46 protein-coding genes and 2 pseudogenes are annotated in these 55,271 nt (G+C 44.8%); 20 read left to right on the top strand and 28 right to left on the bottom strand.

The genetic code is table 11. From position 1 onward, the window contains the following. Both QZ938_RS33130 and QZ938_RS24400 read left to right on the top strand, forming a co-directional pair. Entirely contained in the window at positions 1-96 is a 96-nt protein-coding gene (locus QZ938_RS33130) for a transposase (RefSeq protein WP_367181854.1), read from the top strand. A 34-nt stretch (positions 97-130) separates the two neighbouring features. Continuing rightward, a pseudogene (locus tag QZ938_RS24400) lies at positions 131-676 on the top strand (transposase); the annotation flags it as partial. A gap of 840 nt (positions 677-1,516) precedes the next feature. On the opposite strand, the gene QZ938_RS24395 reads toward QZ938_RS24400, so the two are convergent. The 4 genes from QZ938_RS24395 to QZ938_RS24380 all read right to left on the bottom strand — a co-directional run bounded on the left by QZ938_RS24395 (position 1,517) and on the right by QZ938_RS24380 (position 7,666). After that, the gene (locus QZ938_RS24395) at positions 1,517-3,406 is read right to left on the bottom strand and encodes a hypothetical protein (protein WP_293353789.1); all 1,890 of its coding nucleotides are present in this window, start codon (positions 3,404-3,406) and stop codon (positions 1,517-1,519) included. Between the two features lie 352 nt (positions 3,407-3,758). Continuing rightward, on the bottom strand, positions 3,759-4,433 hold the full coding sequence (locus QZ938_RS24390; protein ID WP_293353791.1) for a nitroreductase family protein: 675 nt from the start codon (positions 4,431-4,433) through the stop codon (positions 3,759-3,761). Positions 4,434-4,662: 229 nt separating this feature from the next. Next, positions 4,663-5,646 carry a GntR family transcriptional regulator gene (locus QZ938_RS24385; RefSeq protein ID WP_293154707.1) on the bottom strand — a complete coding sequence of 328 codons (984 nt, stop codon included), beginning with the start codon at positions 5,644-5,646 and terminating at the stop codon, positions 4,663-4,665. Positions 5,647-5,974: 328 nt separating this feature from the next. Further along, a complete protein-coding gene (locus QZ938_RS24380; RefSeq protein ID WP_293154710.1) occupies positions 5,975-7,666 on the bottom strand; it encodes an adenylate/guanylate cyclase domain-containing protein in 1,692 nt (563 codons plus the stop codon). A gap of 8 nt (positions 7,667-7,674) precedes the next feature. Here QZ938_RS24380 and QZ938_RS24375 point away from each other — a divergent pair, with 8 nt between their 5' ends. Next, complete coding sequence (locus tag QZ938_RS24375) at positions 7,675-7,797, top strand: hypothetical protein (protein WP_293154713.1); 123 nt, start codon at positions 7,675-7,677, stop codon at positions 7,795-7,797. 186 nt (positions 7,798-7,983) lie between these two features. Here the strand turns inward: QZ938_RS24375 and QZ938_RS24370 are convergent, their stop codons facing one another. Together QZ938_RS24370 and QZ938_RS24365 are read right to left on the bottom strand one after the other, a co-directional pair. Next, the gene (locus QZ938_RS24370) at positions 7,984-9,444 is read right to left on the bottom strand and encodes a hypothetical protein (protein WP_293353793.1); all 1,461 of its coding nucleotides are present in this window, start codon (positions 9,442-9,444) and stop codon (positions 7,984-7,986) included. Positions 9,445-9,455: 11 nt separating this feature from the next. Further along, complete coding sequence (locus QZ938_RS24365) at positions 9,456-10,937, bottom strand: aminopeptidase P family protein (protein ID WP_293353841.1); 1,482 nt, start codon at positions 10,935-10,937, stop codon at positions 9,456-9,458. A gap of 396 nt (positions 10,938-11,333) precedes the next feature. Here QZ938_RS24365 and QZ938_RS24360 point away from each other — a divergent pair, with 396 nt between their 5' ends. Further along, positions 11,334-11,777 (top strand): DUF4332 domain-containing protein, encoded by a 444-nt coding sequence (locus tag QZ938_RS24360; RefSeq protein ID WP_293154719.1) that lies wholly within the window; start codon positions 11,334-11,336, stop codon positions 11,775-11,777. Between the two features lie 107 nt (positions 11,778-11,884). Next, positions 11,885-12,235: a Spx/MgsR family RNA polymerase-binding regulatory protein gene (locus QZ938_RS24355; RefSeq protein WP_293353795.1), complete on the top strand. Its 351-nt coding sequence runs from the start codon at positions 11,885-11,887 to the stop codon at positions 12,233-12,235. 11 nt (positions 12,236-12,246) lie between these two features. On the opposite strand, the gene QZ938_RS24350 is transcribed toward QZ938_RS24355, so the two are convergent. From QZ938_RS24350 to QZ938_RS24330, 5 genes are all read right to left on the bottom strand, one after another. After that, positions 12,247-12,693 (bottom strand): GNAT family N-acetyltransferase, encoded by a 447-nt coding sequence (locus QZ938_RS24350; protein WP_293353797.1) that lies wholly within the window; start codon positions 12,691-12,693, stop codon positions 12,247-12,249. Continuing rightward, positions 12,674-14,293, bottom strand: coding sequence for a cyclic peptide export ABC transporter (locus QZ938_RS24345; RefSeq protein ID WP_293353799.1), 1,620 nt, complete (start codon positions 14,291-14,293; stop codon positions 12,674-12,676). Before QZ938_RS24345 ends, QZ938_RS24350 begins: the two co-directional genes overlap by 20 nt. A gap of 85 nt (positions 14,294-14,378) precedes the next feature. After that, positions 14,379-14,978, bottom strand: coding sequence for a Uma2 family endonuclease (locus tag QZ938_RS24340; protein WP_293154733.1), 600 nt, complete (start codon positions 14,976-14,978; stop codon positions 14,379-14,381). 27 nt (positions 14,979-15,005) lie between these two features. Further along, entirely contained in the window at positions 15,006-15,494 is a 489-nt protein-coding gene (locus tag QZ938_RS24335; RefSeq protein ID WP_293353801.1) for an OsmC family protein, read from the bottom strand. Positions 15,495-15,679: 185 nt separating this feature from the next. Continuing rightward, positions 15,680-17,251, bottom strand: a complete 1,572-nt coding sequence (locus tag QZ938_RS24330) for an NAD(P)H-quinone oxidoreductase subunit N (protein ID WP_293353803.1) — start codon at positions 17,249-17,251, stop codon at positions 15,680-15,682. Between the two features lie 280 nt (positions 17,252-17,531). Between QZ938_RS24330 and QZ938_RS24325 the strand changes: the two genes are divergently transcribed. Together QZ938_RS24325 and QZ938_RS24320 are read left to right on the top strand one after the other, a co-directional pair. Next, positions 17,532-17,768 carry a hypothetical protein gene (locus QZ938_RS24325; protein ID WP_293154742.1) on the top strand — a complete coding sequence of 79 codons (237 nt, stop codon included), beginning with the start codon at positions 17,532-17,534 and terminating at the stop codon, positions 17,766-17,768. 63 nt (positions 17,769-17,831) lie between these two features. Continuing rightward, the gene (locus QZ938_RS24320) at positions 17,832-18,572 is read left to right on the top strand and encodes a MerR family transcriptional regulator (protein WP_293353805.1); all 741 of its coding nucleotides are present in this window, start codon (positions 17,832-17,834) and stop codon (positions 18,570-18,572) included. Between the two features lie 208 nt (positions 18,573-18,780). On the opposite strand, the gene QZ938_RS24315 is transcribed toward QZ938_RS24320, so the two are convergent. After that, the gene (locus tag QZ938_RS24315; RefSeq protein ID WP_293353807.1) at positions 18,781-19,401 is read right to left on the bottom strand and encodes a Uma2 family endonuclease; all 621 of its coding nucleotides are present in this window, start codon (positions 19,399-19,401) and stop codon (positions 18,781-18,783) included. Positions 19,402-19,699: 298 nt separating this feature from the next. Further along, positions 19,700-20,479 carry an iron export ABC transporter permease subunit FetB gene (fetB, locus tag QZ938_RS24310; protein WP_293353809.1) on the bottom strand — a complete coding sequence of 260 codons (780 nt, stop codon included), beginning with the start codon at positions 20,477-20,479 and terminating at the stop codon, positions 19,700-19,702. A gap of 127 nt (positions 20,480-20,606) precedes the next feature. Between fetB and QZ938_RS24305 the strand changes: the two genes are divergently transcribed. The 4 genes from QZ938_RS24305 to QZ938_RS24290 all read left to right on the top strand — a co-directional run bounded on the left by QZ938_RS24305 (position 20,607) and on the right by QZ938_RS24290 (position 24,891). Next, complete coding sequence (locus QZ938_RS24305; RefSeq protein ID WP_293353811.1) at positions 20,607-21,776, top strand: DegT/DnrJ/EryC1/StrS aminotransferase family protein; 1,170 nt, start codon at positions 20,607-20,609, stop codon at positions 21,774-21,776. Between the two features lie 561 nt (positions 21,777-22,337). Then, complete coding sequence (locus tag QZ938_RS24300) at positions 22,338-22,604, top strand: hypothetical protein (protein WP_293353813.1); 267 nt, start codon at positions 22,338-22,340, stop codon at positions 22,602-22,604. Between the two features lie 20 nt (positions 22,605-22,624). Further along, positions 22,625-24,301, top strand: a complete 1,677-nt coding sequence (locus QZ938_RS24295) for an AarF/ABC1/UbiB kinase family protein (protein WP_293353815.1) — start codon at positions 22,625-22,627, stop codon at positions 24,299-24,301. Positions 24,302-24,510: 209 nt separating this feature from the next. After that, positions 24,511-24,891 carry a hypothetical protein gene (locus QZ938_RS24290; RefSeq protein WP_293154763.1) on the top strand — a complete coding sequence of 127 codons (381 nt, stop codon included), beginning with the start codon at positions 24,511-24,513 and terminating at the stop codon, positions 24,889-24,891. A gap of 196 nt (positions 24,892-25,087) precedes the next feature. On the opposite strand, the gene QZ938_RS24285 is transcribed toward QZ938_RS24290, so the two are convergent. The 11 genes from QZ938_RS24285 to galE form a co-directional block, all read right to left on the bottom strand. Further along, complete coding sequence (locus tag QZ938_RS24285) at positions 25,088-26,113, bottom strand: Npun_R2821/Npun_R2822 family protein (RefSeq protein WP_293353817.1); 1,026 nt, start codon at positions 26,111-26,113, stop codon at positions 25,088-25,090. A gap of 166 nt (positions 26,114-26,279) precedes the next feature. Then, positions 26,280-27,146, bottom strand: coding sequence for an Npun_R2821/Npun_R2822 family protein (locus QZ938_RS24280; protein ID WP_293353819.1), 867 nt, complete (start codon positions 27,144-27,146; stop codon positions 26,280-26,282). After that, positions 27,143-28,117 (bottom strand): Npun_R2821/Npun_R2822 family protein, encoded by a 975-nt coding sequence (locus QZ938_RS24275; protein ID WP_293353820.1) that lies wholly within the window; start codon positions 28,115-28,117, stop codon positions 27,143-27,145. Before QZ938_RS24275 ends, QZ938_RS24280 begins: the two co-directional genes overlap by 4 nt. Positions 28,118-28,221: 104 nt before the next feature. Continuing rightward, a complete protein-coding gene (locus QZ938_RS24270) occupies positions 28,222-29,172 on the bottom strand; it encodes a glycosyltransferase family 10 (protein ID WP_293353822.1) in 951 nt (316 codons plus the stop codon). A gap of 259 nt (positions 29,173-29,431) precedes the next feature. Beyond that, the gene (locus tag QZ938_RS24265) at positions 29,432-30,619 is read right to left on the bottom strand and encodes a glycosyltransferase family 4 protein (RefSeq protein ID WP_293353824.1); all 1,188 of its coding nucleotides are present in this window, start codon (positions 30,617-30,619) and stop codon (positions 29,432-29,434) included. Between the two features lie 187 nt (positions 30,620-30,806). After that, a complete protein-coding gene (locus QZ938_RS24260) occupies positions 30,807-32,810 on the bottom strand; it encodes an ABC transporter ATP-binding protein (RefSeq protein ID WP_293353826.1) in 2,004 nt (667 codons plus the stop codon). Positions 32,811-32,896: 86 nt separating this feature from the next. After that, on the bottom strand, positions 32,897-34,054 hold the full coding sequence (locus QZ938_RS24255; protein WP_293154781.1) for a glycosyltransferase family 4 protein: 1,158 nt from the start codon (positions 34,052-34,054) through the stop codon (positions 32,897-32,899). Positions 34,055-34,068: 14 nt separating this feature from the next. Beyond that, the gene (locus QZ938_RS24250) at positions 34,069-34,866 is read right to left on the bottom strand and encodes a class I SAM-dependent methyltransferase (protein WP_293154784.1); all 798 of its coding nucleotides are present in this window, start codon (positions 34,864-34,866) and stop codon (positions 34,069-34,071) included. Between the two features lie 130 nt (positions 34,867-34,996). Continuing rightward, positions 34,997-35,650: a hypothetical protein gene (locus QZ938_RS24245; protein WP_293363395.1), complete on the bottom strand. Its 654-nt coding sequence runs from the start codon at positions 35,648-35,650 to the stop codon at positions 34,997-34,999. A 498-nt stretch (positions 35,651-36,148) separates the two neighbouring features. Next, a complete protein-coding gene (locus QZ938_RS24240; protein WP_293154790.1) occupies positions 36,149-37,072 on the bottom strand; it encodes an alpha-1,2-fucosyltransferase in 924 nt (307 codons plus the stop codon). 47 nt (positions 37,073-37,119) lie between these two features. Then, positions 37,120-38,121 (bottom strand): UDP-glucose 4-epimerase GalE, encoded by a 1,002-nt coding sequence (gene galE / locus QZ938_RS24235; protein ID WP_293154793.1) that lies wholly within the window; start codon positions 38,119-38,121, stop codon positions 37,120-37,122. Positions 38,122-38,582: 461 nt separating this feature from the next. On the opposite strand from galE, the gene QZ938_RS24225 reads away from it, so the two are divergent. Continuing rightward, positions 38,583-38,870 carry a hypothetical protein gene (locus QZ938_RS24225; protein WP_293154818.1) on the top strand — a complete coding sequence of 96 codons (288 nt, stop codon included), beginning with the start codon at positions 38,583-38,585 and terminating at the stop codon, positions 38,868-38,870. A 26-nt stretch (positions 38,871-38,896) separates the two neighbouring features. After that, a complete protein-coding gene (gene gloB, locus QZ938_RS24220) occupies positions 38,897-39,670 on the top strand; it encodes a hydroxyacylglutathione hydrolase (protein ID WP_293353831.1) in 774 nt (257 codons plus the stop codon). Between the two features lie 79 nt (positions 39,671-39,749). Here the strand turns inward: gloB and QZ938_RS24215 are convergent, their stop codons facing one another. Continuing rightward, a complete protein-coding gene (locus tag QZ938_RS24215) occupies positions 39,750-39,959 on the bottom strand; it encodes a hypothetical protein (protein ID WP_293353833.1) in 210 nt (69 codons plus the stop codon). A 133-nt stretch (positions 39,960-40,092) separates the two neighbouring features. Between QZ938_RS24215 and QZ938_RS24210 the strand changes: the two genes are divergently transcribed. The 3 genes from QZ938_RS24210 (at position 40,093) to dnaB (ending at position 49,363) form a co-directional block, all read left to right on the top strand. Beyond that, on the top strand, positions 40,093-45,171 hold the full coding sequence (locus QZ938_RS24210; RefSeq protein WP_293353835.1) for a PAS domain-containing protein: 5,079 nt from the start codon (positions 40,093-40,095) through the stop codon (positions 45,169-45,171). 221 nt (positions 45,172-45,392) lie between these two features. Then, on the top strand, positions 45,393-45,851 hold the full coding sequence (gene rplI, locus QZ938_RS24205; protein ID WP_293127513.1) for a 50S ribosomal protein L9: 459 nt from the start codon (positions 45,393-45,395) through the stop codon (positions 45,849-45,851). Positions 45,852-46,024: 173 nt separating this feature from the next. Next, on the top strand, positions 46,025-49,363 hold the full coding sequence (dnaB, locus tag QZ938_RS24200) for a replicative DNA helicase (protein ID WP_293353837.1): 3,339 nt from the start codon (positions 46,025-46,027) through the stop codon (positions 49,361-49,363). A 188-nt stretch (positions 49,364-49,551) separates the two neighbouring features. Here dnaB and QZ938_RS24195 read toward each other — a convergent pair whose 3' ends face one another. Beyond that, positions 49,552-50,157, bottom strand: coding sequence for an FKBP-type peptidyl-prolyl cis-trans isomerase (locus QZ938_RS24195; RefSeq protein WP_293127508.1), 606 nt, complete (start codon positions 50,155-50,157; stop codon positions 49,552-49,554). Positions 50,158-50,414: 257 nt separating this feature from the next. Beyond that, entirely contained in the window at positions 50,415-50,741 is a 327-nt protein-coding gene (locus tag QZ938_RS24190; RefSeq protein WP_265235356.1) for a phasin family protein, read from the bottom strand. A gap of 216 nt (positions 50,742-50,957) precedes the next feature. Here QZ938_RS24190 and QZ938_RS24185 point away from each other — a divergent pair, with 216 nt between their 5' ends. From QZ938_RS24185 to QZ938_RS24170, 4 genes and pseudogenes are all read left to right on the top strand, one after another. Beyond that, complete coding sequence (locus tag QZ938_RS24185) at positions 50,958-51,314, top strand: zinc ribbon domain-containing protein (RefSeq protein WP_293154815.1); 357 nt, start codon at positions 50,958-50,960, stop codon at positions 51,312-51,314. A 76-nt stretch (positions 51,315-51,390) separates the two neighbouring features. After that, a complete protein-coding gene (locus tag QZ938_RS24180; RefSeq protein ID WP_293154807.1) occupies positions 51,391-52,356 on the top strand; it encodes an N-acetylglucosamine kinase in 966 nt (321 codons plus the stop codon). A 279-nt stretch (positions 52,357-52,635) separates the two neighbouring features. Continuing rightward, positions 52,636-53,292 carry a hypothetical protein gene (locus QZ938_RS24175; RefSeq protein WP_293353839.1) on the top strand — a complete coding sequence of 219 codons (657 nt, stop codon included), beginning with the start codon at positions 52,636-52,638 and terminating at the stop codon, positions 53,290-53,292. Between the two features lie 414 nt (positions 53,293-53,706). Continuing rightward, positions 53,707-54,615, top strand: a pseudogene (locus QZ938_RS24170) (RNA-guided endonuclease InsQ/TnpB family protein); the annotation flags it as partial. Positions 54,616-55,000: 385 nt separating this feature from the next. On the opposite strand, the gene QZ938_RS24165 reads toward QZ938_RS24170, so the two are convergent. Continuing rightward, the coding region (locus QZ938_RS24165; protein ID WP_367181853.1) for a transposase at positions 55,001-55,271 on the bottom strand (271 nt) is incomplete at its 5' end.

The raw sequence follows: 55,271 nt of genomic DNA, 5'->3' as shown, positions 1-55,271 counted from the left end.
ATTAACAATCGAATTAAGTTGATTAAGCGACAAGCCTATGGCTTTATGAACTTTGATAACTTTCGAGCAAGGCTATTAGCTTGCTTTTCTGATTAGGTTTGCTTATCACCTTGACTCCAGAAGAGCCTCCCAGTTACATATTGACCGGGCTTATTTATCTAGTCATTGGGTGACACAACGGGATGATAAATTACAGATATTTTGTAAGGCGTGGCCGGTCAAAAATTCTGGACGGTTTGATAAAAATTCTTTTTTTCTTGACTGGGATACGCATTTAATTAGCTGTCCCAATCAGGTAAGTATCCCATTTGAACCCGGAAAAACTGTTCATTTTCCTTTGAGTGAATGTGCCATTTGTCCTCTGAGAAAAGACTGTACAAACAGTAAAAGAGGACGTAGTGTATCAATTCATCCTGATGAAGCCTTAATGCAAGAGTTGAGAGCACGTCAATCGACTGCTATTGGTCGCCAAGAATTGAGAAAACGTACTACAGTTGAACACTCTCTGGCTCATATTGGCCATTGGCAGGGGAACCGTGCTCGCTATATAGGGCTGCGGAAAAATCTCTTCGATTTACGGCGAGTCGCTGTTGTCCATAATCTTCATGTCATTGCTCGAATGGATAAGGTTCTGCCAATTAAACCGGGCGTAGAGTCTAACTCATTGACCGGGTAATTGCATACATCTCTTTTCTTGTCAACTCTTAATACTGAACCGACGCCCTAGTTCAAGAACTCTCCGGTAAAAAAGTAGTAATTACCCTCCATGCACTGCACTGTCAAAAAAAACGCTTGTCTTAATTATTAAGAGTGGTAATGACTACATAGTTACGCTCAAAAAGAATCAATTAAATCTGTTTAAATCTGCCAAGAAATTAGTCAGTTCTACTAGAGCATCTGACGAAAATGAAGTTTCTGAATCTGCACATGGACGCACCACAACTCGCCAGACCAAAATTTATCCAATTCCACCTGAATTATTGCCAATGAAGGCGGGTGCAAAACATATAATTGTGGTCAGGAGATATGGGACTCGATGGGAGGGAAAAAAAGTCGTCGCCATCTGATTAATTTCGATGAAGTACACTATTATTTAAGTAGTCTGGATTGGTCAGCCAGTGAATTTGCTGATGCTATTCGTGGTCACTGGTTGATTTAAAACAGGCTGCATTGGGTTAAAGATGTGACGTTAAACGAGGATAACGATATTCGTTGTGGTGGTAATGCACCTGTTAATTGGGCAATAATTAGACAATTCTTGGTTTCATTGGCTCGCATAAAATGTACTCATACTTTTCCAGAAGCTTTAAGATTAATGGCTAATCAAGTTGAAGATTTGAGTGAGTTACTTTTTGATTTATCTAGTTCAGATAAACCTGTTAAATGCCTCGCATGATGTCAGTCAATAGCCTTCATAGCCTTGATTTAACCTCTCGACAATTAATCCACCCTGCGACCTAAGGGGGATTTAGGGGGATCTGGCCTCGCATCAAAGCGAGATTTCTCAGCGTATGTTCTACTTCGGTTCGTGACTCGCAATCCGCTTGCCTTCGGCATCGTAAACCTGCATGGGAATTTTTGCATTTTCCGCGATCGCCTCCAAGGCCTTTTGCAAAGTAGCAACGTGCTTTTCCACAGCTTGGCGACTCTTCACAGAATTATTGTTATTCGCCTGAATGAAAGTTTGTTGCAACTTCTGCACGTAATCAGAATTCATCTGCACCGCAATCAAACCATTGCTAACTGTATAATCGCAAATTTTCGGATTGCCTTTGCAAGTTCTATCTAAATCCGTGCGTGCTTTTTGCAAGTTTCTTTCTTCCCGCAACTTAACTTCCGCTTGCTGCAATGATGTTGTATAGGATTCAATCAGCGGCTTGGCTTTTTGGGAATAGGAAGTAGCCGCCGGAACTTGCTCGGCGTAACTCAAAGCTCTTCGCCAGTTTTCGGATGCTTTAAACCAGCCGTTTTTGCCTTCAAAAATTCGAGCTTCCGCTGCTAAAGTCACAGCTTGAGTGTAGGCATTTTCCGAAATTCCTTCGACATTTCGGCGCTCGCGAGCTTGTGAAAGCTTGGTTTCGTATTTGGGAACTAGCAATCTACCTAGTTGATAGGATTGCGTGTTCCCGGGAATTTCTGATATGATTCCTAGGGCTTTTTCCCAACCTGCCTGCACTTGTCCCCATGTTTGTGCTGTCTGAGCTACTGCTTCCCGAGCTTCTGCTATTTGGGCTGCACTTTTGGCGGCGAGCAACAATTTTTCGGCTTGTTTTTCTGTGCCTAATTGCCGATTTCCAGTGGCTAAATTCTTCCGGTATTCCTTCGCCTTTCTTTGAGCGTAGGAATAAACTGGGCTGCTTGTGGGGATTTCTCCGAGTTGGGCGATCGCACTTTGCCACAATGTTTCGGCTTGCTGCAAGTTCTGTTCGGAAACAGGCGGATTTTTGGTTTTCCCGGCTGCGGACTGTGCGAGGCGCGCTGCATCGATCGCAGATGTGATATTTTGACTTTGCTCCTGATATTTTTCGATCGCAGTTTGAGCCTCACCGCGATGAACTGACCAAGCCGGAATTGGTTCCAAAAGTGCGATCGCCTGTTTTAACTGTTCCTGCGCCTCTTCTGGGCTGCTAGCAACCTTGGAAGTTTTCAGAGTCTTCGCCGAATTGTCGCTCAACTGTTTGGCATTGGCTAATGCAGTACATTCTCCGATGACGCAGGGCCGACTCAGCAGGTAATAACCGCCCGCCAAAATCACCGCCACCAGACTTACCATTCCGGCCGCCACCAACATCGTAAACGGTGAAGTCTTCGGCGTTTCGGTGACTGTTACCGCTTCCATATCCAGCGCATCGAAGGGATTTTCTGCGATATCTGGATTGATTGCAGCTACCTTAAAGGCGATCGGATCGGAATCGCTGGAACTCTCCGAAAAATTAGGGAAATATTCATCACTACCCGCATTTTTAACATCCGTTTCTAACGGCATCTCCTCCGCTACATCCGCCGTCTCAGCAGCATTTTCTGCTAAAACTATCCCAGTTTCTGCTGCGGGTTTCTTCTCGGGTTTTTTCAGCACTTCCACTGTTCTGGGTCTTGACAAAACAGGGTTGTGCATGGTAAAAGAATGGAAAGCATAAGGCTGTTTTTGCCCGGTGATTTTGAGGCAAAGTCCAATCTGTTGAATCGATTCCGGCTCTATTTCGAGAATTGCTGCTTCTAGTACCGCAAAAGTCGGTTTAGCTTTGAGAACTAAACTGCGCGGGTGTTCTCCCACAACTGTTAAAGAGTCATCTCGAAACTCGCAACTAATATAAAGCGGTAAATTTTTAAATCCGGCTGCTTGCAAGTGCTTTTGCAACTCTACTTCTAGAATTTGTGCCTTGCTTTGTCGCGCTGCTACTGTCATATTTTGCTCCTCTGTCTACTATCACCACACTTGAAATTTTAGTTTGAAGAAATTATCGGAATTTCAGCTTTTTTTGAACTTATAAAAATCGTCAAGACGATTAGAAAGTTCTTAATTGCTCAAACCATTGCTTTTCTGCCTTCTTCCTTCTGCCTTCTTCCTTCTGGTATGCACCAACTCTGGCAAATCTTAAGGGTGCATCTGGTTTTGAAAGAGGGCGAAGCATGACCGCATATAAGTTATTAGTTATTATCTTATATTGACTGCGGTCATGCTTCGCCCCTACGGATATTTGCCAAAACCAGATGCACCCAATCTTAAGTCTCAAATCTCAACTTTCAAATCTTAACTCTCAAATCTCAACTTGCAAGGCCTCTCCATAACTTTCGCTGAAATAAACTTGAGTCACGTCAAAACGACCGCCGTATTGTTTGAAAGGTTCTGCTGCATAACCAAGCGGCAGCAAACAGCACACATCTACTTCTGCGGGAATTTGAAAGGCTTCTTTTACCTTAGCTGCGACAAAACCTTCCATAGGACAACTGTCTACTCCAAAGCTTTTAGCTGCAATCATTAAATGAGCTACTGCGAGCATTGTATGTCTGTTTGTCCAAGCTTCTACGGACTCAAAGCAGGGATGGTTCTCGAACAATTGGGGGATTGCTTGTCGCATATAACTAGCTAAATTCTCGTTCATTCCACCTACGGCTTTGCCCAATTCGATGACGGCTTCGGTGTTTTCCGGTTGGGCGGCGCGCCGATCGCCACAACAGATTAACACGATTGGGGCTTCTACCACTTGTCGCTGGTCGAAGGCACAAGCTTTTAATTTTTCTTTACTGGCTGGATCTTTAAGTACAATAAACCGCCAAGGCTGTAAATTATAACCCGAGGGCGATCGCACTCCCAAGCGCAAAATCTCTGCCAATATTGCTGGGGGAATTCGATCGGGTTTGAAGCTGCGGGCGGCCCGCCGGCTTTCGATCGCTGTTTTAACATTAATTGAAGGTTGGATTTCAATTGGCATGGATTATTGGTTATTAGTTATTGGTTATTGGTTATTGGTTATTGGTTATTGGTTACTGGTTACTGGTTATTGGTTATTGGAATAACAAATCACAACTACCAACTGTCAACTGTCAACTGTCAACTAAGAGGGCAGGCCCGCACCATCCACTCCCCCTACAACTGTCAACTGCCAACTGTCAACTGTCAACTGCCCACTGCCAACTGTCACAGGTCAACTGTCAACTGATTTACCCCAAACCCAACTCGCGCTTGAGCAAATTAATCGACTTAGAGCCGATGTAATTTTCGGAGCATACCAGTTGCGGAGGACGAATAATATCCTCTCTGGCGGCGTTAATGGCAGCTTTTACTGTAGCAAAACTCGGTTGGTCGCAGAAAATAGTTCTAGCCGATCGCACGATCGAGTTAATCTTGTAAGCATCCGACAGCAAAGCCGTCATCACCAGCAAATCCTCGCCCCGGAGACTGTGAATAATCACTTCAGTCGATCGCAACATTCCCGAACTCAGACTGACAATACCCAAATAACTGTCCTTCGGCAAACTCCCCACTAACTGAATTTCCTGAACATAATCATAGATGTCTACGGGAATCACTCGCACCGAACGCGGCGCCGAAATCAATTCCGCTTGTCCGATAAAATAACGACTGGTGATTACAGTGCCCGCAGTGATTTTATCCAGAAAACTACCTAACTCTTCCATCGCCACTAACTGGATGGGAATCCGCAAAGCTTGTTCCAGTTCTTTTGCCATCAACTCGCCCACGCCGATGTCTTCTGTGGGGGCTGTGACGACCACTCGGGCGCTGCACCGGAGCCGCCAGTCTATTTCGGCCAAAAATAATTCCCTCGCTTGGTTGAGCGTACAGCCTTCTCCCAGCAGTTGATCCATACTCTCTTGCACTATTTTATTGGCAAGGGGATATTCTTCGAGGATCGGGGATTTGAGTTTGCTGCCGCCTTCGTGGCCTTGGGCGCGGACGTATATACCCGATCCGGCTTGAGCTTCTACGAGTCCGGTATTTTCGAGTTGTCGGTATACTTTGCTGATGGTGTTGCGGTGCAAACCCGTCTGCATCGCTAGTTGTCTGGTGCTGGGCAAGCGGTGCCCGGGCGGAAACTGGCGCGAGGCGATCGCAAACCTGATTTGATTGAATAATTGCGTAGATGCGGGGATCTCGCTATCTGTTTGAATATGAAACTGAACCATATTAAAGGCTCCGACGACTTTAAGTTAATATTTTTATAGGATCTATATACGGCACATGGGATTGCCGGGATATCTCTGCATATAGCATAATCTGATTTGGTTCCTCTGCGACGGCGGTTTTGCTTGGTTTGCGATCGAGCCTGATTGTTCACGTACTTTCAAGTCTTAGCCGTAGGGTGCGCCAGCAAAAATAATTCTGAATCCTCACTCCCAATCTCATTCTGACGCACGAGCTAACAAATTGTGCCTCAGAATGAGATTGTGAATTTGTCGCAAAAATTTGCCAAGCTGACACACCTTCTAGGCACCATACTGCACTTAATTTAATTTACTCTCTGACTATTTCCATCTCGCTTGCTGTTTTTATGCCATTCAGAAAATAAGTCCGCATTTCCCCTTTACCCTTAATCTCAATCAAGCCCCGCTCTTCAAATTCATATTTATCCCGCAGCAACTCGTAAGTATAGATACTAACTTGAATGCTGCCGGGGATGCCGTGAGATTCCATGCGGCTGGCTGTATTCACCGCATTTCCCCACAAATCGTAAATGAATTTTTTAGTACCGATTACCCCCGCTACCACCGGGCCGCTATTAATTCCGATGCGGATTTCAAAACTCGAGTCTAGCTTCACATTTAATTCCTGAATTGCCGCTAGCATATCCAGTGCCATTTCGGCGATCGCCTCTGCGTGATCTGGGCGTTCAATGGGAATGCCACCTACTACCATATAAGCGTCCCCGATTGTCTTAATTTTTTCCAACCCGTGCTTGTCAGTCAGTTGGTCAAACGTTGAAAAAATTTCATTTAGTAAGTATACCAATTTTGTGGCGGACATCGTAGTAGAAATTTGAGTAAAATTCACCAAGTCAGCGAAAAGAATTGTAGCTTGTTCAAACTTGTCCGCAATTACTCCCGGTTCGTGCTTCAACCTATCTGCAATAGCTTCTGGCAAAATATTTAGCAGCAAACTCTCTGTTTTTTTCTGTTCTTTTCTGAGAGCAGATTCCATCTGCTTGCGCTTGGTGATATCGTGAAAGAATACAGAAAGGCCATCGTGAGAAGGAAAAGCCCTGACTTCCAACCAGACTTTTAATGGATGATAATATTTGTCAAAAGTTACTCCGACTTGTTTAGAGACAGCTTCATGAGACTCTTTATAAAATACCGAATTTACTAAATCTGGATACTCTTCCCAAAAATTCTTCCCAAAAAGTTCTTCCGGCTCGCGCTGCAAAAATTGCGATGCTTTATAATTGACGTAAGTAAATCGCCACTGGGGATCTAGAGCAAAAAAAGCATCACTCATTCCTTCTAAAAAATTGACAATTTGCTCGTCATTAGAACGGAGTTTTGCTTCTACTTGTTTGTGCCTGAGTTGCGCCCGCTTTAATTTAGCATAATTAATTCGCAACTCCATTTGGCTAATAACTTGCCTGCCTAAAGTCCGCAGGGCTTCTAGTTGTTCTGGGGTGAGATGGCGAGGAACTGTATCTATCGCGCACAAAGTGCCAATGGGGAAACCCTCAGGAGTTACTAACGGCGCCCCAGCATAAAACCTAATATTTGGATCGGAAGTTACTAGCGGATTGCTGGCAAAGCGATCGTCTTCCATAGCATTAGGTATAACTAGCAATTCGTTGGGATTTAAAATAGCGTGAGAGCAAAATGCTATCTCTCTGGGAGTTTCTGTTGCGGCAAGACCGACTTTTGATTTAAACCACTGTCTGTTAGTATCTACTAAGCTGACTAAAGCAATAGGAGTGCCGCAAATATAGGATGCTAAAGCTGTTAAGTCATCAAAAGCTGCTTCGGCATCTGTATCGAGAATATTGTAGCGGTTAAGTGCTTTTAGCCTGTCTGCTTCATTGCTAGGCAAAGGTGCAGATTGCATCGGTGGCGGTGCGACTACACTTTTTGTCCGAAAAATGCGCGCCAGTCTCCGTGCTGCAAATTTTTGGACTTGCATCGCTAGTTTTTCAACGAACACAAACAGACCGATTTGCCAAGCTTTATTCATATTTATTTATGGTGATCACACATGATGGAACTGCGGGCGATCGCACGCGCGAGCATCTCAGTTTTGCATTTGTCGTGCATTTCAAGAGTTCTCGTGCCATGTATAGCACGCGAGCCAGCACAGCACTGTAAAAAAAATACTTTTTGCAAAAATTGAGATGCTCCCGATCGCACTTTTGGCGATCGATACCTATGCACTTACCGCTTCCAAAAACCTGGACAAACCTACCCACAGGTAATTTGGATCCCAGTATAAGTCTGCGGTGTAACTTTGAGTCGATAACCACTAACGCGCTGGTGCTTGGCTGATGCCCGACATCACTGCTCGACATCAGCCTTAACCAGTGGCCCCCAGTTAGAGACTCGATAGTAATCATGTCTGCGATTGACTACCGAACACCGACCGATAAACATATTAAATTGGTACCAAGCGCCCCATACGTGCTTTCTGGGGTTCACCCCCAGATAGGCGGACACGGGGCGCGGCAATCTTTCACTTCCATTCATTCCTCTTCTAGCAATAGCTATTGCAGCACTAATATCCGAGGACAACCCATACATCCGAGCGTATTTAACCAATCCGATTAAACTGGTGTAAGCCGGATTGCGAGTAAATAACGAAATGCCTCTATTGGATAAAATCGACTCCAAAAGCTGATAAAAACGACTGTAAGCCCAGTTCGATAGCATCCGAGCATATTTTCTTCCTTTCTCCCTTAACTGTGATTTCTTACCAGTAAAATCTAATGATTCGCAAACAATTGGGCAAGCAAACGCAGTAGCTAATTGGGCTAGCTGCAAGATAGCACCTACAATTTGAGCATCTTGTTTGCCGCGAGGTAAACCCATTTGCAGAGCTATTTTACCTCTCGATCTTAAATTACCTTGACCGTCGATATATGCCCAACCAATCGAACTCGGATTGAGGTCAATGCCAATGCAACCGTGCTCGATGGCTCGGCTTACTTGTTTTACTGGTAATGGGGTAAATTGTACTGCTACTACCCAACGGTTGTCCTGGCGGTAAAAGTGCCAGGTTTTAGCACCCACCGAAGGCAATCGATTCAGATTTCTGTCAAAATTACCAATGGCTGAAGTGACATATTTGCCAAATTTAGCCTCCAGGCAATTAGGCACTCTAAATTTCAGATTTTTGCCATCCCACTGGCAAGCTTGATTGCCATAACTTTCATCCTTCGACCCCACAATGAATAGTTCACGCTTGTTGACCTTGACTCTCAGTGGTGCCACTTTCAGGTGGGCGAGGGTTTGAGTTAATTTGTAGATGTATCTTTTCTTGTTGTGGATGGCAAATTTCAGGTGATACCAGTTGGTCTTGCGAGTTGTCCTGTCGCTCGCTAGGGGGAAATTACACCCGCTTGAAGAGTGCTGCCAATGCCGTTTGGCGTAAAACTTTTGGGCCCCTTTTAGTTTACGTTCTGCTGCCTTTAACCAAGATGCAGCGGATTTAAGTCTAGATGCTAATTGGGACAGATATCTAGTTCTCGCTTTATATGCTGAATCTACTTTGCCGAATGATAAAGCAATTACTCCGTTGGCATGACGTTTGCTGATGCCGTAGGTCTGTTGTAGATGAGTATTCCAACTAGATTTATTGAATTTGATTTCTCGATTTAATAAATGGTTAACCGTCTCGATTGTTGCTCGATAAAACACTCCTGAAAATGCCGTTAAAAAACACTCAAATTCAGTATAACCTGCGGGGTTAAGTTCGGCTTCGGGAGTTGGTAATCCTTTACAGTAAGTGAGAGTCGTCATAACTTGATAAATTAGCTGCCTTGATTGTGAGTGAAACTAGACATTAGCTGCTCTAATTGCAGAAAATGTCTAGTTTCGTCACGAATTGTCACGTTATTGTTGGACTGTTCTGTAACCCCAACTAAGTCCTCAATCTCCAGAGCTTTTGTTGGCAGTTCCCCCGTCAATACTTCTCTACCCCCTGCGCTCACAAGTATATCATCTTCAATGCGTATCCCCCGGACATCCGCAAATTTACCCAACTCGTCCCAGTTTACGAACTTTTCATATTTGGCGCGAGTTTCTGGGTTATTTAAGATAGCCGGAACTTGGTAAAAACCCGGTTCAATCGATACCAGCATTCCCGATCGCAAAACACGATTCAGCCGCAAAAATCCCAGCCCAAACCGACTGCTTCTCACTCTCCCCGCTTCATAGCCTGCCAAATCTCCCAAATCTTCCATATCGTGAACATCCAAACCAATTAAATGTCCGATTCCGTGCACAAAAAACAGCGCGTGAGCATCCATTTCTACCAAATCGTCAACATTGCCTTGCAAAATACCCAGATCGACCAATCCTGCCGCCATGATTCGAGCAGCTAACAGGTGAATGTCTTGATATTCCACGCCCGGACTAATTTTATCAATACAAGCATCATGGGCTGCCAAAACTACATCATAAATCGCTCTTTGAGTCGGAGAAAACTTGCCAGAAACCGGCCAAGTGCGAGTCACATCAGCCGCCCATCCCATTGATGATTCTGCACCGACATCTGCTAACAGCAAATCTCCTACTTGTAGCGGATTGTGATAGTGCTCGCTGTGTAAAACTTCCCCGTGCACCGTGACAATACTTGGGTAGGCGTAAGTCATATTTTCCGAGATGATGACACTTTCCATCGCAGCCCGCACACCCGCTTCAATCTTAGCTGTGGGAGTTGCCCTCATGCCCGCTTTGTGAGCTGCTACGGTGACAGCGGCAGCTTGACGCAATTCAACCAAACTGGCTGCATCGTGGCTCAGGCGCAGCGAGACGATCGCCTGAGTTAACTCTAGATCGATGCCGGTTGGCGATTTGGACGGTGCTAAAGAGCGATCTAGAATATCCGACTGTTGCAACCGAATCGAGCTATCCTGAAGGGCGATCGTAGCTGCATTTGTCCCTCGCGCTTTCAACTCACTCATGGGGAAAGCAGCATCAGCGCCAATTCGTTCAGCAATTTCCGCTCTTTTCGGCATTTCCCCGTGCCAAAGCGTGCTACCAGGATCTGCATCATCTAAGAACAGTTCTAACTTGCCCGATTCTAAACGAATCGCCGCATTTTCTAACGGCAAACCAGCAAAATATAGAAAGTGACTGCTGGCGCGAAAAGGATAAACAAGTGCCGGATAATTGCGAGGAATGCTGCGGCCAGACCATAGAATTACAGGAAAATCAATTAAACTGGCCAGTTTTTGCCGCCGTTCGTGTAAAATATTTCTTAACAATTCATCACTTTTTGTAATTTGCATGGGTAAAAATTCATACTCTTGAGTTGGGTTCTTAATAAGGAATTCAGTCATTTGATTGTATGCATTACAGCACTTTTGTGCTAACTACAAATTTAGCAGCCATTTTGGGGGAAAGTCTAATCTTTATTTTCTTTTTTGCTGGACTCTTTAGTGCTATGTTTGCGATCGTCTTTGTCGTCATCCTGGGCCTAATTTTGTTCACCACGAACCTTCGCATACAGCCAGGATAGAAAGGCTGAAAATGCTACTGCACAAGCAATACAGCAAGAATTGAACACCCGGGATCTGCAAAATTAGTCGATCGGATTGTTGTTGATTTTGTGACATGAGTAATAGCCTCTATTGACGATCGTATATTTTAGACTTTAAAGTATAAGTAAATTCACTGAAAAAAATATGAAAACTTCTCACACAACTTCTAAAACTTCGGTGCAAGTACGCGATTGGCCGATCGAACACTTGCCGGGATTGAGCAACGCAAACCAGTCTCAACTAGAAGAGTGCGGCATCACCACCATCGCACAACTAATTCGGATGACGAAAACACCGGCGGCAAAAGTGTTGCTAGCACATCAATTACAGATTAACGTTCAACATCTTAATAAATGGGTAGCAATGGCAGAGTTGGCTCGAATTCCGAGTGTAGGCTGTCAGTATTGCGGGCTGTTGCTGCACGCAGGCGTTGCTTCAGCCGCTCAATTGGCTCAAATGCCTGTGGAGAGACTGCACCAACAAATCCTCAGACTCCACGTAGCGACAATGCAGCGCAATGACTTGACTCCTTCAGTCGATCGCGTGCAAAAATGGGTTCTACAAGCTAGATTAGTTAGCAGTCATTAGTTATTGGTTATTAGTTATTAGTTATTGGTTATTGGTTATTTGTTGCTTCCAATGCCCAATGCTTTTCGACCCAATTCCCAATTCCCAATTCCCAATTCCCAAATATTATGTCTGTTCAAATTTACGGAATTCCCAACTGCGGAACCTGCAAAAAAGCTTTCCAGTGGCTCAAAGATAACGATGTCACTTACGAGTTTATTAATACAAAAGAACAGCCACCCACTCGCGAAACCATTCACAACTGGGTAGCTACTTTAGGTTTTCAACCAATGCGAAATACTTCCGGTCAATCTTACCGCGCCTTGGGCGACGACAAGAAAGAGTGGACGAGTGAAAAATGGGTAGAAGCCTTTGCTAGAGATGCGATGCTGCTGAAACGTCCTCTTTTTGTTAAAGATGGAACGGCTGTTTTAGTAGGTTTCAAAGCCGAAGTAATTCGCGAAAAATTAGGGATTTGAACAAACTAAGTTCAGCGTATTTTTCGCATAAACTTCATTTCACCGATATCATCAGTGAAACCCCAGCGTTTGTAAAATGGTATCATTTTCGGCAAACAGTTAAGAGACAAATTCTCCACGGCTTGCAGTTGGGGATGATTTAAGACTGCATCAATCAACACCTTACCCAGTCCCATCTTTCTGTATGTTGGGTGGACAATTACATCCAAAATTGTGCCTCTGTAGACAAAATCAGTCATGATGCGGGTAAAGCCAATTAGCCGTAGCTTGCGGGGCGGGACGCCATCGCCCTCATCGACCAAACCAATGATAACATCAGTCGCGGCCAGCATTCTCACCACATCCTCCCGCGTCCGCTTGTCGCACCAAAACTCGTTTTTGTACAAATCCATCAAGTCGGAAACCTGACTTTCAGTCAAAGTTGCGACGATTCGGTACTTATCCATGTTGTCGGTCATACTCAATTTTACCGTAATCTAGTTTAATTGCGCGATCGGCTAGATCGAAATAGCGATCGTCGTGAGTAATCGCAAACACCGTTTTTCCGCGGCGCTTCAACTCCGGCAACAACTGCTTGTAAAAAATATCCCGAAAAAACGGGTCTTGATCCGAAGCCCACTCATCAAACAAATAAATCGGCCTATCTTCCAAATAAGCCGTCAGCAAAGCCAACCGTTTTCGCTGTCCCTGAGACAAAGCCGTAGTTGACAAAACCCCATCTCTCACCTTAACCTTACGATCTAAATGAAACTCTTGCAAATATTCAGCAGCCTGACTGTCCAAATCGTGATTAGTCATTCCCAAAAGGCGATCGAACAAATAGAAATCAGAAAAAATAACCGAAAAATGCTGCCTGTACCACTCACGATTCTCATCAGTAATTGGCTGTCCGTCTAGGAGAATTTCTCCCGATTCAGGAATGTACAAACCAGTAAGTAACTTAGCAAAAGTAGACTTACCGCTGCCATTTCCACCCATGATAAACACCAACTCACCAGGATGAAACTTTAAACTTATTTCGCCCAAAACAAAATTACTATCTTCCCTATCTCCCGGATAGCTGTGAGTAGTTTCCTTTAACTCCAGCGTTTTCCAATCAGCAGTTTGAACTGGTTGAACCGCAGCAGTTATCTCAGCTTGACTCGCCAAAGCCAATCCCATTCTCTCAATCTTCTCCACAGAAGTATTAGCCCGAAAAATAGCCGGCAACCTCTGCAAAATATTCTGAAACGGAGACATCAAATAGGTACTTGTCAGAATATAAGCTGACAAAACAGGCGTAGAAACTGCCACAAATTTCGGGACAGCAAACAATAGCAAACCAATTAGCATAAAAAATAGCAATTGTCCGACTCCCGTCGCCACTGCTGCGGTATTCAGCGCCTGCAAATTGTAATCGCGGGAATCAGCAGCGCTTACCTGTAACTCTTCATCAAAAAAGTCCTGACGGCGCAACGAATGCAGTTTAAGTTCCTTAATTCCTTCAGTAATGCTGCGAAAATGCTTGAACAATATATCTTGTTCTGCCCGCGCCAAATCAAAAAACTTCCGCATTTTGTTGAGTAGCAACTGTACCGTACCAATTGTCAGCGCTAAAAAAGCAAATACAACAGCAAAAACAACCCCCGAAAGCGTACTTAAATAAGTCAAACACCCAACAACAACGGCAATATCAACGCAGAGAAAAGGAATCAAAAATATAGTATTAGAAAGAGTTCCTACATCATCTGTGAGAGTAGCCAGCAACCGACTAGCGCCCAATTCTTCCAACTGTCGCAAAGGAGAAGACAAAATCCCTCGGCTTAAACTCAGCCGCAGATTGTAAACAGCTTCTTGAGAAAGGTAGATTAACAAAAATTGGGAGATAACTCCGGTGACGAGGGCTAAAACTGCCAATCCCGCAAAATACCAGACTAAATTCTGATTAGAATTATCGCTGATGGCGCGGTTGATGAAAGCAATTAACTGCGCGCTACAACCACCGCTAATTAAGCCTGTGAGTATGGCGATGGAAACATTCAACCAAGAAGCTTTTAATAGTAGCCAAATTACATTCATGCAATCTTATTCCTTGATAGCTGTTTGTAGTTAGGACTTTAGTCCTCAGATTTTATGAGGACTAAAGTCCTCACTACGAACCAAATTACTGAGGCAATTCTGTCTCGTCTGTTTCAAATACAACCAACTCATAAATATCGCTCATAGACATTTGCACTTCCAGCGCAGCGAAGGAAACTATTGCTGATTCTCCCTCATATTCCCGAAATAACCAATCATTCGATTCGTTTTTAATATATTGTGTGACTAAAAACTCAGATTGATTGACTAACACATATTCACGGAATTCAGGAATCGATCGATACAACCGAAACTTATCATCTTTATCGAAATCCTTAGTAGACTTAGAAAGCACTTCTACAATCAGCACAGGATTGAGTATTTCATCTTTCCGTCCCTCTGTGCAAACTAATTCTCCTTCAACTACCATCACATCTGGATAAGTTCCGCGTCGATACCGAGGAATCCACAACCGCAAATCGCTCATAAATGGTCTGGCATTCTTTCCCCGTAAAGCAGATTTCAAGAAGGCATAAATATTACCGATTATCTGGCTGTGATTAATTGTGCCACCTGTCATTTTTACAATTTCTCCATCGCGATATTCATTTCTAAACTCCGCAGCTTCTTCTAATTGTCGGTACTCATCGGCTGTATGAAACTTGGGCTTATTTTTTACTAACATTTTCACCTCAGGGATTGCGACTATTTTTTAATTCTTGACTTCGGAACCATTGACTTCAATAACTGTTGCTTCATTCAGTACGGGAAAATTTACCGAATTCGCAATATAACAAACATGATGTGCATTATCGTGCAAGTTTCGTGCTTTTTCTAGATCGTGACCAGCTTCGATGGTTACTTTCGGACGTAGCATTACCTCCGTAAATCTAATTTTGCCATCTTTTTGTGTCATTTTGCCCGTCGCTTCATCCGAGTAAGAAATTACCGGAATCCCAGCACTAGCACACAAAGCGAGATAGCTCAACATATGACAAGCTGACAGCGACATTACCAATAAGTCTTCAGGATTGTACAGCGCAGCATCGCCTCGAAAAGTTGGGTCTGCTGAACCCACGAAGGGCGGCTTACCCTCGATATTTATTGTATACTCGCGAGAATAGGCATCATAAGATGAAGTATAACCTTGACTGGCACCTGTCCAAACTGTGTGGATGCGATAGGTGTGTTCTTTGCTCATTATATATTAATTAGCTAGTTAACATTTTAATTAATATTATATCACAGGAACAGTTTGTAGTGAGGACTTCAGTCCTCAGGATTTGATGCGGACTGAAGTCCTCACTACGAGCCGATTTATTAGATATAAAAAGCGCCTAACTTGTTACAGTTAGGCGCTATATCATCTTTCAGAATTCGCGCAAATTAATCGTTGCGAGATAAAAGATTTGATTCAACTTTCGCAGTCGCCACTGGTACAATTCGAGTTAATGCCGATTGCAGCATGGGAGTTTTGGTGACAGAATCGTTTGCCAAGTTAAACAAAGGATTCGATAAAACTCCTGCCAAAGTTGTGGCAACTAAGGTGAGTACAACGCTGACTTGCAATGGCCGCATTCCCTGAAGGTTCCAGCGAACGGGTGGATAATTTTTCACTGCGTCGGACATTTCTTGAGGCTCTTTTACTACCATCATTTTGACGACGCGGATGTAGTAGTAAATTGAAACTACGCTGGTAATTAATCCCAGGATAACTAAGCCGTAAAGTCCTGCTTGCCAGCCTGCCCAGAATAGATAAATTTTGCCGAAGAATCCAGCTAGGGGCGGAATTCCACCGAGGGAAAGCAGGCAAATACTTAAGGCTAATGTTAGCAGCGGGTCTTTTTGGTACAAACCAGAGTATTCGCTGATTTGGTCGGTTCCAGTCCGCAGGGAGAAGAGGATGATGCAGGCGAAAGCGCCTAGGTTCATGAACAGGTAAACCAACATATAAAATATCATGCTGGAGTAACCGGCTTCGGTTCCTGCGACTAAACCAATCATTACAAATCCGGCTTGGGCGATCGACGAATAAGCTAAAAGCCGCTTCATGCTAGTCTGGGCGAGGGCGACTACATTGCCCAACACCATGCTGAGTATGGCTAAGGCTGTAAATACGAAGTGCCACTGTTCGGTAAGTGCGGGGAATGCACTGGTTAATAACCGAATGGCTAGGGCAAAACCGGCGGCTTTGGAACCGACGGAAAGGAAGGCGACAACGGGTGTTGGCGAACCTTCGTAAACGTCTGGAGTCCACTGGTGAAAGGGAACTGCGGAGATTTTGAAGGCGATTCCGGCGATCGCAAAAATCAATGCAATCACCAAACCAAGAGATTCACCATTATTAACTGTAGAAAGGTTGGCTGCGATCGCACTTAGAGTAGTTTGGCCGCCAGACAATCCGTACAGCAGTGAAATACCGTAGAGAAACACCGCCGAAGAAGATGCACCAATTAACAAATATTTCAAAGCAGCTTCATTGGAACGCGGATCGCGTTTTGTGTAACCCGTCAGCAAATAAGACGAGATACTCAGAGTTTCCAACGAAATAAAAATCATCACCAATTCATCAGCGCCGCTGAGGAACATTCCCCCCAAAGTAGCGCTGAGCAAAATGCCGATAAATTCCGCTAAAGCAGTACCCGTTTGCAGTACGTAGCGCACGGATATCAAAATAGTGACAGCCGCCGTCAAAGCGATAATTCCGCGAAACACCAAACTCAAGGCATCGCTGTTAAAACCGCCCAGAAACGAGATAGTGTTAGTGTTATCCCACTGCAAACACAAAGCAGCGACGGCGGCTAGCAAACCCGCAACGGCAACGTAGGGAGTCCAAGCCGAGGAAGTGCGGCCTACGATTAAATCGCCGACGAGAACCACCAAGAGGGTGATGATGACAATTCCCTCGGGTAAGATAGTTCCAGCGTTTAGCTGGGCTGCAAGAGTAGCAAAATCCATATTTTCAGTCACGTTGGGTAATACAGGCCCAAAAGGCTGTAATGGGCAGTTAGCTCGTAAAAATTCTTTACCAAACTGGATTGTAGCTGATTAGAGCTTCGCGATCCCAGTTTTGAGATGTTTGTTGCCAGATAAGTTGATACAAGGTACGTAGTTGCTCTCTTTGCGCTCTTTCATATAGATTTAAAGATCGCTGAAGCGCAACAACATACCTAAGCGTTAACTCCCATATTCTGCCAGTTGCGTCCAGGTGTGTAAAAAATCCCACCAATTACTCGGCATGACTGACTCGCTAAGTGCCTACAAACAGCAGATTCTGAATGACTTTAACAACCGTCCGGATTACGAAAATGAATTTCACAAACGGGCGGCAACTCGGTTAGTAGAATTAGCCAAATTGCGATCGCACCAGCAAGTTCTAGATATCGCTACCGGCACAGGTTTAGCGGCGGTTGCTGTGGCCCAGATTGTTGGCGCTGGGGGGTTCGCTTCACCCCTTGACACTGACGCTACGTGAGGGTTTTACGATTGATTCATTGATTCATTGAGCGATCGACTCTGAACCGAAAGGAGAAAAGCTATGCCACCCTTGGCGATGAAAGTCGGCGATTTGGCAAAACAAACAGGTGTCTCCGTGCGGACACTGCATTACTACGAAGAAATTGGTTTACTCTCGCCGTCGGGGCGGACTGAAACAGGCTATCGGCTGTATGCGAATAATGACATTATCCGCTTGCAGCAAATCGTATCGCTGCGACAAATAGGCTTTTCCTTAGAGGAAATCCGAGAATGTTTGGAACAGCGCAATTTCTCGCTACAGCAAATCATTCAACTCCATCTAGTGCGTCTGAAAGAACAGATTGATTTGTCTCATCGATTGCTCAACCGATTGGAGTCGATTTCTAGCAGTCTACAATCGGCAGAATCGGTTTCTGTCGAAAATTTAATTCAAACTATTGAGGCAATTTGTATGTTTGAGAAATACTACACGCCAGAACAGTTAGAAACCATCAAGCAACGCCGGGAGTTGTTGGGCGAGGAACGAATTCAGCAAAGTCAAATAGATTGGCAAGAACTCATCGAACAGGTTCGGACTCAAATGGAAAACGGCACAGATACGGCTGACGAATCGGTGCAAGTCTTGGCTCGACGCTGGCTAGAACTGGTTCAGGAATTCACAGGAGGCAATGCCGAAATTGCGCGATCGCTCAACAATATGTATCAACAGGAAGGAGTAGAGGTTGTCTCCCAGGGTGCACTTGATTCAGCCGTGTCTGAATATATCGGCAGGGCGATCGCAGCCTTGAAACAATCAGCATAGCGAGTTTCCAGAGGCGGATGAAATACACAACACGGGAATGCCGTGGGCTGCATCTGGTGCAAGGCCAATATATCCGTAGGGGCGAAGCATGACCGCAATCAATATGGGATTATAACTAATAACTTATATGCGGTCATGCTTCTTCAGGCTTCAAAAACCAGATGTACCCATGCCGTGTCCCTACCCGATATCGGTATTCCCAGCAATTTCATCCTTCAGTCAATCCCGCTTGAAAAATCTGTTGTGCCGTCAACTTCAACTCGGGAAAAGTTAGCGACTCAATCCTATCATCTCCCCGAAATTGACTAACTTCATACTCACCATCAACCAACCGATAAATCGAGATAGTCGGTTGCTTGGGATTGCCAATAAACCTGCGACCGCCCAAACCGAGATAATCCACAATCCAGTATTCAGGAATCCCAATTAGTTCGTATTCACCTACCTTTTTTATGTAGTCATCTTGCCAATTCGTGCTAACGACTTCAACAACCAGCGGAATTGATGCGCCTTGAGTCACAGTGGAGAATTTTTCCCACAGAGGTTCTGAGGCTAAATTGGTTTCATTTAATATCAGAACGTCCGGCGAATAAGCTGATTCGTTTTCGGACGACTTAACTAATGCTTCTTTGGGGATGAAGTATGGCAGGTTTAGGCGATCGAATTGCGCGGTCAATTTTCTGGCTGCAAAACCGACAACTGTTTCATGCTTTCCTAATGGCTGTGACATTTCAACAATCTCTCCATTGTGCAGTTCATAACGTCCGTTTTCTGGCTTCCATTCCGCAAATTCTTCAAAAGTTAGCGTTTTAGTTGCTATTTGAATCATGGCTATTCTCCTTAGTGATGAATCGGGCGGGCTAGAAGCCCACCCCACAAGATAAACTCACTCTTTGTGGCACAGGCCGGAAAGCCTGTTCAAGAAAATAAGGCTAAATGCAAGTTCCAACCTATAGCCTTTCTCAAAAAGATGAGGTATGACTGACAGCTTATGTAACCACTTAAACGTATAGGGCCCAAGCCCAACAACGTACCTAATCTTTCTGATAACCGCTATTCATATTATAAATGCCCAATGCCCAATCCCTCCGCTACGCTCCGCCCAATGCCCAATGCCCAATGCCCGATTACCATCTTATCAATTGTGCATCTTGATTAAAAAACCTCCGACACAATCCCTCAGTCAATAATAGAGTGGCGATTAAAGTTGCTAGCACCAACACAAACATAATCAAAATTTGGTAAGATGCTGCATCCAAAGGACTGACACCGCTGAGCATTTGACCCGTCATCATTCCAGGTAATGTCACGATTCCCACGACTGTCATTGTGTTTAATGTCGGGATTAATCCAGCTTTAATCGCATCTTTCCGGTACTGTTTTACTGCTTGCTGCGGAGTCGATCCTAAACTTAAATGGGTTTCTATTTCTAATTGGCTGCTGTTAACTGTACTCACAAGTCTTTCACCAGCGATCGCCCCTGAGTTCATCGCATTGCCCAAAATCATCCCCGCTAGGGGAATCAAATACTGCGGTTCGTACCAGGGATCAGGTTGCAAAATTAGTAAGTGTGTATAGGCGAGAGTAAACGCCGTACCGATCGATATCGAACCCACAACTAACGGCAGCAAGTGCTTGATTTTTTTGCTAATCCGGTTGGTGGCCACCATGCTAGCCGTTGTCAGCATGATTGCTAACACTGCTAACACCAGCCACGGATTTTTACCCTCCGGCGCAAACACCACGGCGAGCACGTAGCCGACTCCGATTAGCTGGATCAGGGTGCGCCCTGCCGCGATCGCCAGAGCCCCTTCCAAGCCCAATCCCTGCCACGCCGAAAGCCCGATCGCGATCGCCACCATCCCCAAAGCCCAACCCAAATCAGTAAAATCTAGGAGAATTAACATCCGCGCTCCCTTTCTATAAAGTGATTGTTTGCCCGTCCAACTATAAGATATTTGAATAAAGGTTTCTGAGAAACAGTTTTGCTGTAAGAATTTGCTTTGATAATGGTTGCAATTTGTGGTGTCAAGAGTGAATAACGTTCCCCCCCTCGATTTAACCCAGCAGTACGCCCAGATTGGCGACGAAATCGGCGCTGCGGTACAAAAAGTGCTCGCCTCTGGCGGCTACATCGGCGGCCCAGCCGTCAAGAGTTTTGAGCAAGAGTTTGCCAACTACACGGGCGTTTCCGACTGCGTTGGCTGCAACTCCGGCACCGATGCCCTAATTTTGGCTTTGCGAGCTCTCAAAATCGGCCCCGGCGACGAAGTAATTACCACTCCTTTTACCTTCTTCGCTTCCGCTGAAACCATCAGCGCCGTCGGTGCAACTCCCGTATTTGTCGATATTGACAGCGGGACTTTTAATCTGGATGTCGAACTTTTGGAAGCGGCAATTACCGACAAAACCAAGGCAATTATGCCGGTTCACATTTTCGGACAACCCACAGACATGACTCGGTTGATGGAAATTGCCACCAAGCATAACCTAGCCGTCATCGAAGATTGCGCCCAGGCTGTCGGGGCCGAGTGGGAGTCTCGAAAAGTCGGCAGCATCGGCCATGTGGGCTGCTTCAGCTTTTATCCGACCAAAAATTTAGGCGCTTGCGGTGACGGCGGCGCGGTGACAACAAACGATCGCGCCCTGGCAGCTTCCATGCGTATGCTGAAGGAGCACGGACAGTCTTCTAGGTATTTTTACGAGGAAATAGGCTATAACAGCCGTCTGGATGCCCTGCAAGCGGTGATTCTCAGCATTAAATTGCGGTATCTCGACAGTTGGAACTCCCAACGGCGCGAGAAAGCAGCCGTTTATAGCGAATTTCTTTCGCGCGTGCCCGGAGTTGCTGTCCCCAAGGAATTGCCAGCAGCCAAGCCTGTTTGGAATCAATATACAATTCGCTTGATAAGTCAAGACACAATTCGCTTGACAAGTCAAGAAGACGAACCCACTGCTTCTGGCAATTTCCGGGACTCGATGCGGACTAAGTTGCAGGAATCCGGAATTGGTTCGATGGTTTACTATCCGTTACCTTTGCACCTGCAACCTGTTTACAAATCTTTGGGATATCAAGTCGGTCAGTTGCCTGTAGCTGAGCAAGTTTGTGGCGAGGTGTTGTCTTTGCCGATGTTCCCGGAACTTTCGAGGGATCAACAGGAGAGGGCAATTTACGGGCTGAAAGATTGTTTGACCAAGGGCTGATAGGATTTAGTGGCTTTGTGCGATCGCCCGATCGAAAGAAATAGCTGAGAATAGAGGAATTGTAGGGTTGCAGTGTCGTACTGGTGCAGCGGTCAGGAAAATATATTAAGTATTTTGACTGAACACTTGTACTTTTATCAGAAATTTGGGTTTAAAACCCCGTCCTTCAAGGACGGCTTTCTGCTATAGTACTCGTAGGTTGCTGACCGTGAGAACGTGAGGAAACAGGTTGAACGTCCTCCTGGGCGATCTCAAAATCTTTAACCGTCAATGGTAAAAACCAAATCCACACGGTAAGAGCAAATAAAAATCAAATAGCGTGGGACACACGCGAATTTACGCTTGGGGAGTAGTCCGTAAGAGTGCTTGCTGTAAAAGGTGTAGTCGGACTAGACATGAAACTGTAAGACCAAAACTGACATTGTTGGTAGAGGCACGATTCAGCCCAAGAATCCTCGTACCTTGATAGTCGAGGAGTGTCAAGTACTATATTTAATGAAAAGAAACAAATTTAGGCTGGCAATCCGCCTTCAACGGGTGCATTTTCCGCTCGCCTAAAATTTGCGATCGGTTAATGATGAAGAAGGAAGTTCGGCAACGAGCACTGTACAAGATGTAACGGATGTAACGGATGTAAAGGATGGAAGGAAGAAGGAAGACTTGTCTGCCAGCGTAGCCGAAGGAAGAAGGTTTCGACTTCCGATGCCCGATGCCCTGTTTGGCCGATGCCCGATGCCCGATGCCCTGTTTGGCCGATGCCCTGTTTGGCCGATGCCCAATTCCCAATTCCCAATTCTCAATTCTCAATTTAAGCTGCAATTTTCATAAAATAAGAGGAAAATAAACGAGTGCCTCAGTATCAATTCACTCAGGCTAGACGCTACGATCCACAGGCAATCGCCCAATATTACGGCAACCGTCCTTGGAAAGCAATTTGGCGAGCAATAACCGTTATTTGGTCATTTGCAGGATTCGTACTCGGGATGTTGTGGGACAGTTGGCAGCACGAAGTTGCCGCCCACCAGCCGGAACGTGCCGCCCACCTGCGACAAATACTCACTTACTTAGGCCCCACTTTCATTAAAGTCGGTCAAGCCCTCTCTACCAGACCAGATTTAATCCGCAAAGACTTTCTGCAAGAATTGATCAAACTTCAGGATCAATTACCACCCTTTGATTCGGTACGAGCATTTGAGATTATTGAAGCAGAACTCGATCGCAAAATAAGCGAAACCTACAGCGAAATCTCCCCGCAACCAGTCGCAGCAGCAAGTCTCGGTCAAGTTTATAAAGCCCGTTTAATCAGCGGCGAAGCAGTTGCAGTCAAGGTTCAGCGACCAAATTTGCTACCAATCTTGAGTCTCGATCTTTATTTAATGCGGTGGGCGGCTGGATGGTTGGGCCCCTTACTGCCATTGAATCTCGGTCACGACCTCTGTTTGATAGTCGATGAATTCGGCATTAAACTATTCGAGGAAATTGACTATATAAATGAAGGTCGCAACGCCGAGAAATTTGCGACCAATTTTGCCGATGACCCAACAGTAAAAGTGCCGAGTATTTACTGGCGCTATACTTCAAAATGCGTTCTCACCCTCGAATGGATTGACGGCATCAAGCTAACAGATATGGCAAGTGTCAAAGCCGCAGGTTTAGACACCAATAGCTTAATTGAAATCGGAGTTCGCAGCGGTTTGCGGCAGTTGCTGGAACACGGTTTTTTTCACGCAGACCCCCATCCAGGAAATCTGTTTGCTTTAGCGGACGGCCGCATGGCTTACATCGATTTTGGGATGATGGATCAGATGGAAGAAACAACCAAAGAAACTTTGGTTGATTCTGTCGTTCATTTGATCAACAAAGATTATTTAGAGTTAGCCCAGGATTTTGTAAAACTTGGGTTTTTGACACCAGATACAGATATTATGCCGATCGTCCCGGCGCTGGAATCTGTCCTCGGCGATATCGTCGGTGAAAAGGTAGCAGACTTTAACTTCAAGACGATTACAGACGAGTTTTCGGAGTTGATGTACGACTATCCTTTCCGAGTCCCCGCCAAATTTGCCCTAATTATTCGTTCTCTCGTCACAGAAGAAGGTTTAGCCCTGACGCTGAATCCCGACTTCAAAATAGTCGAGGTAGCCTATCCCTACGTAGCGCGCAGATTGTTGAACGGGGAATCTCCGGCATTGCGCCGTCGCCTGATTGAGGTATTATTCAAAGATGGCAAATTCCAGTGGAGTAGATTAGAGGAGATGATTGCGATCGCCAGATCCGATCGCAGTTTCGACCTGCTACCCACAGCCCAACTCGGCTTGCAATTCTTGCTATCAGAGGAAGGGTCGTTTTTGAGACGCCAGCTAATGTTAGCGTTAATTGAGGACGATCGCATTCACACCGAAGAAGTTGGCAGCCTCTGGAACTTAGTCAAACAAGACCTGCAACCAAGTCGCTTGTTCAACGTTGCTTTAGGCGCTTTGACAGAGTTCTCCACAGCAGGAACAGCCGCGCTGACTCGATTTTAGCCAGTTGTCAGTTGCGGTGCCCTGAGCGTAGTCGAAGGGTTAATTGTTAGTTGTCAGCAATACCCTGAGCCTAGTCGAAGGATCATTTGTGAGTTATAAGTTGTTAATTCTAATAACCAATAACTAATAACCAATAACTAATAACAACCGACAACTGTCAACTGTCAACTGTCAACTGTCAACTGTCAATTACCCCAAAAGAATTATTCGTGTATTACTTTCCAGAACCTCCCTATTTTTTAATGACCGCTGGATTACTAGCAGGTATGGCTTCAGGCTTAGCCTTTGAAGCAACTCTCAAACAAGCCGTACAACTCTGGTCTAAAAATCGTTCTAGCCGTACTTTGTCTAACCTAAAAGGTCTACAATTGCAGTTGCCTTTTTTGGGAATGGCCGGCGGAATTTGCGTATTTTTAGCTTCAGGAATGGAAATTTTTGGCTTCCCAAAATTACTTTCTTATGTTTTAGCCCTGCCGCTGACACTACTAACTGGGTGGCTGGTTTGGACTCAGCTAGGTAAGCTTTTAATTGAACTACAACGCGGAGGTTCCCAAGCCTTAGACTTGGATTCTTTTTTTGAAGAACCATAAGATGGGTATGTTGTTGGGCTTCAGCCCTCTTAATGGTACGTTGTTGGGCTTCAGCCCTCTTAATGGTACGTTGTTGGGCTTCAGCCCTCTTAGCTGAACTGGTTATGTAAGCTATCAGCCATACCCGATATTTTTGATAAAAGCCATATCAACCCTCTTTGACAACAACAAAGAGGGTTGGTTCGTAGTAAGGACTTTAGTCCTTCTTGATTAAAATACGCAACTTAAATAGAACATTATTAACCCTTTGAATACCCCAACTTTTGAAAATCCTCTGCAAGCGCACTAACAAATTGGGAGGTGCGAGTTTTGGTCGTGTTTCCGGCGAATTCAAATAGCGGTAGTGCAGAAATACATCTCGGTAAGGAATCTCAACATCTTCGCCCCCACACAATCGAGTAAATTTTGCAGCCGAAATACTCATGTAATGCAAATAAGTCAGCCGCCGTCCTTTGTCGTATAAAACATAATCTATCACATCAAATTGAGAAGACCAATGATTGCCCGTTATCAGTGCAGGTTGATGATAAGCAAAATTATAAAAAGAGATAGCGCTGCGGGCGACTAAATAGTTAAATAAAGGTTGGTCTGTTCCCCGCAAAGACAAAATTTCCGCTTCTCCTGAAGTCAATTTATCTAAAAGTTCGGCTAAGTTATTTCGATTTAATATATTTTTTCTGGAAGCAAACCAACCAGCACAAAAAATCTGAGATTCCAGTTTTTCAATCTCAAAAACTTCTGCGAGTTTTTCCGATGATAAATCAAAGACATAATTGAGGTCAGATTTGTATTGAAAATCGTTAGCTACCCAATCAAATTGATCTAGTTTTTGATAAATGTAATCCAGAGAACCCATTAACAGAGTATCCGCATCAAAATAGACAAACTTGTCAAAAGGGCCGTCGAAAGAGCAAAATTTTCGGTGCATTCCCAAACAGTGAACTTGCGCCCAACCTTTAGCTTGCCAAACTTTTTGAGCTTTTTGGTGAGATGTCCAAGCTTGAATCGCGAAGTCTTCCCAAAATTGGATGGAATCGGTATTGTCAAATAAAGTAACATTGCTTCGCGAGGCAATTTCTACTCGAACTTTTTGCAAGTTATCATCGTAGGGAATGATGCAAACAGGAATATTTCTCGCCCCATTAACTTCGAGACTGTTCAATAAACCGACTAAGTGGTCAAAAACCACATCGTTTCCCAGAATATAAATACCATCAGTCATAGTTGTTCATTAAAAAATTAATCCCGTAGGGCGTGTTGGGCACTAACAAATAATAAAGGTACGTTGTTGCGCTTCAGCGCTGTTTTCTATAAAAAAGAGCGCTGAAGCGCAACAACGTACCTAATGTGTCGAGGAGTGTCAAATATCAAAATAATGCCCAACACACCTACAAATATCGGAACAATCTTTGCACTAAATTTAGTTTTGCCTCATCCAAATAACGATAATGTCGCCAAAGTTTCCAGTAAGGACTACCGGATTTAATTGGTATTCCAGCCCAATGAATGTATTTTAATCTTTTGCCTTTGTCATAAAGCACATAATCTCTTTCCTGAAAATGTGTAGAACCAGCCCAACTTCCAGGTTCTGCTGCTGAATCTTTAACAAGATTCCAGCGTTTGACAATCAACTTAAGAATCATATAATTTAGTATAGGCTGGTCAGTGACATTTTGAGTAAAGTCAAAATATTCTTGATGTTGCGAACATTCTCGCAAAATTTCATACATTTGCGATTCTGTAATCGTGCCTTTTCGGGAAGCCCAAAAACCGCTGTTGAATACATCTTGAAGCTGTGAGTCGGTAAAGATATTTTGTTCTTTGACAACGGGTGAAAATACATTTCGCAGTTTTTCGCCCAGATGGTGGTAGTCACAGCAAAAAAAGTCTACTTCTGAGAGTTTGTTGAGATTGGCTGCAATGTCTTCAAAGACGATGATGTCGGTATCGATGTACAGAAATTCGTCAAGGGGGCCAAACCAGGCGCAGAGTTTCCGCATTTTGTTGGGAAGGGCTAGAAAATCGCGATCGAACATTTCACCTATCCGTCTGGTAAACTGTTCCACAAACCCCAGATTTGGGTACAATTGCACCCCGTAGAGACTGCTGAGGGCGGCGGCAACTTGCAGATAATCGTCGTCAAACGGAATCAAAAAAACTGGTACTTGACTATTGTACAGGCGTATGCTGGCCAAAAGGGCGATCGCACTTTCGATCACTTTATCATTAGCAACAATATAAATCCCGCGATTCATAAATTTATCCTCAACCTTCTCAACACTCTTTCTAACAGATTCGGCGAAGAAATATCAGCATAAGACTTTAGCGGTTGCGTAAAAACCGGACGCCTTTCTGGTTCGCGGAGAAAGCGGTAATGCAGAAACAAATCGCGATAGGGAAACTCAATATTTTCACCAGCACAAACTCTCCGAATCAAATCCGGCTGCACTCCAATATAATGAAGGTAAGTCAGGCGATTTCCCTTGTCGTACAAAATCTGATCTTGCGTTTGAAAATGTGGGGAAGTGACACTACAACCAGTTTTTTCATCATCCGGGAGACTGCAAGCAAAATTATAGCTGTTCATCCCCGTTTTCATCACCATATAATTGAGCAATGGCTGTTCTCCCGCACCAGCATAAAGAATTTCTGCATCTCCCGATTTGAGTTCAGCTACCAGCCAATCTCTAGTATTATGGTCAAATAATCCTTGCTTGCTGCCGTAAAAACCCGAACAAAATATTTCCGAATCAATCCGATTTTGCTCGAAGACTTCCAGCAGTTTTGGCGACAGAAGGTTATATACTTTAGTTGGGTCGCGAAATTGAAAATCATAAACCACAAAGTCCGATAACTCTAACTTCTGAAAAACCGCATCAAGGGAATTCATTACTAAAGTATCGGCATCCAGATAGATAAACTTGGCAAACGGGCCGTCGAAAGCGCAAAAGCGGCGGTGCGCGCCGTAAAGCCGGGATTTTTTGCGATTCAAACGCTCTGGTGCGGCTGCCTGCATGAATTCGTCCCATCGCTGAATTGATGCAGTATCTTCATAAATAAAGACGTTGGGACGGTTGACAATTTCAGCTTTGATTTGCTGTATCTGGTCGTCGAAAGGATAAATGCAGACTGGAATAGTTGAGCCTAAGATAAATTCAATACTGTTGAGCAAGGCAATTAGTTGGTCGCGGACTGTATCGTTGGCTAGGGTGCAAATTCCGTTCATATCATGTCCATTAAATTACCCTAATAGGTTCGTAGTGAGGACTTTAGTCCTTTCTTTGATGCGGACTGAAGTCCGCACTACGAACCTATTTTTTGTACTATTTCTTAAGATGCAAAATTGGACAGCCAATTGAGCAAGTTGAATTCGTGGAGAATGATTTGCCTAGCTTCGGCAATTTTCTCCCTCGCTTCATGCCAACAATCCGGGGTTGCGATCACCTCTTGAATAAATTCTACTCCCTTCTCATCCAAACTGGGAAGCCGCAAAAAACTCCCCGCCGGCAACAACTTATCCGCCGCCGAACCGCCGTAATAAATTGGCAAGTTCCAAGCTAACAAAGCATCCCAAAGTTTTTCGCTGACATACCAATCATTTTCTGCATAATTCTCCACAGCCAAATTGTAATAGTAAGGCGCCACAGCGTGCCATTTATTGTTGACTGTGCCGTTTCCGCGCGCCCAAGTTGGCAAGTTTCGCCCGTAAAGGTCAAAATCTAATTCTGCTTCTTGCAGCAATTTGATAAAATCTAATCTGCGTCGGTGGTTGGCTGTGCGACTAACGCCCGAAGTTATCCAAGAACAGGATTTAGTTTTAGTTGGTGGTGGCATTTCATTTAATTCTCGAAACGAGTTTGAGTGATACCAAATCGCGGGCATATAATTAGGAGTTGGCGCAAAATCATCCGGGCCGGAAACGTAACCGCAATAAAGTTTTGCTTGTTCGTAGTTGGTTTTGGTAATCTCAATTACTTCTGCTAAAGGCGGTTCTCTGATTAGGTAAATAATCCGTTCTTTGGGGACGTTGCGGAATTGGTCTCGAATGTCATTTTCTGGTTTTAAATGCTTGTAATGGCGTATTTTGTCTAGCCATGACTGCTGTTTCGGCTGGCGGGGAAAATCGAATTGATACATGAGTAAGAAGTCTGGTTCTGGGTGGTTGGCGAGCATTTGAATGTTGCGCCATTTGCCGAAGTTTTCAGGGGTTTGTTGCCACAGCCAGTCGCTTTGGTTCATGCCTGGGTAGGTGGTGATTGCGCCGATGATTTTTGGGGTCATAGGGTAATATTTCGGGTGTGGTATGTGAGTCCGCCAGTCATTGATTCCGCTATTCGGCTACTTCGCTACCGCGACAGTCCGCCAGGGGTTGAAAACCCCTGTCTCAAAGCTAAAGTCCTCTGAAGAGGACTGAAGAATTAAGTTATTATTTAAGTATATTTTTGGGATTAAACAACTAATAATCTTAGTCCTCTTTAGAGGACTTTTGCTATTAGCCAGGGGTTTAAACCCCTGGCGGACTGCGAGACTAACAAGTAATTTACGATCGCACTTCTTCATCCACATAACTCAAAATCCTCTCGATCCGATTTTCCCACGAAAATTGCTTGACAAAACCCAATGTTTCTGCATAACCTTCCACCTTCCTGGGATATTTTGCCAAACAAGCTTGAATGCTTTGTGCAAACTGCTGCGGGTTATCCGGCCCGCACCAAATGGCAGCTATATTTCCCGATTTAAACTCAACCAAAGATGCAATCTCTGTGGCTACAATAGGAGTTCCCGATGCCATATAATCAAAGAACTTCAAAGGAGATGTGAATGTCGCGGCCTCTGTCTGACAGTGAGGGTGAGTCAAAACATCGGCGGCTTGCAGCAAGCCAGCCAGTTGATTTTGCGGCAGGTAGCCGAGAAATTTGATGTTCTTGACCTGCTTGTCTGTGGCTAGCTGCTGGTAAGCTGTTACTTGGGATGAGTCCCCACCGGCGATCGCAAATTGAACTTCCGGCAACTCCCGCGCCACATCCACCAGCATATCCACACCCTTAAACGGGTACAGCCCACCTGCATACACCGCTAAATATTGCCTTCCACCTGCTAATAATCGCTGTCGCCAATTCTCGGCTGCGTCTGTTTGTCTCGCCAGAAACAACTGGTTAAAACCATTGTGCAGCATAATGACTTTTTCCGCTGGCATCCCATTTTGAATCATGCTGTCTCGCACAGTATCTGCAACAGTTACAGCAATCTGAAACAGCGGATTGCAGACAATTTCCGGCTCAAATTGCTTGTCTTCATGGTGATGCTGTTCGTAGATAGCGGGAATTCCGTTTTTAATTGCCGCTTTAACAAAGTTCCAGTCGCGGGTGTGGACGATTTGAGTGGATTTCCGCAGGTGAATCGGCAAGTAGTATTTTGACACTATTGTACTGGAACTCGTCCACTTGCTGTCCAAAAGGTCGATCGGCCACGGTACAGATAAATCTGCTACTTTTAACTTATCCTGAATATTATAAATCTTGGCAAATTGATCGTCCGGTTTTCGCGGCCGAAAAGGAACCAGTAAATCAACCGGATTCAAAGCACTCCAGCCTTTGCGGAGGTATACCAAAACTGCTGGATAACCGAGATTTGCTGCGGCATTGGCAGAGTGCGCAACTTGAACTAAGCTGGCTACATTGGCTTGTGGCAAGATATTTCTGGTGAAAAATACATAGTATTTAGACATGGAAATTGGTTATGGTAATTGGTAATTAGTAATATCATTTCCGGTTGCATCGGAATAATATATTTGGATGATATCAGTGCGAGCGAGACGCTCGCGATCTATGCCGCGAGCGTCTCGCTCGCACTACTATTCTAATAACAAATAACAAATAAAAAATAAAAAATAACCAATAACAAATAACCAATAACTATTTTTTGACACCCTGACGTTTAATAGTATTTTCTATAAATTCCAAAGTTTTAAAAATAGTAGCAGCCGAGTGATATGATTCTCTGATTAACTCATCTCTTTCTTCGGGAGAATCAACCATTTCATCTACTAGCAACTTCAGGTAAGCTATCATCGGAGTCAGGCGAGTGCGAATTTCGTAAGAACCTCTAATCAAAGCTTCATCGCGGGCGGTTTCTTCCGCAAACTGCATTGAATACAAGCGAGTGTAGTAACCTCCTTTGGCTAGCAATTCTTCGTGGGAACCGATTTCTACGACTTGTCCGCGATCGATCACGGCGATTTTGTCGGCTTTTTGGACTGTGGAGAGGCGGTGGGCGATGACTAAGGTTGTGCGATCGCAACTCAGTTTCTCGATCGCCGATTGCACGTATCTTTCCGAAACCGTATCTAGCGAACTCGTTGCCTCGTCTAAAATTAAGATTTCCGGGTTTTGCAGCAAAGCTCTAGCAATCGAAATCCTCTGACGCTGCCCTCCCGATAATATCACACCGCGATCGCCAATTTGAGTATCCAACCCCTCCGACAACCCTTCAATAAACTCATAAGCATTCGCCCCCTGCGCCGCTTCCACAATTTCAGCCTCCGTCGCATCGGGCCTAGCGTAAGCAATATTTTCGCGCACCGAAGCATTAAACAAAAACGTATCTTGGCTAACAATACCCATCGCCTTTCTGAGACTTTTTAGCTCAAATTCGCGCAAATCCCTACCATCTATCGAGATACTACCTTCAGTAGGATCGTAAAATCTCGGCAGTAAATCTGCCAAAGTTGACTTCCCCGATCCCGAAGTTCCTACCAAAGCCAAAGTAGTACCGTAAGGTAGAAATAAATCAATTCCTTGAAGAACTAAATTTTTGTGATTCGGATAACTAAAAGATATTTTATTAAAACTAATTCCCAATTGTAAATGAGTGTACGGCACAGAACCGTTCAGCATAAACGGCTTGTCATCGCAGCTCAAAAAATCATTGACCACTTCTACGCTAGCTGATGTATTAGCAAATTGACTGCGCCCGCTATTCAACTGAGAAATCAAAGGAATTAACCTAAAAAGTACCAATAAATAGGTCAGCAAAACCGTTGAAATAGACTCAATTTCATTGGCAAATATTGTACGACCGATAAATACAATCAAAATTATCACGATCAAATTAACAACTTCGTTAATTGGGGCAATCGCCGCATAATTTACCTGAGCCTGAAAATCCGCGTGTTCTCGCCTTTGAATTAAATGCTTAATCCGCTGATACTCCCTTTCTTCGTTACCCGTTGACTTAACTAGCCGAATCCCAGTCATCGTTTCCAGCACTCTCACCGAATAATCTTTCGACATTTCAGAAAGCACGAGACCAAAGTGCTTAGAACGGTTAATAATATATTGATTTGTGCAAGCAACCAATCCCAACAAAAGCGTAGATGTCAAGGTCAACTTCCACGATATAGAAAGCAGCAAACCCAGAAACACCAAAACAGTGATTGAGGTAGTAAACATTCCGATTGCCGTACCAACTGCACTCGCAGTCCTGCCAATCTCTCCGCCCAATCTATTAATTAAATCCCCGACTTTAGTTTTAGAATAAAAATCTAAATCTACTTCTAACAACAACTGCAAACCTGCTTCTCGCAAATCAAAAGTCAGAGAGCGCGTCAGAGAAGTGGCGACTAAAGTATTAATATAGCTGGCAAGATTTTTGAATATAATTGTCAGAACAATCGCCCCGGTCATCAACATTAAACGCTGATTTTCCGGCATTCCCTCAAAGGGATACATCAAACTTTTAATCAGAGGTGGAGCGCCGCGCAGCTCGATAGCTTCCCCCAAAAAAATTAAAAGCACTGGTACAATCAGAGTAGTGCTGATACCGCTGAATAAAGCCCCAGCAAAGCCCAGCATCACAGTTAACACAATCCTGCCCGGATATCGTCTGGCAAATTTTAGGAGTAGCTTATTGGCAGACATGAAGCATTCCCAGCTAAACAGTACGGCATCTCAAAATATTCTTTAATTCCAGCCAGTTTTTCTTCCTCCATTCAGTCGCTACAATCTCACCTATAGCTACCTGCAATTAGATCTGAAAGTATCGGTGCCATTGCTTGAATACTATATTTTTTCACGCATCTTTCCCGAGCTTTCATTCCTTGCAAATTGGCGGCTGTAAAATTTTGAAATATCCATTTAATTTTTTGGGAAATTTGATCGGGAGAACTAGGTTCGACTAAATAACCTGTTCCGCCTAAAATTGCTGGAATATCTCCCACGCGCGTAGACAAAACAGGCTTAGCCATTGCCATGCCATCTGTCAGCTTGAGTGGAAACTGAGCCACCGCTGTCAGAGTGTCTCGCTGAGGAACAACGACAACGTGAGCAGCCGCTACAACTTCCGGCATCGTTTCCACAGGAAATTTTGGCAGTTTAATAACCCAACGACCCCATTGTTCCATAAGTCTATCATCATAATCATCATAAGGACTTCCACCGACGATCGCTAATTTTAAATCGGGCTCATTTAACTGTTCGAGGGCCATCAAAACATCCTCAACACCTTTGTGAGCTCGCGGCGCCCCGGGAAACATCAGAACTCTATAGTCGGACAAGCCGTAACGCTCTCTGCTCAATTCAGGATTGTATTTAGCAGGGTCGAACATTTCAGTATCCTTCCCATTAGGCAAATATACACCACCAAAACGCTGTTTGAGAAACTCAGTATCAACGGTGACAGCATCAGCACGGCCAACTAAACTTTCCATCCACTGGATGTACAGCGGATGATCCGGTTCTCGCAACTGACCATTTTGTTTAAAAATATCTCGATAAAGTTGCTTAAAAGAAGGGCGATATTTCCATTCGTCGCCGCCAAACCAGCTAAGTTCCCAGTCATCAATATCTAAAATGAGAGGGCGGCGAGTATCGAGTTTTTTGAGCAGCGATAAACCAAAACTTGTAGGCTTAGGCTTCACTGCATAAATAATATCCCCATCGATTTTTTTCAATAATTTTTGAACATCCATCAAAAACCCTGGATAGTTTTTCCCCGGTATCGCACATACCGGGATACCTCTCGGAGGAATAGCATACAATTCCTTACCAAACTGAAATCCCACAACTTCTACATCACATTTAAGCTCGATTAGGACTTGAGCTAGTAGAAAAGCACGAATTGCACCTCCTCCAGACAAATCGCTCACCACTAATGAAACTTTCACTTGGTAATTTTTTATTAAAAAAGTTGCTTTATTTTCCTGCTTAAACGAGCTTTTGTCAAGGGTAGCAAAGCAAAAAATATTTTTTTCAGTGAAATCCTTGGATCTTTTAAGGCTAAAATATCTTTGATTTCTTGTCTTAATTTGGTAGCTGCTGATGCCGTTCGCAAGTAAAGCTGCGGATGAATTAAGGAAAGCTGAAAAATGTTAGTTCTAGCTGCCTCTTTTTGCAAGACTGGATTTGTTGTTAAATATTCCCGATTCGCAAATATAAGTATATTCTGGGCGTAGTACCATTTGACTCGCTCATTTTGCCATATTTTATTTCTTATGCAGTCAATCGCCACATATCCTTGCTCTTGAAAGAGTTTCGCCCAATAATCTGGCCACTGTTCGTTAACGTGATTTGTTCCCCCTTGAAATGGTACTGCGGCAGAGAATAAAATCACTGGGCCAAGCTTCACTAAAGACTCTATAAATACTCGGGCGCACTCTGGGGGCAAGTGTTCTGCTACTTCTAAAGAAACAACTAAATCAAATTGTTGTTCGACGCGCAAAGGTTGGGTTAAATCTAATACTAAAAAGTTGGTTGTAGGGATTTCTAGCATTTTGATATCTACCCAATCACCGTCTATTCCGAGAATATCTTTAACGCCGAATTCTTGGAATGCGGACAGCCAAGTCCCCGTACCGCAACCGACATCAATTACTCGTTTGGGTTGCACGAATTCCCAAAGGATAGGGATAATTTCTGTGGCGGATTCTTGTGCAGTTGTTTGTAAGTATTGATATAATTCTTTGGTATAATGTTGCACGGTATCTAGGGCGATCCTATTTATATTTTGTGATTTTTAACCGCAGAGACCGCAGAGGGCGCAGAGAGATAAGAGAGAGTGTGTGCGTGGGACTTCGCAAATTTGGCTGGGGTTGGTATGGTACTAAAGTTTATTTTAAGCGCCAGGGATTGTTAATTTGATTTGGTAAAAATATTTTAGCGGTGCGATCGACTATTCGAGTAAAAAGCGATCGCGTGACGTTCTTTGCGTACTGCGGGCGGTAGGGATAGGTGCAGTGCATGACTTTTATCGGTTTGTCGATCGCATAAGCATCTTTCCACTTATCCAAATAGTTGTAAACAGGGGACAATGTTCTCATTTGCGGTTTCACAGATTCAATAGCAGCAGCAAAAGCACCCTGGTCTTTCAACAGTAGCACATTTTGATTCGCAACTACTATCTCGAAATATTTCTTAAATTCTGCGAACAATTCCTGATTTGTGCTGCTTTTCGTAAAAGCGATAAATCCGCCATTATATTGAATGGTATTTTTGTTCAGCGGCAATCCCACAGACTGCAAGGTTGACAGAATATCTTGCTTGACTCTTAATAAATTGCTCGCTTTCGCAATCGCAGGCTGCACATCTTCCGTCACCAACAAATCTACCTCATCAAGATAGCCGAAAACCTCATCTATTGGCGACAGCAAACAAATATCGCAATCCATATAAATAGTTTTCTCAAATAGAGATTCTCGGTACAAAGCCAGCTTGGCTTGGCGCGATGCTAAAACAGGATTTTCGTGAGAGGGTGCTCTTTGCAATATGACATTTCCAAACACCTGAAGTAAAGGATATAAAATTCGAGGTACTCTATCTATTAAAATAATAATTGGTTCCTGGTGAAATTTCCTGACGGACGCTAGAAAATGAACGCAATCTTGGAAAGAGTAAAGACCTGTTAAAATAGTGATAAATCCCTGGCTTTCTAATTTATTTGAATTCATAAGAAGGAATAAGGAATAAGGAATAAGGAATAAGGAAGAAGGAATAAGGAATAAGGAATAAGGAATAAGGAATAAGGAAGACTTTTCTGCCACGATAGCCTAAGGAAAGAAGAAGACAGAAATACAAAGTAAGCTTTTTGTCTGGCCTATTTTACGTTTAATTAGATGAATTTAGTTTGATTTACCGTAAATAATTGGTTGAAAGCCGGAACCCCGAGACGAATTAAAATAAGACTATTCATTATTCCAATCCTTTTCCTTCTTTTGTCAAGTCCTGTCAACTGTCAACTGTCAACTGTCAACTGTCAACTGATTTCAGTGTGTCCACTCCCAAAAGCTCTCACTCCAGTCATCTCGCTCGTGAAAAACTCCTTGCCACTCATAATAATGTACAAAATCTTTGAGGTCAATTGTTTTATTGACATTTCTAATCATGTAAAGAGGTTTATCTCCATAAAAAGAAGCCCACATAGTATAACTGCTAGGCGGCCCGACAATATAGTCGCACTCAGCCAAAGCATACATATCTTCAATTAAGTGGCCGCTACTAAATTCACAGTTGAAATTCTCAAGCAAACTTCGATTTTGCTGAAGATTAGAACAAATCAAAAACTTAATTTTTCCCCCTTCAAATAGCCTGAACACAGAATTCATGACCTCTATATATTGCTGAGTTGTGTAAAAGTATCTCCCTTTTTGATGTTGGGCATAATCGCCTTGACGGATGTGAATTCCGACGATTAAATCGGAGTTTTTTTTGACATTTAATATCAAACGATCTACATTAATTGTATATCGCTCTAAGGGCGCAAAGTAGGCTCTAATCTCGTTGGCGTACTTGTGTAACTTGGGAATATCTTTGACAAACCAGCCATCTCGGAACAGCCAGCCTTGAAAACAAACAATAGAAGCGCGATCGATTTGTTCAATTTCCTGATATTCGCTCAAATTAAAAGGTTTTTTTCGAGTAATTTCTTGCGTTTTTAATATCTTTTTATTACTGAGATACTTGATAAATTGATAATATTTACTTCTGACAAACTTGTTGCCTGCTGCGTTCAAATATGGAGGAGGATAACAACAAAAAGAATCCCCGGCAGTTCCAACAAAAAATTCTGCATATTCTTCAAAAGCTGGATTGAGGACAGTGCAATTATGCTCGATCGCCCAAGCTATGAAATTGGCAAAAAGCAGCAGTCTGTTGCCTAGTTGTCCCGATTTAGCAGATATTATCAACATAGTCGCTATTTTGGTTAAGGTAAGGTGCGCGGCGCGCACCCTACAGACTAAGCGTGATGACGTTTTTGGTGCCACTGCCAAGCGTGAGTTACAATATCCTTAATGTCGGGATATTCTGGAGACCAACCCAAGGTTTCGATCGCCTTTTTGCTGCTGCCAACTAAAGCAGGCGGGTCTCCCGGACGCCGATCGCACTCGACAGCCTTAATCTCTTTTCCCGTCACTTGGCGGGCTGTTTCAATTACCTCTTTTACGGAAAACCCGCCGCCGTTCCCCAAATTAAAGAAATCTGATTTGCCGTCATTTAGCAAATATTCTAGTCCTAAAATGTGAGCCGAGGCTAAATCGTTAACGTGAATGTAATCGCGAATGCAAGTACCGTCAGGAGTATCGTAATCGGTGCCGAAAATTGCGATCGAATCTCGTTTACCCAAAGCAGCGAACAACACCAACGGGATCAGGTGAGTTTCGGGCTTGTGATCTTCTCCTAACAACCCGTTCGGATCGGCTCCAGCGGCGTTAAAATAGCGAAAACAAACAGACTTAAAATTGTACGCCGCGTCAAAGTCTGACAAGATCCTTTCTACCATTAACTTAGTAGCACCGTAGGGATTGATCGGATTTTGCGGGTGGTCTTCGGTGAGGGGGATTTTCTGCGGTACGCCGTAAGTCGCGCAAGTAGAAGAAAACACCAATTTCTTAATCCCAGCAGCAATCATCGCTTCCAAAAGTGTAATCGTGCCGATGACGTTGTTCCGGTAATATTTAGCTGGATCGGTAACAGATTCGCCGACGTAAGCGTAAGCAGAAAAGTGCATTACCCCTGCAATGTTGTGGGTGGCGAACAAGTTGTCGAGAAGTGCGCGATCGTTTGTATCGCCAACTACTAACCCTACTTGCAAAACCTGCTCTACTATATCTCGGTGGCCGTAAACTAAATTATCTAAAATCACTACACCGTAACCCGCTTTTTTCAGCGCTAATACTGCGTGAGAGCCAATATATCCAGCTCCGCCTGTTACCAAAATTGTTGGTTTTTCTGTACTCATATTATTCTGGGTTGTTTTGTAGCTGTAACTGTCGATGAAATTGCAATACGGTTGGGTTAAGCCTGTTTATGCCCCGGAGATCCCCCTAAATCCCCCTTAAGAAGGAGGACGAAAGAGAATTCTCTTGTTCCCCGATTTTTAAGGGTTGTGAGAATTCTCTTGTCCCCAGATTTTTAAGAGGGCTTTGACAATTCTGTTGTTCCCCCATTTTTAAGGAGGCTGTGAGAATTCTGTTGTTCCCCCATTTTTAAGGAGGCTGTGAGAATTCTCTTGTCCCCCCCCTTTTTTAAGGGGTTAGGGGGATCGGCCTTAACTGCAACTGTGGATTATCTTGTGAATTTACCAGCTCAATCGATGAACTTGAGGCGACCAATTTGGATGTAATCAAATATCCGATTGATTTGATATCGATCCTCCTCTGAAATTTTATCATCAGATAGGATCGTAGAAGTCAAAACTAAATGTTCCCGGCGAGAGATTTTGCCAGACGTGATAATCCGATCGACCATTTGGGAAATTGTTACGTTGGATTTGTTTTGAGATGTTCGCATTTATTCGATCGCATTTATGTCAGAATATTTAAAGCTGCTGGGAGTTCTCGACCTAAAAATCGTCCGTACCAGACTGCAAAGCAATTTGTGGAACAGCAGAAACAATGTATCAGAGTTTTACTTCCAAAGATAGATGCGCTGATTATAGAATTCTGCATTATGTCTTCGGAACACGCTCACAATATTTTAATTGTATAATATTTTTTCTAGAGAGGCTGTTTTCTATGCAGGTCTATCGGATTCCGGCACTGTCGGACAATTACATTTTCTTGCTGCACGACCCCGATCGCCATACAGTAGCAGTGGTCGATCCAGCGCAAGCAGAACCGGTCTTGCAGCAAGTGCGATCGCTCAATGCCGAATTAATCGCAATTTTCAACACGCACCACGATCGCGATCACGTAGGCGGCAACCAGCAACTGATCGATCGCTTTCCCCAAATTACAGTTTACGGCGGCGCCGAAGACCGAGGCAGAATTCCCGGACAGCAAGTATTTTTACATCAGGGCGATCGCGTTGAATTTGGCGATCGAACCGCCGAAATTTTCTTCGTACCCGGCCACACAAAAGCCCACATAGCCTACTATTTCCCGCCCAGCAACCCAGGGGAAACGGGCGAATTGTTCTGTGGAGACACTTTGTTTGCTGGAGGCTGTGGCAGACTCAAAGAAGGCACTCCCGCCCAAATGCTAGCTTCCCTCGAACAATTGCGGAACTTGCCCGACAATACCAGAGTTTGGTGCGCCCACGAATACACGCTGACAAACTTGCAATTTGCCATTAGTGTAGATCCCGACAATCCTGAGTTACAGCAGCGCTTGGCAGCAGTTAAAGAAGCTCGCAGCCGATCGCAACCTACAATACCATCATCGATCGGTATTGAGAAAAGCACAAACCCATTTTTGCGCTGGGATTTTCCCAACCTCCAATCAGCGGCAAACACCCGCGATCCAGTCCAAACTTTCGCTCGATTGCGCGGCATGAAAGACCGATTTTGACAGTTGACAGTTGATAGTTGACAGTTGAAAAAAGAAGGAAGGGGATTGGAGTAATGAATCGTCTGATTTTAATTTTTATTTAAAAGGGAGAGGCTTTCAAACAATGCGAAAGTGCGATCGGCTCGCCCTCGAAAACGATCGACTGCTGTCGATCGCAATCTACAGAAACGTTGAAGAATGATGAGACCGATCGCTCATTTGCCACAGCCAGAAAATTGCCTGTCGCCTTTGCTTGGACAACTGGGCAAGGCGTGGAACTCTGGTATAAAATAAATTGTCGAGATATCAAAATTACAGCAGGACGATCGACATCTCTCTGAGGTTTGAATTGTCAGCCTGCTTGCATTAAAAATTCTTGTGATTATTTCCTTATATATAATTGATGAACACGATTGGCTTTGCCACAAGTAATTTGTTAGAAGATGAAAAATCTAGGCAATACTGAACCCCAACCGAAAATCGACCCCTCTGTTTCAGAGGATTCTAACAAAGCACTCAACCCAGATGCAGCTTTGTCAACAGATGTAGGGATGGTTCTGCAATTGGCAGACGGCAGCATTCAGGCCTGCAATTCTCGCGCCGAGAAACTGTTGGGGATGACAGTCGAACAAATGCAGGGCAACACTTTCATCAACAGTCCGTGGCAGACTGTGCGTGAAGATGGCTCGGATTTTTCTGGGGAGACGCACCCGGCGATGGTGGCGCTGCAAACCGGGCAACCCTGCTGCAATGTCATCATGGGTTTCTATCAACCACAGGGAGAATTGATTTGGTTGAAGATCAATTCTCAACCTTTATTTCAAGCAGATCGATCGACTCCCTACGCCGTAGTTACCACCTTTATAGAAATCGGTCAACCAGGGCCACAATTCGGTGACGCGCCCGCCCAACAAGAGTCAGACACCCTCGAAAGTATTTCCGACGGGTTCTATGCTTTGGATCGAGACTGGCGGTTTACCTACGTTAATTCTCAAGCGGCGCGGTGGATAAATCGACTCTCGAAAGATTTGATCGGCAACAGCGTTTGGCAAGAGTTTCCCGAATCTGCGGGCAGTTTGTTCGAGCAGGAATTTCGCCGCTGCGCCACAGAGCAAGTTACAGTTAGTTTTGAATCTTTTTATGGGCCCCTCAATGCTTGGTATGCGGTACGAGCTTATCCCATCGCATCGGGAATTGCTGTTTATTTTCAAGATGTGACCGAGCAGAAAGCCGATCGGGCTGCTTTTATTAAACAAGGGCAAACGGCGCACCAACAACTAGCAGAAATCGAGGCAATTTATGCTAGCGCGCCCATCGGACTTTGCTTTATCGATACCGACTTGCGATTTGTTCGCATCAACTCGCGCCTCGCAGAAATTAATGGAGTTCCCGCCGCCGCCCACATCGGTAAAACATTGCGCGAAATCTTACCACAACAAGCAGATGATTTAGAGCCGCTTTACCGAGAAGTTATCGCGACTAAAGTTCCCCTCGAACAGCTCGAAATTCACGGCACGAATGCAGCGCAGCCGGGAGTAGAACGCGCTTGGCTGCTGAGTCTCTATCCGCTGAAAGCTCTTGACGATCGCGTGCTGGGCGTGAATGTGATGGTACACGAAATTACCGATCGCAAAGCTTCGGAAAAAGAAATTCAACGGCTCAACCAGGAACTAGAGCGCAGAGTTAACGAACTGCAATCAATATTTGATGCTGTACCCGTCGGGATCGCGATCGCCCGCGATCGAGAGTGTAATGTAATTCGCGCTAACAGATTTGCTCAGTCGATGCTCGCAGTGCCGCCCGATACCAATGTTTCTGCAACCGGAGACCAAGCCGAACTGCTACCGTTGATGCAACTGAGTAACGGACAGGAAATCCCGCCAGAAGAACTCCCAATGCAGCGGGCTGCGTTTTCCGGCGCCCCCGTGCGAGATGCGGAAATTCAAATGGTGCGATCGGATGGGGCTGCATCTGATTTGTTGGTGAATGCGGTGCCGTTATTTGACGAACAGGGCGCGGTTCGCGGCTGTGTGGCGGCGTTTGTGGATATTAGCGATCGCAAACGAGCGGAGGCAGCTTTGCGCGATTCTGAGGAACGCTACCGCACTTTGTTTGAGTCCCTAGACGAAGGCTTTTGCGTACTCGAAATGCTGTTTGACGACAACCAAAAGCCGATCGATTACCGCTTTTTGGAAGTCAATCCCGCCTTTGAGAAACAAACCGGACTCCTACAAGCTGTCGGTAAAACTGCACGCGAACTCGTTCCAGAACTCGAAAATTATTGGTTCGATATCTACGGCAAAGTTGCGCTGACAGGCGAACCGGTGCGCTTTGAACACGGCTCCGAAGCCATGAACCGCTGGTTTGAGGTTTCAGCGTTCCGCACGAGGGATCCGCAGAGCCGCAAAGTCGCGGTACTTTTCAAAGAGATCAGCGATCGCAAACAGGCGGAAAATCGCCTGCGGGAACAGGAATCGCAACTGCGGCTGTTCGTCAAACATTCGCCTGCGGGGGTGGCGATGTTTGACCGCCAGATGCGCTATATGCTGGTGAGCGATCGCTGGCTGGCAAGTTACGGGCTGGGCGCTCAAAACATTGTAGGCCGATCGCACTACGAGATCTTTCCCGATATGCCCGATCGTTGGAGACAAATTCACCAGCGCTGTCTGGCGGGAGCAGTCGAAATGTGCCAAGAAGACCCGTTTCCCCGCGCTGAGGGCTGCGTTGACTGGGTGCGCTGGGAAATTCACCCGTGGCGAACCAACAGCGGTGAGATTGGCGGAATCATGATTTTTTCCGAAGTAATCACCGATCGCAAAAACGCTGAACTCGCGCTGCAATTGGCAAACCAGCAAGTCAGCAATATTATCGAAAGTATTACCGATGCCTTTATCGCGATCGATTCGCAGTGGCGCTATACCTACGTTAATGCCACCGCTGAAAAACTTCTGGTGCGATCGAGAAACGACTTGTTAGGTCGATCGATCTGGGAGATATTCCCCGCCGAAGCAGAATCCAATTCGAGGCTGTATCAAGAATTTCATCGAGTCGTTTTCGAGCAAGTTTCTGTTAAATTTGAAGAGTTTTCGCCGTCGCTTCAAATGTATATAGAAGTCAGTGCCTATCCAGCAGCCGATGGACTTACGGCTTATTGGAGCGATATTAGCGATCGCAAACGCACAGAAGAAGAACTGCGACAAAAAAATGCAATTTTGAACGCGATCAACGAGTCCGCACCCACGCCCATTTTTGTCAAAGATCGACAAGGATGTATTATTTATGCCAATCCAGCCACCCTGGAGGCGCTGGGAAAACCTGCTGCGGTCGTAATTGGCCGGCGCGATCGCGATTTATATCCAGTAGCAGAACTGGGAGCGATCGTCAGCGCCAACGATCGGCGGATTATGGAATCCGGTCAAACAGAAGTCGTCGAAGAATCTCCTGATGGAATTCACACATTTCTGGGAACAAAAGCTCCCTACCGCAATGAAGCCGGAGAAGTCATCGGCTTGATTGGCATCTCCAACGACATCACAAATCGCAAGCGAGCCGAAGTCGCGCTGCAAGAACAAACGAAGTTACTGCAAGTAATTATAGACAGCATTGGTGACGCTTTGATTCTCGCCAACCAACAAGGGGAATTTGTGCTGTTTAACCGCGCCGCAGTGAAAATGTTCGGTCAGCTAACGAATGAAAAATCCTCTCAGGAATGGTCGAGCACCTACGGACTATTTTTACCAGACCAAAAAAACCTTTTCCCCGAGGAGGAACTACCTCTAACCAGAGCAATCAAAGGTGAATATGTCAATGATGTAGCGATATTTGTCCGCCGCCAAGATTGCGAAGGTCGCTGGATCAGTATCAGCGGTTATCCGGTAGTTGATACTAGCAGAGAAATCACAGGCGGAGTGATTGTCTGTCGGGATATCACAGAACGCAAACAATCAGAAGCCGCACTGCTTGAGAGCGAACAGCGATTCCGCAATATGGCAAACAACGCTCCATTTATGGTCTGGGTAACAGACTCCACAGGCTACTGCACTTTCTTGAGCGAAAGCTGGTATGAATTCACAGGTCAAACTGAGGAAACAGGTTTGGGATTTGGTTGGGTAAACGCGCTGCATCCAGAAGACCGAGAATACGCCCTTAACGGATTTTTGAGGGCCAACGAACGCCAGGAACATTACAGCACGGAATATCGCTTGGGGCGCAAAGATGGCGGATATTCTTGGGCGCTGGATGCGGCTGCTCCCAGATTTACCGAAAGCGGACAATTTGAGGGTTATATTGGTTCTGCGATCGACATTACAGAGCGCAAACAAGTGGAAACCGAGCGCGATATGGTTCTGCAATTGGAACAAACGGCGCGCGCGGAAGCCGAACGAGCTAACCGGATTAAAGACGAGTTTTTGGCGGTGCTTTCTCACGAGTTGCGATCGCCCTTAAATCCGATTTTAGGCTGGTCGCAACTGCTGCTCGGCGGCAAACTGAGCGCGGCTAAAACCGCCCAAGCCTTCGAGACGATCGAACGCAACGCCCGACTGCAATCTCAACTAATAGAAGACTTGCTCGACGTGTCCCGGATTCTGCAAGGAAAACTCAGATTGAATGTTGCTCCGGTGAATATCGCAACCATTATTTTGTCTGCTTTGGAAACCGTGCAACTAGCAGCCGAAGCTAAAAAGATTCAAATTCACACAATCTTAAATCCAGATGTCGGACTCGTTGTCGGCGATACAGGTCGCTTGCAGCAAATTGTGTGGAATTTGTTGTCGAACGCGGTGAAATTCACGCCAGAAGGCGGTCGAGTTGAAGTTAAATTAGCGCAAATCGCACGCGAAGTTCAAATTCAAATTTCAGACACGGGTAAAGGCATTATTCCAGATTTCTTGCCCTATGTTTTCGAGCATTTTCGACAAGAAGACGGCGCCACAACTCGCAAATTTGGCGGCTTGGGATTGGGATTGGCGATCGTCCGCCAATTGATCGAACTTCACGGCGGAAGGGTGTTTGCAGAAAGCCCCGGAGAAGGTCAAGGAGCGACGTTTACGGTGAGATTGCCGCTATTAAATGATGATTCTAGAACGCAGGAGGAGACAGAACGTCATTCATCTGAGAGTGCCGATATTTCATCTTTGCCACTCGCTGGATTGAGAATTTTGGTGGTAGATGATGAGCCGGACTCGCGCGATTTTGTCGCCTTCGTGCTAGAGGACGCGGGTGCAGAGGTGATTTCCCTGTCATCTGCTGCTGAGGTGCTGCTGTCGATCGTCCAAACCGCACCGGATCTGCTCGTCAGCGACATCGGAATGCCCGACATGGACGGGTATATGCTGATCCGTCACATCCGCACTCAACTCCCGCCACAGTATCGGGGGCTAGCGGCGATCGCCCTCACAGCCTATGCTGGAGAAGCCAACGAGCGCCAAGTTTTGCAAGCCGGATTTCAAAAGCACTTATCTAAGCCGATCGATCCGAGTGAGTTAGTTGCTACTGTAGCGCGGGCGATTCTACGATCGTAAAACACACGCATAATAGGTTCGTAGTGAGGACTTCAGTCCTTCTTCCTGTACATCGTAAAACACACATAATAGGTTCGTAGTGAGGACTTCAGTCCTTCTTCCTGTACATCGTAAAACACACATAATAGGTTCGTAGTGAGGACTTCAGTCCTCTTCCTTGCGATCGCCGCTCAAACTTCGCTATTATAGACTGTTCGAGTTAAAACCCAGAAGCAACGATCATGGCCAAGCGCGTCCAATTAGTTTTAAACAAAGATGTCAGCAAACTCGGCAAAGCTGGCGACGTAGTAGAAGTAGCCCCAGGCTACGCCCGCAACTACCTAGTACCCCAAGGAATGGGATTTAAAGCCACTCCCGGCATTCTCAAGCAAGCAGCCCGCCGCAGAGAAGAAGAAAGACTGCGCCAGCTAGAGCTCAAGCAGCAAGCAGAAGTCCGCAAAACCGCCCTGGAAGCAGCCGGGCCTTTCATCATCTCCAAGCAAGTCGGCGAAGGAGACGCGATTTTTGGTACTGTCACCAACCAAGAAGTAGCAGAGCTGATCTTCAACTCTACCAGTCAAGAAGTCGATCGGCGCGGCATCACCCTGCCCGAAATTCGCGGCACTGGTACATACAAAGCTGAAATCAAACTGCACGCAGAAGTTACCGCCGAAGTTGATGTTCAAGTTGTTCCGATGTAATAGTAATTGGTAATTGGGCATTGGGCATTGGGCATTGGGCATTGGGCATTGGGCATGAAAGCACTGGTCAATAGTTTTTCCAATAACCAATAACCAATAACCAATAACCAATAACCAATAACCAATAACCAATAACTAATAACCAATAACTAATAACCAATAACTATTGACTAATGAGCGATTTGATGCCGACAAATATAGAGGCAGAGGAAGCAATTTTGGGCGGGATTTTAATCGACCCCGAAGCTATTTCGCGAATTGCTGAAATGTTGCGACCGGAGTTTTTTGCCATCACCGCTCATCAAGTCATTTATCGATCGGCATTAGGGCTATTTTTGCAAGGTCAACCGACGGATTTGATGACCGTAACAACTTGGCTGACGGATCGCAACCAGTTAGAACAAGTCGGAGGATTAACTAAATTAGCACAATTAGTCGATCGCACAGTTTCAGCAGTCAACATCGACCAATATGCCGCCCTAGTCGAAGACAAATATCAGCGCCGCCGATTGATCGAAGCGGGCAACAACATAGTACAATTAGGTTACGAGACATCAGCGCCACTAGAAACAGTCTTAGACCGCGCCGAACAAGAAGTTTTCAGCATCACTCAAGACCGCCCGCAACAAGATTTAGTATCCATCGGCGAAACCCTAAACCAAACATTTCAAGACTTAGAAAATCGCAATGAAGGCCTCACGCTTCCCGGTATTCCGTGCGGTTTTTATGATTTAGATGCGATGACAGGAGGCTTTCAGCGATCGGATTTAATCATCGTTGCTGCCAGGCCGGCAATGGGCAAATGCGCCACGGATGAGGCTGCTATTGTACAAAGCGATGGAAGCCTTGTTACCATTAAAGAAATCTATCAAAAACGTCAAGCAGAATTACTAACATTAGGAAAAGATTTGCAATTTCACCTAACTAGACCATCAGCTTTTATAGATGATGGAATTAAGCCTGTATTTCGGGTAACAACCAGACTGGGACGTTTTATAGAAACTACGATTACACACCCATTTTTAACAATTAAGGGTTGGCGACAGTTGGCGGAAATACAAGCAGGCGATAAGATTGCTGTACCTCGCCGGATGAATGTTTTTGGTCGAGAAACCATCCGCGACTGTGAAGTTAAGTTATTAGCTTATCTAATTGGCGATGGGTGTTTGACACAGACTGCGCCACACTTCACCAATGGAAATACTGCTATACTGAAAGATTTTGCTGAAGCTGCTACTAGCTTCGGAGGTCTTAAGCTGCGATTCAACGATCAAGGGAGACGCGCACCCGAATATCGCCTTATCAGCGATCGAGAAAGTTACACAGATAGTATAAAAAACTTTGGTTATAATTTACAAATAATCCTTCTCAAACGAGATTTCGATGCTAAAAAATTAGCGCGAGAATTGGAAATTAAACCGCGATTAGTCCGGTCTTGGATGGAAGGAATAGCATTTCCCAATCAAAAATTATTTAGTGGCATTTGCAGAGTTTTAAGAGTAGAACCAGAACACCTAGCCGATGAGGGAATGGATGTTATTAATACAACTCATAAAAATCCCCTGACACATTGGTTAGAAAAGTTAGGTCTGATGGGAAAAGATGCTCACCAAAAAACCGTACCGGATATAGTGTTTAGATTGCGGCGATCGCAAGTTGCCCTTTTCCTCAACCGCCTCTTTTCCACTGACGGCTGGGCTACCGTACTTACCAGCGGTCAATCTCAGCTAGGCTACTGTTCTGTCAGTGAAGGACTAGCCAGACACGTACAGCATCTACTGCTGAGATTTGGCATCATTGCCGCCCTCAAAAAGCGTTTAGTCAAATACAAAAATACTCGCAACCCAGCTTGGTTTATTGATATTACTAATGCAAAATCTATCAAAATATTCATATCAGAAATTGGGATTTTTGGCAAAGAGGCAGCACTAGCTAAAGTAGAAGAAGCACTAGAAAATAAAATATCTCACAATAATCGCGATTTAATTCCTGTCGAGGCTTGGGAATACCTAGCATTAGCGAAAGGCAACGAATCTTGGGTATCGCTAGCAAAACGTGCAGGTATCAAAGGTTATTCCAATATTCACGTTGGTAAACGTGCGCTGTCCAGGGAAAGATTTTTAGTTTTAGCAACTGCTTTAGATAATTTGTCGCTGAAACAACTAGCAAATAGCGAGGTCTACTGGGATGAAATAGTTTCGATCGAACCGATGGGAAACAAGCAAGTCTATGACTTAACTATCCCAGAGACACACAATTTTGTTGCTAACGATATCTGCGTTCACAATACGGCCTTTTGTACCAATATCGCGCACCACATCGCCGCCGGACAGCAAAAATTGCCGGTTGCCGTTTTTAGCTTGGAAATGTCGAAAGAACAGCTAGTGCAGCGTATTCTGTCCAGTGAAGCCAAAATAGAAAGTAATAGATTGCGATCGGGCAGAATCAGTCAAAACGAATGGGAACCCATCAGTACAGCCATTGGTAACTTATCAGAACTACCGCTGTTTATTGATGATACTCCTAATATTACCGTGATGGAGATTCGCTCCAAAGTCCGCCGCCTCCAAGCAGAACAAGGCGGAGCTCTCGGATTAATTTTGCTAGATTATCTACAATTAATGGAAGGTAGCAGCGACAACCGCGTGCAAGAATTATCTCGAATTACCAGAAGTCTCAAAGGTTTAGCCCGCGAACTCAACGTGCCGATTATTGCTTTGTCTCAGTTGAGTCGAAGTGTGGAAGCGAGGACAAATAAGCGGCCGATGATGTCAGACTTGAGAGAAAGTGGCTGCTTAACAGGTGATAGTTGCGTAATGCTAGCAGATACCGATGTACGCGTACCAATTCGTGAATTAGTAGGGAAATCTGGCTTCACCATTTGGGCGCTAAATCAAGCCACCATGCAGTTAGAAAAAGCTGTTGTTACCAATGCCTTTGCTACAGGTGTGAAACCTGTTTTGCGACTGCAAACTCTTTCGGGACGGGCAATTAGAGCAACGGCTAATCATAAGTTCTTAACCATTCAGGGCTGGCGGCGATTGGACGAGTTGAAAATAGGCGATCGTATTGCTTTACCTATGCAAGCACAGCTTGAAAACTTATATTGCGGCACAACCCTTTACCAACAAAACTTCCGTCGAGAAAGAGCAGGAAGATTAGCTACAATTGTCAAATCTGATGAACTTGCCCTCTTATCTAAGAGCGATATTTACTGGGATGAAATTGCATTAATAGAAGTTGATGGCGAAGCGGAAGTTTACGATTTAACAGTGCCTGCACTGCATAATTTTGTCGCTAATGAAATCGTAGTCCATAATAGCATCGAGCAGGACGCGGATTTAGTAATTATGCTCTACCGAGATGAATATTACAACCCGGATTCGCCCGATCGCGGAATTGCCGAAGTCATCATCACCAAACACAGAAACGGCCCCACAGGCATCATCAAACTAATATTTGACGCTCAATATACCTCGTTCCGCAATCTGGCATCTCCAAAGCGCTCTTAAGAAGGAAGAAGGAAGAAGGAAGAAGGAAGAAGGAACACACAGCAAGCTTGAGCACGATCCGTATTTTACGTTTAATTTAGGTCAATCTACTTAAATCAACCAGGATTTACGCATAAACCCGGTTTCTCAAGACAAAAACCGGGTTTACAAACAGCTTAAAAGTTTTACGCTTAGTTAGGTTGAGCTACCTAGCCAGCGATTTTCAATAATTCCACATCAAAAATCAGCGTAGCATTAGGAGGAATCACCCCGCCCGCACCGCGAGCACCGTAACCTAGTTCAGGGGGAATAATCAACTTGCGGCGTTCTCCAACTTTCATTGTACCGACACCTTCATCCCAACCCTTAATTACTTGACCGACGCCAATTTTGAACTGAAAAGGAGAATTGCGATCGCGCGAACTATCAAATTTTGTGCCATCCTCCAAAGTGCCAGTATAGTGCACTACAACCGTCTGACCGGTTTTTGGAGTCGCCCCATTACCTTCTTTCAATTCAACATATTTCAGACCTGAACCTGTGGTGACAGTTTTCTCAGTATTTCCAGTTTTCTCAGTATTTCCAGTCATGTTATTGCCAGCGATAGTAGCTGGTTCTTTTGGTAAATTAGCATCAGCTACTAGCAAGCTATCTTCAGTGAAAGACTTCGCTGAGAGTATCTCAAGCGCAGCATCGGTTAAAGGATTATTCACTTCGGAGGCAACTGCTGTAGGTACATAGCCGCTCATTTGAGCGACTATCAAAAACACAAAGCAAACCAGCATTATGCCCAAGCTGACCAGAATTCCTTGCACAATTAATCCTCCTGACACTTTTAACCGCGATATCTCAGATATCTAAGACATCTAGTACAACAAGAACCACAAAATTTTATCTGAACTTTTCCGCCCAAAAACAGCGGGTGCCAGTTAATTTTAAAGGCAAAAGAAAGTATGAAGTCAGAATCTTTGTAATTCTACCTTCTGCTTTCTAAAGAAGTGCCCGATCGAGCCTTCTGCGTTCGGGTGACAATTTTATCACAAGTCCGAGCAGCGAGAGCACGCGATCGCACTTAGCGCCAGTTACGGTTTTCTAGATCCCGCATCTGACGTTCGAGTCGATCGAGCCTGCCGCGCAACTCATCCATTTCCGACTGTCGGGGAACGCCCATATCTTGCAGCATATTCCGGAGTTGGCGCTGCAACTGCGTATCCCAATTTCCCTGCTCGGACTTGAGATGTTCAGTCACGTCATCGACAAAGGTTTTGGCTTGCTCGGGATTGATTTTGCCATCTTTGACCCATTGCTCGCTGGCTTCCTGCAATTTCTCCGCCACCAAGGAGGTAGTACCAATGCCCAGCATTACCAGTTGTTTGAGTAAGTTGCTATTGTTATCCATAGATTTTTCCTACTGTTTGCCCCAAAATACCCGATCGGCTCAGGTCGCCTGCGGTCGCTGCGAAACCCTTTGTACAATTTTAGTTACATCAGCACTGACCTACCTTTCTATTTTGGAGCATCCAGCAGCCTGCTGGCGAGTTTAACCCGCCCATGGGCGTTCGGAAAACCCGCTAAAAAGCCTCCCGACAAAATTACCCCATCACCCTGCTATCCAATGCCTGAGTGTCCCCGCTGTCACCAACCTGTAGACTCCCAAGCGATCGCCTGCACCTACTGCAAAACCCCTCTCAAAGCTTTCGGTCATCCGGGTATCCCCCTCTATCGATCGCCATCGGCAGAATTTCTGTGCGCTACCTGTATTTACCACGAAGACGACACCTGCAACTACCCGCAGCGTCCCTTCGCCAAGGAATGCACGCTTTATCACGATCGAGCTGAGCCGCTGGTACCACAGACGAGCCGTTATATCAGTGGCGGCTGGCCCCAATCAATCAAAAATTGGTGTCAGCGAAATGTCATTTGGTTGGCTTTATTTGGTTTAATTATTATTAGCATTGCCCTGTCGATTTAATCAAATTATATCAAGCGTAGAATAGAGATATCTGCGTCGGTCGGGCTTGCTATGCGGTTCATTCTCTAAATTATCCATGAGTTACGTATTCGGCATCGAGGGCGGCGGAACTAAAACTATCTGCGTCTTAATAGACGAAAACAGAGTTGTTTTGGGACGGGGGGAAGCAGGGCCGTCAAATTATCAAACGCAGGGAATCGAGACAGCCAAAAAATCTATTGAAGTGGCCATCGAACGAGCAGTTATGTCCGCTAAAATAGAGGCAAATAGCAATCTCAACATAGAAGCAATTTGTCTGGGACTAGCAGGCGTCGCGCGTCCAAAAGATATTGAAATAGTGCAATTTGTAGTGCAGAACTTGCAGTTGACAAAGACTTTACCAGTAACTCGATCGCTCTTGCCCAGAAATATTGTAATTTGCAGCGACTGCGCGATCGCACTTGTGGGCGGTACGGGCAATCCAGTCGGTATCGCGGTTATTGCTGGAACTGGTTCGATCGTTTTCGGCCAAAACCGTCAAGGGAAAACCAAACGAGTCGGCGGTTGGGGATATATTTTAGGCGATGAAGGTAGCGGATATGACATCGCTGTTGCCGGTTTGCAAGCTGCTTTGAAGTTCTGTGATGGACGCTCGGAGTTTACCGTGCTGGCGGAAAAATTTCAACAGCATTTACGCCTCAACAACCTAGAAGAATTGGTAGAAGTCATTTACCGGCGGGGTTGGGGAGTGACAGAAATTGCAGCTTTAGCCCCGATTGTCGATCGAGCAGCAGCAGAGGGCGATCGCGTCGCTGACGGCATTATTAGTCGTGCTGTGGCAGAATTAACATTTTCCACCGAAACAGCTATTTCAGCGCTGTTTAGCCCCACAGAGGAATTTGAAATTGTGACGATCGGAGGTGTGTGGGGTTCAGAAGCTAATTTCCGGGGTAGGTTTGAAAGTGCGATAAGTGCGATCGCCCCGAATGCTAAAGTAATTTCGCCCCGATCCGAACCAGCTTTCGGTGCAGCGTTGTTAGCATTAAACGCTCTCAAGAATTAAGCTCGTCCGGCGTTTCCTGCTAGGATTTCAGCTTAACTGCTAAAAGGACGATGAATCCCAATCTCTCCTTTATCTTCCTTATCTTCCCGATCGCCCCAGCCTTGCCAATTTTCGAGATTTTGCCAAAATTAAAAATTCTTGATTATCTACCTTATCTTCCCAACTTGCAGAATTTCCACCTGCCATCATTAAAACATCAAATGAATCCGAAACGCGAAACAGATTTAGCAGTAGTACATTCCATAAGTAAAACAAAACAAAACCAAGGAGCCAAATTATATGATTACTTCTCACAAATGGCGTTCAGCAACAGCAGCAATCCTCGCAGCAGGCATTACAGTTGCAACCAGCGCACCGCTGGTGGTAGCTACTCCCGCGCAAGCTCAACAACGAATTTCACAATATGATAGCATCCGAATTCCGTCGGGCAGTGTAATTCCAGTTAGCTATGAAAAAGAAAAAATTGTTGTTACCCGCGATGAAACTGTACCTTTAACTTTAACAGTATCGCGAGACATCCGCACAGATCAAGGAAGAGTATTAATCCCCGCAGGTAGCCAAATTGTCGGGGAATTGCGACCGGTTAGAAGGGGCAATCAAAGGGGTACTCAATTTGTTGCCAGAGAGTTAATTGTCAGCCGCCGCCAACGCTATCGGATTGATGGCTATTCCGGAGTTATTACCAGAACCGAAAGAGTTCAAAAAGGTGCCGGCACAGGTTCAGTAGTCCAAGGTACAGCATTAGGCGCAGCAGCAGCAGCAGCCCTAGCAGGCATTACCGGGGACAAGGCAATTGCCACTGAAGAAGTATTGGGAGGCGCTGGCATCGGCGCATTAGCGGGAGTATTGTTGGGGCGGCGCAGTGTTGACGTGATCGTGATTCGCCCGGAAGAAGATTTATCAATCAGATTGCGATCGGACATCGTGCTGCGGTAATATTAAAATCTTCCGATTAAGTATTTGCAGCAAAACATTGTCGATCGCAAACTTGTGGTCTCCCGATAATTGGCTAGGCATACTATTAAGGTTGTGCTTGGCCATGTTTGTTGGCGGAATTATTGGATGGGGGGTTGACAAAGGCTAGACAAATAAGGTAATAGAAACACTTGACAAACCTAGACGACAAAGCGTACTATTGAGAAAGTTATTTAATTGATGCTTGTGCTGTTATCAATCAAGACCAAGTTAAAATTAACAAGTGCCGAAAAACAATTGATGAGTAAACACGCTGGGCGTTGCTGATTTACGGTATGAAAGGCTAAATAGGTCTGTCATAGAAACCAGTATCCACAAAGGTTTTGGATTTTAAACTTATTTTTTTCATACCATGATTAAGCAACGCCACACGCTGGAATAGCTCGTTTTACTTACAATTGGGGTTTGGCGACTTGGCAAAACTTGTACCAAGATGGATTAAAGCCCAACAAATATATTCTCAAAAAGTTTTTCAATAATTACGTCAAGCCAGAGCTGGAATGGATTAAAGAAAAAGGGATTTGTCAAAAGATCACTCAATATGCTTTCGACCAATTAGGTAATGCGTTCGATCGTTTCTTTAAAGGACTGGGTGCTTATCCCCATTTTAAAAAGAAGTTTCAACACGATGCTTTCACTCTTGATGCTGGTGGCAAGCCGATGAGAGTTGGCGGGGTAAGGATTAAATTGCCTACAATTGGCTGGATTCGGACGTTTGAAGGATTGTCAAATGTTACTACTTCTAAAATAACAATTTCTAGGATTGCTGATGACTGGTATTTATCTTTTGCTTACGAGCAGAGTCAGCAAGTAATAGCCAAACAATATGAAGTTGTTGGTGTAGATTTAGGCGTGAAAACTTTAGCTACACTTTCGACAGGAGTTGTGTTTGAAAATCCCAAGTATTACTACCAAGAGGCTGCGAAACTGAAGCGACTGCAAAAACAACTATCTAGAAAAAAGAAAGGCAGCAATCGCCGATTTAAAGCGAGAATGAAAGTGGCTCGTCAACACAGTCGAATTGCCAATCTCCGCAATAATACTCTTCATCACGTTACTACTTATTTAAGCAAAAACCACGCGAAAGTAGTAATTGAAGACCTAAACATAGCAGGAATGATGGCTAATCATAGGTTGGCTAAAGCAATTGCTGACTGTGGATTTCATGAATTCAGACGACAACTAAAATATAAGTGTCGAAAATTTGGTTCCGAACTAATGATAATTAGTCGGTGGTACCCAAGTTCTAAAACTTGCGTGCGATTCGTTCAGTCGAAACCGTAAAAACGGGGGATGACAGGCTTCTATGGGGTAATCCCTAAAGGATTGAGTTCGCACTTTAATCCCCTATAGATGCCAACTAAATTACCTTGTATGTGACTGCAAGTATCCTAGAAAGCAGAAGTCATACCCTATAGGTGCAGTAGTGACAGCGCTACCCTTACTAAAGAGATTGGTTATCAAATTGGTAAAGCGGGGTAGAAAGGTGGTAAATGCGAACTGTACGCACCAACCCCATCAAGCATGAATCTATGAGTAAAAGCTCCGGCTTGAACCCACGTTTGAACCATCGTCATAGAAGATGGGCTACGACAGTTATTGCCCAAGCCAAAAGGCAGAGATAACGGTGCTGGCAATTGCAAGTTTGACCAGTATGCACTACCCAGGGCTATTTCATTCTAAACAGATTCTTCAAAAAGTCTAGACCATAGCCCGCGAGCCGTTGTGCCTGTGCCATATTTGTTTCTCCAGCTTCTCGATAAAGATTGAGTGCTAAATTACGAGCAATTGCAAAAATGGCCGGGAGGTCGCCGACTCGAACTCTAGAAGCATCTTCTCCTTGAGTCACATCTCGGACATAGTGGACTTTATTTTCAACGCCCCAGTAATCGCGAATTCTAGTTGCAAATTGTTCCACCGTTTCATCCAATGAACTAATG

Source organism: Microcoleus sp. CAWBG27 (assembly GCF_020883145.1).
Classification (GTDB): domain Bacteria; phylum Cyanobacteriota; class Cyanobacteriia; order Cyanobacteriales; family Microcoleaceae; genus Microcoleus.
The sequence above is the reverse complement of the archived record's forward strand: the minus strand, read 5'-3'. Positions and strand labels throughout refer to the sequence as shown.

Excerpts from the sequence above, each read along its gene's own strand:
- QZ938_RS24395 (WP_293353789.1), bottom strand. The coding sequence starts at position 3,406 with ATGACAGTAGCAGCGCGACAAAGCAAGGCACAAATTCTAGAAGTAGAG.
- QZ938_RS24260 (WP_293353826.1), bottom strand. The coding sequence starts at position 32,810 with ATGTCTGCCAATAAGCTACTCCTAAAATTTGCCAGACGATATCCGGGC.
- QZ938_RS24390 (WP_293353791.1), bottom strand. The coding sequence starts at position 4,433 with ATGCCAATTGAAATCCAACCTTCAATTAATGTTAAAACAGCGATCGAA.
- QZ938_RS24270 (WP_293353822.1), bottom strand. The coding sequence starts at position 29,172 with ATGACCCCAAAAATCATCGGCGCAATCACCACCTACCCAGGCATGAAC.
- QZ938_RS24335 (WP_293353801.1), bottom strand. The coding sequence starts at position 15,494 with ATGAGCAAAGAACACACCTATCGCATCCACACAGTTTGGACAGGTGCC.
- QZ938_RS24180 (WP_293154807.1), top strand. The coding sequence starts at position 51,391 with ATGAGTTACGTATTCGGCATCGAGGGCGGCGGAACTAAAACTATCTGC.
- QZ938_RS24265 (WP_293353824.1), bottom strand. The coding sequence starts at position 30,619 with ATGTCTAAATACTATGTATTTTTCACCAGAAATATCTTGCCACAAGCC.
- QZ938_RS24185 (WP_293154815.1), top strand. The coding sequence starts at position 50,958 with ATGCCTGAGTGTCCCCGCTGTCACCAACCTGTAGACTCCCAAGCGATC.
- QZ938_RS24375 (WP_293154713.1), top strand. The coding sequence starts at position 7,675 with ATGGTGATCACACATGATGGAACTGCGGGCGATCGCACGCGCGAGCAT.
- QZ938_RS24225 (WP_293154818.1), top strand. The coding sequence starts at position 38,583 with ATGTTCCCGGCGAGAGATTTTGCCAGACGTGATAATCCGATCGACCAT.
- QZ938_RS24280 (WP_293353819.1), bottom strand. The coding sequence starts at position 27,146 with ATGAATCGCGGGATTTATATTGTTGCTAATGATAAAGTGATCGAAAGT.
- QZ938_RS24240 (WP_293154790.1), bottom strand. The coding sequence starts at position 37,072 with ATGTTGATAATATCTGCTAAATCGGGACAACTAGGCAACAGACTGCTG.
- QZ938_RS24320 (WP_293353805.1), top strand. The coding sequence starts at position 17,832 with ATGCCACCCTTGGCGATGAAAGTCGGCGATTTGGCAAAACAAACAGGT.
- fetB (WP_293353809.1), bottom strand. The coding sequence starts at position 20,479 with ATGTTAATTCTCCTAGATTTTACTGATTTGGGTTGGGCTTTGGGGATG.
- QZ938_RS24285 (WP_293353817.1), bottom strand. The coding sequence starts at position 26,113 with ATGACTGATGGTATTTATATTCTGGGAAACGATGTGGTTTTTGACCAC.
- QZ938_RS24340 (WP_293154733.1), bottom strand. The coding sequence starts at position 14,978 with ATGTTAGTAAAAAATAAGCCCAAGTTTCATACAGCCGATGAGTACCGA.
- QZ938_RS24350 (WP_293353797.1), bottom strand. The coding sequence starts at position 12,693 with ATGACCGACAACATGGATAAGTACCGAATCGTCGCAACTTTGACTGAA.
- QZ938_RS24315 (WP_293353807.1), bottom strand. The coding sequence starts at position 19,401 with ATGATTCAAATAGCAACTAAAACGCTAACTTTTGAAGAATTTGCGGAA.
- QZ938_RS24380 (WP_293154710.1), bottom strand. The coding sequence starts at position 7,666 with ATGAATAAAGCTTGGCAAATCGGTCTGTTTGTGTTCGTTGAAAAACTA.
- QZ938_RS24370 (WP_293353793.1), bottom strand. The coding sequence starts at position 9,444 with ATGACGACTCTCACTTACTGTAAAGGATTACCAACTCCCGAAGCCGAA.
- galE (WP_293154793.1), bottom strand. The coding sequence starts at position 38,121 with ATGAGTACAGAAAAACCAACAATTTTGGTAACAGGCGGAGCTGGATAT.
- gloB (WP_293353831.1), top strand. The coding sequence starts at position 38,897 with ATGCAGGTCTATCGGATTCCGGCACTGTCGGACAATTACATTTTCTTG.
- QZ938_RS24210 (WP_293353835.1), top strand. The coding sequence starts at position 40,093 with ATGAAAAATCTAGGCAATACTGAACCCCAACCGAAAATCGACCCCTCT.
- QZ938_RS24385 (WP_293154707.1), bottom strand. The coding sequence starts at position 5,646 with ATGGTTCAGTTTCATATTCAAACAGATAGCGAGATCCCCGCATCTACG.
- QZ938_RS24330 (WP_293353803.1), bottom strand. The coding sequence starts at position 17,251 with ATGGATTTTGCTACTCTTGCAGCCCAGCTAAACGCTGGAACTATCTTA.
- QZ938_RS24175 (WP_293353839.1), top strand. The coding sequence starts at position 52,636 with ATGATTACTTCTCACAAATGGCGTTCAGCAACAGCAGCAATCCTCGCA.
- QZ938_RS24190 (WP_265235356.1), bottom strand. The coding sequence starts at position 50,741 with ATGGATAACAATAGCAACTTACTCAAACAACTGGTAATGCTGGGCATT.
- QZ938_RS24360 (WP_293154719.1), top strand. The coding sequence starts at position 11,334 with ATGAAAACTTCTCACACAACTTCTAAAACTTCGGTGCAAGTACGCGAT.
- QZ938_RS24355 (WP_293353795.1), top strand. The coding sequence starts at position 11,885 with ATGTCTGTTCAAATTTACGGAATTCCCAACTGCGGAACCTGCAAAAAA.
- QZ938_RS24365 (WP_293353841.1), bottom strand. The coding sequence starts at position 10,937 with ATGCAAATTACAAAAAGTGATGAATTGTTAAGAAATATTTTACACGAA.
- QZ938_RS24345 (WP_293353799.1), bottom strand. The coding sequence starts at position 14,293 with ATGAATGTAATTTGGCTACTATTAAAAGCTTCTTGGTTGAATGTTTCC.
- QZ938_RS24325 (WP_293154742.1), top strand. The coding sequence starts at position 17,532 with ATGACTGACTCGCTAAGTGCCTACAAACAGCAGATTCTGAATGACTTT.
- dnaB (WP_293353837.1), top strand. The coding sequence starts at position 46,025 with ATGAGCGATTTGATGCCGACAAATATAGAGGCAGAGGAAGCAATTTTG.
- rplI (WP_293127513.1), top strand. The coding sequence starts at position 45,393 with ATGGCCAAGCGCGTCCAATTAGTTTTAAACAAAGATGTCAGCAAACTC.
- QZ938_RS24275 (WP_293353820.1), bottom strand. The coding sequence starts at position 28,117 with ATGAACGGAATTTGCACCCTAGCCAACGATACAGTCCGCGACCAACTA.